48 protein-coding genes and 1 pseudogene (1 of these 49 only partly in view) are annotated in these 57,671 nt (G+C 61.1%); 23 read left to right on the top strand and 26 right to left on the bottom strand.

From position 1 onward, the window contains the following. A protein-coding gene (locus tag EDF70_RS04635; protein ID WP_132272133.1) for an aminoglycoside phosphotransferase family protein crosses the window boundary here: on the top strand, positions 1 to 447 show its 3' portion. The gene continues 441 nt to the left of window position 1, outside the view; only the last 447 of its 888 coding nucleotides appear in the window; its start codon lies off the left edge, out of view; the stop codon is at positions 445 to 447. A gap of 135 nt (positions 448 to 582) precedes the next feature. Here EDF70_RS04635 and metH read toward each other — a convergent pair whose 3' ends face one another. Continuing rightward, positions 583 to 4,350: a methionine synthase gene (metH, locus tag EDF70_RS04630; protein ID WP_132272132.1), complete on the bottom strand. Its 3,768-nt coding sequence runs from the start codon at positions 4,348 to 4,350 to the stop codon at positions 583 to 585. A gap of 185 nt (positions 4,351 to 4,535) precedes the next feature. Between metH and EDF70_RS04625 the strand changes: the two genes are divergently transcribed. After that, positions 4,536 to 5,786, top strand: a complete 1,251-nt coding sequence (locus EDF70_RS04625; protein ID WP_132272131.1) for an AGE family epimerase/isomerase — start codon at positions 4,536 to 4,538, stop codon at positions 5,784 to 5,786. 82 nt (positions 5,787 to 5,868) lie between these two features. On the opposite strand, the gene EDF70_RS04620 is transcribed toward EDF70_RS04625, so the two are convergent. The 7 genes from EDF70_RS04620 to EDF70_RS04590 all read right to left on the bottom strand — a co-directional run bounded on the left by EDF70_RS04620 (position 5,869) and on the right by EDF70_RS04590 (position 11,863). Further along, the gene (locus EDF70_RS04620) at positions 5,869 to 6,066 is read right to left on the bottom strand and encodes a hypothetical protein (RefSeq protein WP_132272130.1); all 198 of its coding nucleotides are present in this window, start codon (positions 6,064 to 6,066) and stop codon (positions 5,869 to 5,871) included. Between the two features lie 130 nt (positions 6,067 to 6,196). Beyond that, a complete protein-coding gene (locus tag EDF70_RS04615) occupies positions 6,197 to 6,493 on the bottom strand; it encodes a hypothetical protein (protein ID WP_132272129.1) in 297 nt (98 codons plus the stop codon). A gap of 164 nt (positions 6,494 to 6,657) precedes the next feature. Beyond that, on the bottom strand, positions 6,658 to 7,704 hold the full coding sequence (locus tag EDF70_RS04610) for a LacI family DNA-binding transcriptional regulator (protein ID WP_245519039.1): 1,047 nt from the start codon (positions 7,702 to 7,704) through the stop codon (positions 6,658 to 6,660). Between the two features lie 7 nt (positions 7,705 to 7,711). Continuing rightward, positions 7,712 to 8,536 carry an ABC transporter permease subunit gene (locus EDF70_RS04605; RefSeq protein WP_132272128.1) on the bottom strand — a complete coding sequence of 275 codons (825 nt, stop codon included), beginning with the start codon at positions 8,534 to 8,536 and terminating at the stop codon, positions 7,712 to 7,714. Then, the gene (locus EDF70_RS04600; protein ID WP_132272127.1) at positions 8,533 to 9,354 is read right to left on the bottom strand and encodes an ABC transporter permease subunit; all 822 of its coding nucleotides are present in this window, start codon (positions 9,352 to 9,354) and stop codon (positions 8,533 to 8,535) included. Before EDF70_RS04600 ends, EDF70_RS04605 begins: the two co-directional genes overlap by 4 nt. A 192-nt stretch (positions 9,355 to 9,546) precedes the next feature. Next, complete coding sequence (locus EDF70_RS04595) at positions 9,547 to 10,692, bottom strand: extracellular solute-binding protein (protein WP_132272126.1); 1,146 nt, start codon at positions 10,690 to 10,692, stop codon at positions 9,547 to 9,549. A gap of 37 nt (positions 10,693 to 10,729) precedes the next feature. Then, positions 10,730 to 11,863, bottom strand: coding sequence for an ABC transporter ATP-binding protein (locus EDF70_RS04590; protein ID WP_132272125.1), 1,134 nt, complete (start codon positions 11,861 to 11,863; stop codon positions 10,730 to 10,732). Between the two features lie 293 nt (positions 11,864 to 12,156). Between EDF70_RS04590 and EDF70_RS30600 the strand changes: the two genes are divergently transcribed. Beyond that, positions 12,157 to 12,282: a hypothetical protein gene (locus tag EDF70_RS30600; protein ID WP_281033526.1), complete on the top strand. Its 126-nt coding sequence runs from the start codon at positions 12,157 to 12,159 to the stop codon at positions 12,280 to 12,282. A gap of 79 nt (positions 12,283 to 12,361) precedes the next feature. Here the strand turns inward: EDF70_RS30600 and putA are convergent, their stop codons facing one another. Then, entirely contained in the window at positions 12,362 to 16,036 is a 3,675-nt protein-coding gene (putA, locus tag EDF70_RS04585) for a trifunctional transcriptional regulator/proline dehydrogenase/L-glutamate gamma-semialdehyde dehydrogenase (RefSeq protein WP_132272568.1), read from the bottom strand. 197 nt (positions 16,037 to 16,233) lie between these two features. Between putA and EDF70_RS04580 the strand changes: the two genes are divergently transcribed. After that, positions 16,234 to 16,704, top strand: coding sequence for an Lrp/AsnC ligand binding domain-containing protein (locus EDF70_RS04580; RefSeq protein WP_132272124.1), 471 nt, complete (start codon positions 16,234 to 16,236; stop codon positions 16,702 to 16,704). 75 nt (positions 16,705 to 16,779) lie between these two features. On the opposite strand, the gene EDF70_RS04575 is transcribed toward EDF70_RS04580, so the two are convergent. Then, positions 16,780 to 16,953 (bottom strand): DUF1328 domain-containing protein, encoded by a 174-nt coding sequence (locus EDF70_RS04575; RefSeq protein ID WP_132272123.1) that lies wholly within the window; start codon positions 16,951 to 16,953, stop codon positions 16,780 to 16,782. Positions 16,954 to 17,188: 235 nt separating this feature from the next. Here EDF70_RS04575 and EDF70_RS04570 point away from each other — a divergent pair, with 235 nt between their 5' ends. The 4 genes from EDF70_RS04570 (at position 17,189) to EDF70_RS04555 (ending at position 22,792) form a co-directional block, all read left to right on the top strand. Next, positions 17,189 to 17,428, top strand: coding sequence for a hypothetical protein (locus tag EDF70_RS04570; protein ID WP_132272122.1), 240 nt, complete (start codon positions 17,189 to 17,191; stop codon positions 17,426 to 17,428). Between the two features lie 438 nt (positions 17,429 to 17,866). Beyond that, positions 17,867 to 19,192 (top strand): TolC family outer membrane protein, encoded by a 1,326-nt coding sequence (locus EDF70_RS04565; RefSeq protein WP_245519038.1) that lies wholly within the window; start codon positions 17,867 to 17,869, stop codon positions 19,190 to 19,192. After that, the gene (locus EDF70_RS04560) at positions 19,189 to 21,579 is read left to right on the top strand and encodes a type I secretion system permease/ATPase (RefSeq protein ID WP_245519037.1); all 2,391 of its coding nucleotides are present in this window, start codon (positions 19,189 to 19,191) and stop codon (positions 21,577 to 21,579) included. The genes EDF70_RS04565 and EDF70_RS04560 overlap by 4 nt, the downstream gene beginning before the upstream one ends. Next, a complete protein-coding gene (locus EDF70_RS04555) occupies positions 21,569 to 22,792 on the top strand; it encodes an HlyD family efflux transporter periplasmic adaptor subunit (RefSeq protein ID WP_132272120.1) in 1,224 nt (407 codons plus the stop codon). The genes EDF70_RS04560 and EDF70_RS04555 overlap by 11 nt, the downstream gene beginning before the upstream one ends. A 16-nt stretch (positions 22,793 to 22,808) precedes the next feature. On the opposite strand, the gene EDF70_RS04550 is transcribed toward EDF70_RS04555, so the two are convergent. From EDF70_RS04550 to EDF70_RS04540, 3 genes are all read right to left on the bottom strand, one after another. After that, on the bottom strand, positions 22,809 to 24,560 hold the full coding sequence (locus tag EDF70_RS04550) for a poly(glycerol-phosphate) alpha-glucosyltransferase (protein WP_207908216.1): 1,752 nt from the start codon (positions 24,558 to 24,560) through the stop codon (positions 22,809 to 22,811). Next, entirely contained in the window at positions 24,557 to 25,258 is a 702-nt protein-coding gene (locus tag EDF70_RS04545; RefSeq protein ID WP_132272119.1) for an EAL domain-containing protein, read from the bottom strand. The genes EDF70_RS04550 and EDF70_RS04545 overlap by 4 nt, the downstream gene beginning before the upstream one ends. 355 nt (positions 25,259 to 25,613) lie before the next feature. Continuing rightward, the gene (locus EDF70_RS04540; RefSeq protein ID WP_132272118.1) at positions 25,614 to 25,856 is read right to left on the bottom strand and encodes a hypothetical protein; all 243 of its coding nucleotides are present in this window, start codon (positions 25,854 to 25,856) and stop codon (positions 25,614 to 25,616) included. Between the two features lie 158 nt (positions 25,857 to 26,014). On the opposite strand from EDF70_RS04540, the gene EDF70_RS04535 reads away from it, so the two are divergent. The 8 genes from EDF70_RS04535 (at position 26,015) to EDF70_RS04500 (ending at position 35,003) form a co-directional block, all read left to right on the top strand. After that, positions 26,015 to 27,796, top strand: coding sequence for a GGDEF domain-containing phosphodiesterase (locus EDF70_RS04535; protein ID WP_245519036.1), 1,782 nt, complete (start codon positions 26,015 to 26,017; stop codon positions 27,794 to 27,796). Positions 27,797 to 27,939: 143 nt separating this feature from the next. Further along, a complete protein-coding gene (locus EDF70_RS04530) occupies positions 27,940 to 28,821 on the top strand; it encodes a dihydrodipicolinate synthase family protein (RefSeq protein WP_132272117.1) in 882 nt (293 codons plus the stop codon). A gap of 27 nt (positions 28,822 to 28,848) precedes the next feature. Next, positions 28,849 to 29,523 carry a GntR family transcriptional regulator gene (locus EDF70_RS04525; RefSeq protein WP_132272116.1) on the top strand — a complete coding sequence of 225 codons (675 nt, stop codon included), beginning with the start codon at positions 28,849 to 28,851 and terminating at the stop codon, positions 29,521 to 29,523. A gap of 68 nt (positions 29,524 to 29,591) precedes the next feature. Further along, complete coding sequence (locus EDF70_RS04520) at positions 29,592 to 30,920, top strand: sugar ABC transporter substrate-binding protein (RefSeq protein WP_132272115.1); 1,329 nt, start codon at positions 29,592 to 29,594, stop codon at positions 30,918 to 30,920. Beyond that, the gene (locus tag EDF70_RS04515) at positions 30,920 to 31,858 is read left to right on the top strand and encodes a sugar ABC transporter permease (protein ID WP_132272114.1); all 939 of its coding nucleotides are present in this window, start codon (positions 30,920 to 30,922) and stop codon (positions 31,856 to 31,858) included. Before EDF70_RS04520 ends, EDF70_RS04515 begins: the two co-directional genes overlap by 1 nt. Further along, on the top strand, positions 31,858 to 32,679 hold the full coding sequence (locus EDF70_RS04510; RefSeq protein ID WP_132272113.1) for a carbohydrate ABC transporter permease: 822 nt from the start codon (positions 31,858 to 31,860) through the stop codon (positions 32,677 to 32,679). The genes EDF70_RS04515 and EDF70_RS04510 overlap by 1 nt, the downstream gene beginning before the upstream one ends. A 33-nt stretch (positions 32,680 to 32,712) precedes the next feature. Continuing rightward, a complete protein-coding gene (gene ugpC, locus EDF70_RS04505; protein ID WP_132272112.1) occupies positions 32,713 to 33,771 on the top strand; it encodes a sn-glycerol-3-phosphate ABC transporter ATP-binding protein UgpC in 1,059 nt (352 codons plus the stop codon). A 275-nt stretch (positions 33,772 to 34,046) separates the two neighbouring features. After that, positions 34,047 to 35,003 carry a zinc-binding alcohol dehydrogenase family protein gene (locus EDF70_RS04500; RefSeq protein ID WP_132272111.1) on the top strand — a complete coding sequence of 319 codons (957 nt, stop codon included), beginning with the start codon at positions 34,047 to 34,049 and terminating at the stop codon, positions 35,001 to 35,003. 119 nt (positions 35,004 to 35,122) lie between these two features. Here EDF70_RS04500 and EDF70_RS04495 read toward each other — a convergent pair whose 3' ends face one another. The 6 genes from EDF70_RS04495 to EDF70_RS04470 all read right to left on the bottom strand — a co-directional run bounded on the left by EDF70_RS04495 (position 35,123) and on the right by EDF70_RS04470 (position 45,869). Further along, positions 35,123 to 36,166 (bottom strand): ABC transporter ATP-binding protein, encoded by a 1,044-nt coding sequence (locus tag EDF70_RS04495; protein ID WP_132272110.1) that lies wholly within the window; start codon positions 36,164 to 36,166, stop codon positions 35,123 to 35,125. Continuing rightward, complete coding sequence (locus EDF70_RS04490) at positions 36,163 to 37,734, bottom strand: iron ABC transporter permease (protein ID WP_132272109.1); 1,572 nt, start codon at positions 37,732 to 37,734, stop codon at positions 36,163 to 36,165. Before EDF70_RS04490 ends, EDF70_RS04495 begins: the two co-directional genes overlap by 4 nt. 43 nt (positions 37,735 to 37,777) lie before the next feature. Beyond that, positions 37,778 to 38,788, bottom strand: coding sequence for an iron ABC transporter substrate-binding protein (locus tag EDF70_RS04485; protein WP_132272108.1), 1,011 nt, complete (start codon positions 38,786 to 38,788; stop codon positions 37,778 to 37,780). Between the two features lie 163 nt (positions 38,789 to 38,951). After that, positions 38,952 to 42,338, bottom strand: coding sequence for a DNA translocase FtsK (locus EDF70_RS04480; protein ID WP_348639707.1), 3,387 nt, complete (start codon positions 42,336 to 42,338; stop codon positions 38,952 to 38,954). 283 nt (positions 42,339 to 42,621) lie between these two features. Continuing rightward, the gene (locus EDF70_RS04475) at positions 42,622 to 43,977 is read right to left on the bottom strand and encodes a sigma-54 dependent transcriptional regulator (protein WP_132272107.1); all 1,356 of its coding nucleotides are present in this window, start codon (positions 43,975 to 43,977) and stop codon (positions 42,622 to 42,624) included. Further along, complete coding sequence (locus EDF70_RS04470; RefSeq protein WP_207908215.1) at positions 43,974 to 45,869, bottom strand: ATP-binding protein; 1,896 nt, start codon at positions 45,867 to 45,869, stop codon at positions 43,974 to 43,976. The genes EDF70_RS04475 and EDF70_RS04470 overlap by 4 nt, the downstream gene beginning before the upstream one ends. A 215-nt stretch (positions 45,870 to 46,084) precedes the next feature. On the opposite strand from EDF70_RS04470, the gene EDF70_RS04465 reads away from it, so the two are divergent. Then, on the top strand, positions 46,085 to 47,413 hold the full coding sequence (locus EDF70_RS04465) for a dicarboxylate/amino acid:cation symporter (protein ID WP_165931934.1): 1,329 nt from the start codon (positions 46,085 to 46,087) through the stop codon (positions 47,411 to 47,413). A gap of 111 nt (positions 47,414 to 47,524) precedes the next feature. On the opposite strand, the gene EDF70_RS04460 is transcribed toward EDF70_RS04465, so the two are convergent. After that, positions 47,525 to 47,851, bottom strand: a complete 327-nt coding sequence (locus EDF70_RS04460; RefSeq protein ID WP_132272104.1) for a hypothetical protein — start codon at positions 47,849 to 47,851, stop codon at positions 47,525 to 47,527. A gap of 216 nt (positions 47,852 to 48,067) precedes the next feature. Here EDF70_RS04460 and EDF70_RS04455 point away from each other — a divergent pair, with 216 nt between their 5' ends. Then, positions 48,068 to 48,751 (top strand): flavin reductase family protein, encoded by a 684-nt coding sequence (locus tag EDF70_RS04455; RefSeq protein WP_132272103.1) that lies wholly within the window; start codon positions 48,068 to 48,070, stop codon positions 48,749 to 48,751. A gap of 4 nt (positions 48,752 to 48,755) precedes the next feature. Here EDF70_RS04455 and EDF70_RS04450 read toward each other — a convergent pair. From EDF70_RS04450 to EDF70_RS04435, 4 genes and pseudogenes are all read right to left on the bottom strand, one after another. Then, positions 48,756 to 49,118: pseudogene (locus EDF70_RS04450) on the bottom strand (response regulator); the annotation flags it as partial. 277 nt (positions 49,119 to 49,395) lie between these two features. Next, on the bottom strand, positions 49,396 to 49,581 hold the full coding sequence (locus tag EDF70_RS04445; RefSeq protein WP_132272101.1) for a hypothetical protein: 186 nt from the start codon (positions 49,579 to 49,581) through the stop codon (positions 49,396 to 49,398). Between the two features lie 69 nt (positions 49,582 to 49,650). Further along, positions 49,651 to 50,472 carry a bifunctional allantoicase/(S)-ureidoglycine aminohydrolase gene (locus tag EDF70_RS04440; RefSeq protein WP_132272100.1) on the bottom strand — a complete coding sequence of 274 codons (822 nt, stop codon included), beginning with the start codon at positions 50,470 to 50,472 and terminating at the stop codon, positions 49,651 to 49,653. 83 nt (positions 50,473 to 50,555) lie between these two features. After that, positions 50,556 to 50,831, bottom strand: coding sequence for a hypothetical protein (locus EDF70_RS04435; protein WP_132272099.1), 276 nt, complete (start codon positions 50,829 to 50,831; stop codon positions 50,556 to 50,558). A 250-nt stretch (positions 50,832 to 51,081) separates the two neighbouring features. On the opposite strand from EDF70_RS04435, the gene EDF70_RS04430 reads away from it, so the two are divergent. The 5 genes from EDF70_RS04430 to EDF70_RS04410 are packed head-to-tail and all read left to right on the top strand — an operon-like array spanning position 51,082 to position 56,196. After that, positions 51,082 to 51,954: a metallophosphoesterase gene (locus tag EDF70_RS04430; RefSeq protein WP_132272098.1), complete on the top strand. Its 873-nt coding sequence runs from the start codon at positions 51,082 to 51,084 to the stop codon at positions 51,952 to 51,954. Next, positions 51,951 to 53,114 carry an ABC transporter ATP-binding protein gene (locus EDF70_RS04425; protein WP_132272097.1) on the top strand — a complete coding sequence of 388 codons (1,164 nt, stop codon included), beginning with the start codon at positions 51,951 to 51,953 and terminating at the stop codon, positions 53,112 to 53,114. Before EDF70_RS04430 ends, EDF70_RS04425 begins: the two co-directional genes overlap by 4 nt. Next, the gene (locus EDF70_RS04420; RefSeq protein ID WP_132272096.1) at positions 53,107 to 54,039 is read left to right on the top strand and encodes a sugar ABC transporter permease; all 933 of its coding nucleotides are present in this window, start codon (positions 53,107 to 53,109) and stop codon (positions 54,037 to 54,039) included. Before EDF70_RS04425 ends, EDF70_RS04420 begins: the two co-directional genes overlap by 8 nt. Next, positions 54,036 to 54,872: a carbohydrate ABC transporter permease gene (locus tag EDF70_RS04415; protein WP_207908228.1), complete on the top strand. Its 837-nt coding sequence runs from the start codon at positions 54,036 to 54,038 to the stop codon at positions 54,870 to 54,872. The genes EDF70_RS04420 and EDF70_RS04415 overlap by 4 nt, the downstream gene beginning before the upstream one ends. Positions 54,873 to 54,927: 55 nt before the next feature. Next, positions 54,928 to 56,196, top strand: coding sequence for an ABC transporter substrate-binding protein (locus EDF70_RS04410; protein ID WP_132272094.1), 1,269 nt, complete (start codon positions 54,928 to 54,930; stop codon positions 56,194 to 56,196). A gap of 62 nt (positions 56,197 to 56,258) precedes the next feature. Here the strand turns inward: EDF70_RS04410 and EDF70_RS04405 are convergent, their stop codons facing one another. Both EDF70_RS04405 and EDF70_RS04400 read right to left on the bottom strand, forming a co-directional pair. Continuing rightward, complete coding sequence (locus tag EDF70_RS04405; protein WP_132272093.1) at positions 56,259 to 57,236, bottom strand: substrate-binding domain-containing protein; 978 nt, start codon at positions 57,234 to 57,236, stop codon at positions 56,259 to 56,261. Between the two features lie 81 nt (positions 57,237 to 57,317). Further along, positions 57,318 to 57,527: a hypothetical protein gene (locus EDF70_RS04400; protein WP_132272092.1), complete on the bottom strand. Its 210-nt coding sequence runs from the start codon at positions 57,525 to 57,527 to the stop codon at positions 57,318 to 57,320. Between the last annotated feature and the right edge of the window lie 144 nt (positions 57,528 to 57,671).

Below are 57,671 nucleotides of genomic sequence, written 5' to 3'. Positions count from 1 at the left end.
GGCGTTGCGCTCGATGACCTGTCGCCGGTCACGCGCCCCGCCATTGACATGCTTGCCGACGAGATCGACAGCGAAGCGGCGCACCGGCTGTGGAAACGGGCTTGCGCTCGCCCCCTGCCGAAACAATCCGTCTGGCTGCACGGCGATCTGAAGGCCGACAATCTGCTTGCCCGAGATGGGCGGCTGCATGCCGTTCTGGATTGGGGACTTGCTGCCGTTGGCGATCCGGCGGCCGATTACGCAACGGCCTGGGTCTGGATCGATCCCGCCGCCCGCGACCGCTTTCGCGAGGTTCTCGGCTTATCGGATGACGACTGGCTACGGGCGGAAGGCTGGGCGCTTTATGGCGCGGTCATTGCACTCAGCTATTATCGCGACGGCCGCAACGAGGCGCTGTGTCGGCAGTGCCGGTTGACGCTGAGCAGGCTGCAACTACTCCTCGCCTGACCGTACTGACCCAACCAGTATCCCTCGCGATGTCACCCTCGGGCCAGTCCCGAGGGTCTAAACACGGTGCCAAGATCTGGAGTTGGCAGATGCTCGGGACAGGCCCGAGCATGACGGTGTTGGAACGACGCGGCCTTACGCCGCCTCATCCTTGGCCGCACCGCCAACCACATAGTTCAGCACCGGCCCGAGCCAGCGCTCGATCTCCTCGACCGCCATGCCCTTGCGTGCCGCGTAATCTTCCACCTGATCGCGCTCCACCTTGGCGACGCCAAAATAATAACTGTCCGGATGGCCGATATAGAGGCCGGAGACGGACGAGCCGGGCCACATGGCGTAGCTTTCGGTCAGAATAACACCAGTTGCTTCCGTCGCGTCGAGCAGGCGGAACAGCGTATCCTTTTCCGTATGATCGGGCTGGGCCGGATAACCGGGTGCCGGACGAATGCCGGCATATTCCTCGTGGATCAGCTCGTCATTGCCAAAAGTCTCATCCGGCGCGTAACCCCAGAATTCCTTGCGGACGCGCTGGTGCATGTGTTCGGCGAAGGCTTCGGCAAAACGGTCGGCCAGCGCCTTGACGAGGATCGACGAATAATCGTCGTTCGCCCGCTCAAACCGCTCTGCAATCGCCACTTCCTCGATCCCGGCAGTGACGACGAAACCGCCAACATAATCTTGTCTGCCGCTATCGACCGGCGCAACGAAATCCGACAGCGCCACGTTCGGGCGGCCATCGCGTTTCGACAGCTGCTGACGCAGCGTGAAGAAGGTCGCGGCCTCTTCCGTGCGGCTCTCGTCGGTATAGACGCGGATATCGTCACCCACCGTGTTGGCCGGCCAGAAGCCGATGACGGCACGCGGACGGAACCAGTTTTCCGCGATGATCTTTTTCAGCATGGCCTGTGCATCGGTCCACAGCTGGCGGGCTGCCTCACCCTGCTTCTCGTCTTCGAGAATGGCCGGATAACGCCCCTTCAGCTCCCAGGTCTGGAAGAACGGCGTCCAGTCGATATATTTCGCCAGTTCCTCAAGATCGTAGCCTTCGAACACCTTGGTGCCGAAGAACTGCGGCTTGACCGGGCTGTAGGCATCCCAATCCACCTTATGGGCATTGGCACGGGCACGCGCCAGCGGTAGGCGGATCTTGTCCGCTTCCGAGCGGGCGTGAGCTGCCGCCACCTTGGCATATTCGGCGCGGATGTCGGCGACGTAGTTTTCACGACCGTCTTCCGCAAGAAGGTTCGAGACGACGCCCACGGCACGCGATGCGTCGGTGACGTAGACCGTCTGGCCCTTGTCATAACCCGGATGGATTTTGACGGCCGTATGGACACGGCTGGTCGTCGCGCCGCCGATCAGCAGCGGGATGTCAAATCCCTGCCGCTGCATTTCGGCAGCCACATGAACCATCTCGTCCAGTGACGGGGTGATCAGGCCGGACAGGCCGATGACATCGACCTTCTCGGCAATCGCCGTCTCCAGAATCTTGGTCGCGGGCACCATCACGCCGAGATCGATGATCTCGTAATTGTTGCAGGCCAGAACCACGCCGACGATGTTCTTGCCGATATCGTGGACATCGCCCTTCACCGTCGCCATCAGGATTTTCCCCGCAGCCTTGCGCTGGTCGCCGCCGTTGAGACGCTTTTCCTCTTCCATGTAAGGCAGAAGCACGGCCACGGCCTGCTTCATCACACGCGCGGATTTCACCACCTGCGGCAGGAACATTTTTCCCGAACCGAACAGGTCGCCGACCACGTTCATGCCGGCCATCAGCGGGCCTTCGATGACATGCAGCGGGCGCTCGGCCTTCAGGCGGGCTTCCTCGGTGTCTGCCTCGATATATTCGGTAATGCCGTTGACCAGCGCATGCGAGATACGCTCTTCGACGGAGCGTTCGCGCCAGGACAGATCCTGCACGCGTGCCTCACGGCCCGGACCACCACGGAAACGTTCCGCCACTTCCAGCAGCCGTTCGGTGCCATCGCTGCGGCGGTTCAGCACCACGTCTTCGCAGGCCTCACGCAGTTCCGCGTCGATCTGGTCGTAGACGGCCAACTGGCCGGCATTGACGATGCCCATGTCCATGCCCGCCTGAATGGCGTGGTAGAGGAACACGGCATGCATCGCCTCGCGCACCGGCTCATTGCCGCGGAACGAGAAGGACAGGTTAGAAACGCCGCCAGAAATATGCACGAGCGGCATTTTTTCGCGGATCGTGCGGGTCGCCTCGATGAAGTCGACGCCGTAATTATTGTGTTCCTCGATGCCGGTGGCAACCGCAAACACGTTGGGATCGAAGATGATGTCTTCCGGCGGGAAACCGGCCTGTTCGGTCAGGATCTTGTAGGCTCGAGAGCAGATATCGACCTTGCGCTGATAGGTGTCCGCCTGTCCGGTTTCATCGAAGGCCATGACGACGACGGCCGCGCCATAGGAGCGCACCAGCTTCGCCTGACGGACAAAATTCTCTTCGCCTTCCTTCAGCGAGATCGAGTTGACGATCGACTTGCCCTGAACGCATTTCAGGCCCGCTTCGATGATCTCGAATTTCGACGAGTCGATCATGATCGGCACGCGGGCGATATCCGGCTCGGCGGCGATCAGGTTCAGGAATTCGACCATCGCCTTTTCACTGTCGATCAGGCCTTCATCCATGTTGATGTCGATGACCTGCGCGCCGTTTTCCACCTGATCGCGGGCGACTGCGAGAGCGGCGGTATAGTCACCGGCGGTGATCAGCTTGCGGAATTTGGCCGAGCCGGTGACATTGGTGCGCTCGCCAACGTTGACGAACGGAATGTCCTTGGTGAGCGTGAAGGGTTCCAGACCCGACAGCGACATGAACGGCTTGTGTTCCGGGATTGGGCGCGGCTTGTGCTTGGCAACGGCTTCGGCAATGGCGCGAATATGGTCCGGCGTCGAACCGCAGCAGCCGCCGACGATGTTGACGAGACCGTCGCGGGCAAAACCCTCGACCTGTGCGGCCATGATTTCCGGCGTTTCGTCATACTGACCGAACTCGTTCGGCAGGCCGGCATTAGGATAGGCACAGATGAACGTGTCGGCAACGCCCGACAGTTCCTGCAGGTGCGGACGCATGGCGTCGGCACCGAGCGCGCAGTTGAGGCCGATCGTGAACGGATTGGAATGGCTGACCGAATCCCAGAAAGCGGTCGGCGTCTGGCCGGAAAGCGTGCGGCCGGAAAGGTCTGTGATCGTGCCGGAAATCATCACCGGCAGGGTGATGCCCTTGGCGGCAAAACGCTCATTGCAGGCGAAAATGGCAGCCTTGGCGTTCAGCGTATCAAAGATGGTTTCGATCAGGATGATGTCGGCGCCGCCGTCGATCAGGCCGTCGATCTGCTCGCCATAGGCAATCCGCAGATCGTCGAACGAAACGGCGCGGTAACCGGGATTGTTGACGTCGGGAGAAATCGACGCGGTGCGGTTGGTCGGGCCGATGGCGCCGGCCACGAAACGGCGCTTGCCATCCTCGCGTTCGGCACGCTGGCAGGCGCGGCGCACGATCTCGGCGCCCTCCTTGTTGAGGTCGTAAACTGCACCTTCCATCTCGTAATCGGCCTGCGCGATGCGGGTCGAGGAGAAGGTGTTGGTTTCGAGAATATCGGCCCCCGCCATGGCGTAGCGATAATGGATATCCTCGATCGCCTGCGGCTGGGTGAGGATCAGAAGGTCGTTATTGCCCTGCTGATGGCAGGCGCAGCCGATAAAACGGTGGCCACGGAACTGGTCTTCATCGAAGCCCAGCCCCTGGATCTGCGTGCCCATGGCGCCATCAAGCACGAGGATGCGTTCGCTGGCAGCCTTGCGCAGCGCCTCGAACACTTCATTGCCGTCGCGGACAGCCCCTTCAGGACCGAAAACAGTATCGAACACGGCAAACTCCCTTGACGTCATGGATTTCAAACACCCAGATCACATAAAGATATCTTTATGTCAATATATGACGGATGTTATATGGGCCTGTCCTCGCCCGATTGCACACCATGGCCGATGACAGACTCACACCCGCCCTATATAGGCATTCGGCAAACTGTTGTGCACGAAATTGGAGGATTATCATGGCATTGGCAGATCGGGATCTCGGCAACTGGACAACCCGCCCTTACCATCGCGACTGGCTGACCGCGCAGGCAAACGGCCTTTTCAGCTTCTTCCAGCACAATTCGATCAATCCCAAGGGCGGCTTTTACGATCTCGATGATCACGGCAAGCCTTTGGATGCGAATGGTCAGGTGCGCAACATCCACATCGCCGCCCGCGCTGTTCACTGCTTTGCCATCGGCACGCTGCTCGGCCGCCCCGGCGCATACGATGTCGTCGATCACGGCATGGATTATCTCTGGAACCACCACCGCGACACACAAAACGGCGGATATTTCTGGTCGCTTGATGACAATGGCCCGGTCGATGCCAACAAGCAGGGTTACGGCCACGCTTTCGTGCTGCTGGCAGCTTCCTCGGCCAAACTCGTCGGCCATCCGCTGGCGGACAAGATGCTGGCCGACATTACCGAGGTCATCAACACCAAATTCTGGGACGAGCAGCACGGCGCGATCGCGGAAGAATTCACACCCGACTGGCAGCCGCTCGACGGCGGCAATTACCGCGGCCAGAATTCCAACATGCACCTCACCGAAGCGCTGATGGCGGCCTTCGAGGCGACCGGTGATGCCGCATATCTCACCAAGGCCGAACGCATCGCCGATCTCGTCATCCGCCGGGCTGCCGGTTCAGTGAACTGGCGCGTTGCAGAACATTTCGACACGTCCTGGAATATCGACAAGGCCTATTACCACGAGAACGAAATGTTCCGCCCCGCCGGCACTACGCCGGGCCACTGGCTGGAATGGGCGCGCCTCATCCTGCAGCTCTGGGTACTCGGCGACAAGATGCACGAATGGATGCTGGACGCGGCAAAGAACCTGTTCGAGCAGTCGATGGTGCTCGGCTGGGATGATGACAAGGGCGGCTTTTTCTACACGCTCGACTGGGACGACAAGCCGGCAAAGCGCAACAAGCTGTGGTGGCCTGCCTGCGAAGGTGCGGGTGCTGCCCATTTCCTCAATGAGCACCTGCCCTCGGATTTCCATGAGGAAAACTACCGCAAAATCTGGAACATCATCGAGCGCCGTTTCATCGATCATAAGAACGGCGGCTGGCATGAGGAACTGACGGAAGACCTCGTGCCTTCCCATGACCTGTTTCCGGGCAAGGGCGATATCTACCACGCCCTGCAGGCCTGCCTGATCCCGCTCTATCCGGCGACCGGCAGTGTCACGCGCGGCATTCTGGAAGCCGGCAAACGCTGATCCACATCACGTCTTTGCAAAACAAAACAGGCGGCTGCATTTTCGTGCAGCCGCCTGTTTCATGAAGAAATTCTTTTAAGGATCAGATCTGGCCGATCCGGCATTCCGAAACACGACGGGCAGAACCGTAATCACGCTTGAAGGACGCTCCCGAAAAATCCTTGCGAGCAAACTCCACCAGTTCCTTTTCGGTCAACTGCAGCACACCATCGGCAAATGTGCCGGTCGCTGCGATATCGTCGGTTGCAAGTGGCGTGGCGACTGGTCTGCTAAACAACATCTGTGCTTCTCCCGTGTGCTGTCTGAAACGCGCAAAACACGTTTCGGTTCCTCACTCTCCCCAGTGAAGATTAACAAATTAACCATTAAATTTAACGGAAGCATGTCAGAAGCGCCATCTGACGAAAATGTCAGATCGTTTGTTTGACGAGATCGGCCAGACGGCGGATTTCATCGGCCACCTGCCGCAAAATCTGCGCCGCCAAGGCGTCCGGCAAGCTCGCCGATTCGCGCCGCAGCATGTCCAGATCGGAAACGATTCCCGTCGGAAGCGAGGCGGCGCCCTTGCCGATATCGAGCAATTCCCGCTGGGTTTCGATCGCCGCCGCCGCCCGCGCCACGAGGATCTTGCGCTGATGCGGTTTGACGTCGCCGATCGACCCGGCGGCCGTCGTCAACTCCGCAACCAGTGCGCTGGCGGCGGTCACACGATAATTCTGATTGGCGTTTTCCATCATTGTCCGGCGGTCAAGGTTGTCAGAGAGACGCTGTTATCGCATCGGCCATTACCGAAGCTTGCGACCCCTGTCCCCGTCAGTGCCGCACAAGGGCCAGCAACCGCACCGTCGTCCCCAGAAACTGCGGGGCCCCGTCATTCCTGCGCGCCGTAAACCGGCCAGAAGCTGTCGCGCACCACCAGTTCGGGGATGACGCGCTGGTGAAACGGCGGTTCATCGGGATTGTCGATTCGCCGTTGCAGCAGTTCCACAGCCCGGTCTGCCATCACGATCGGATCCTGCCGGAACGTAGTCAGACGGAAACCGAGCCATGCCGCTTCCGGCACGTCGTCGAAACCGATCACGGCAACATCCTCCGGCACCCGCAGCCCGCGCTCACAGCGCAGGTGGTCAAGCAGACCGAAGGCGATCAGGTCATTGGTGCAAAACACCGCATCAGGGTGGTCATCACCGGCAAACAGTTTTCGCGCGACAGCCAGACCCGTCGTATAATCGGACTCCGCACCACCGCGCGCCACGGAGGTGCGACAGCCAGCCGCCTGCGCGGCCTCGATAAATGCCGTCTCACGTTCCAGAATGCTCGGCGTGCCGGAAGACGAAGTGGCCACCGCCAGATGTCTGCGCCCTGCCCCGGCGAAAACATCGGCCGCCTTGCGCGACGCCTCCGAATTGCCGGCATGCACATGGTCGGCATTTGCTTCCGAGCGGCCGATCATCACAAGCGGCTGGCCATTGCGCTGTGCCTCTTCGAAAAACGCCGCCGGCGGCGAACCGGACAGCACGATGGTGGCTTCGGCGCGATGACCGATCAGCATTTTTTGCGCCGCCAGCAGTTCGGCTTCGGTCTGCCCGGTATTGATGAGGATGGGGATGCTGCCACGGCGGATCAGCGCCTTGGCAAGCGCTGCCGTCAGATGCGCGCGAAACCCCAGTTCCGGCTTCATGGCGACGATGCCCACCAGCCGGCTCTGGTTGTTGAGCACGCCACGCGCCAGATCGTTGACGTGGTAACCAAGCGCCTTGGCCGCCGCCTGCACCTTTTCGCGGGTGGCAGGTGCCACGCTTGCACCCTTGGTGAAGGTGCGCGACACCGCCGAGCGGGAAACGCCGGCCAGTTCCGCCACCTGCTGGGCGCTGACGAAACGCATTCTGTTGGCTTGCGATTTGTCTTCGTCTGTCATCTCAGCCTCAATGTCCGACACGCGACAGCACGTCGGCTTTCAGGAAACGTTCCACCAGGAGCATGAACACCAGCGATGGCACGAGCAGCAGCAAGGCCGTGATCGAGGCGATCTGGTAATTGCCGCCGGATGCGCTGGTGTAGAGGAGCAGCGGCAGCATGTTGACGTCAGGCGCGCCGACAAAAAAGCTGCCGGTAAATTCGTCGAGGCTTTCCAAGAACACGAAGATCGCGCTCGCCATCAGGCCGGGCGCCGCCAATGGCAAGGTCACATCGCGGAAGGTCCGCATCGGCCCCGCACCGATATTGCGTGCCGCCTGCTCCAGTTCCGGATCAATGGCGGAAAAGGCGGCAGTGGCGATCCACACGGCGTAAACTACGCCATGCGAGACATGCACGAGCACAACGCCGGGGATCGTGCCATTGAGGCCGATTTCATAGAATATGCGGGCGATATTGACGTAGACCGTCAGGTTCGGAAACGCCTGCGGGATGAGGAAAGCCAGCAGGATGAGGCCCCGCAGCGGCAGTTTCAGCCGCGCCAGCGCATAACCTGCCGGGATCGCCAAAGCCAGCGCCACGGCCACCGTCAGAAGCGCCACGACCAGCGAATTGCCGAGCGATTCCAGCGCGCCGCCGCGCGGTGCAAACACCTTTGCCCATGAACTGAACCCGTATTCGAGCGGAAACGTGTGCGGGAAATACCATTTCTCCGTCACGGTCCAGAGCAGCATGTTGAACAGTGGCCCAAAGATGAAAAAGGCCATCAGTCCGAAAATGATGCCGCGCGGCACCCACCAGAGGGCGGCAAGATTGTTGCGCAAGGCGGTCATGTCCGCTCCTTCAGGCTGATGCGGAGATAGATCCAGGCGACCGACGAGGCGAGCACCAGCGAGATCAGGCCGAGCGCATTGGCGACGCCGTAATCACCATAGGCATTGACGCGGAAAGCGATGTCGGCGGTCAGCATGGTCGGCGTTTGGGCGTTGATCATCAACGGCACCGACAGCACCGACATCATGGTGACGAAGGAAAGGATCAGGCCGACGGTGAGCGTCACCGCCACCTGCGGCACGATGATTTCGAAAAGGACGCGCAGTTTCGAGGCACCGAGATTACGGGCCGCCTCGATCGTATCGCGGTTGAGTGAGGCCATGGCGCCGGCCACCAGCAGCGCCACGAACGGCGTCTGTTTCCACACGAAAGCGAAGACGATGCCGCGCCAGTCGAGAAAACTCACCGTATCGAGCGGCGTCATCAGCCCGAGACTGACGGCGGTATTGTTCATCATGCCGTTCTTGGAGAGGAACGTGCGCATCAACTGCCCGACGACGATGAAGGGAATGAACATCGGCCAGCGATAGAGAAAGCGCAGCGCCGCCACGGCGAGCGGATGGCCGCCGAGTGTCAGGTAACCGCCAATGGCGATCGAGGCAAAGCCGATCAGCACGGTCGACAGCGACACGATGACGACAGTGAAAATGATGTCCTTCGTGTAGAGATCGAAGGTTTTTGTGAAATTGCCCCAGCCGAAGGAGCCATCGACCTGAAATGCGCCGACAGCCGACATGATCAGCGGCAGGATGAACAACAGCGCGATCACCGCCAATGCGGGCAGGACGAGGAGAAGACCGAGGAGACGTCTGGACATGGGTTTGCTCGCTGAGTGCGACTGCACGTGATTTCTTCTCCCCAGCGGGGAGAAGATGTCCGAAGGACAGATGAGGGGGAAGCACCAACGCAAGCAGGCGCGAACAGAAGCGTCGAATGTGCCGCCCTGCCCCCCCTCATCCGGCCCTTCCGGGCCACCTTCTCCCCGAGGGGAGAAGAAAAAGCTTGAGGCTTACTTCACCGACTTCTCGTAAGCCTCGAGGATCGCCGAGTTGTACGGAGCGATCGGGAAAGGCTTGCCGTTTTCAGCCAGATCGGCCGGCGAGATGTCGACAAAAAGCTTGTTCCAGGTGGCGTCGTCGAGTTCGGCCTTGACCTTGTCGGCGTCGATGCCCGGATACCAGTTGAAGCGCTTGACGATGCCTTCGGCCTGTACCTTCGGGCTGGTGGCAAGCGCCACGAACTTTTCGGCGAGGTCCTTCTGGGCGGTCTTTTCAGGGATGACGTAATGCATCGGCTGTCCCGGCATGCCCGGAGCCGGCAGAACCAGCTTCATGGTCGGCGGCAGCTGGCCGCTGGCCTGCCACGAATAGAACATGTCGACCCAGACCGGGCCCATGGCGATTTCGCCGCGCGACAGCAGGTCAAGCGTGCCGGCATTGCCCGGCGTCAGCGTCGCATTGGTGGTGAACTCGGCAAGGCTCTTGAAGGCGCCGTCCCACTTCTTGGTGTCATCGGCGTTGAACGGGCCGTTCATGAGCACCTTGGCATCGCTGTCGCCGAAGGCGTAGATCCAGCCCATCACGAAGGACACGCCGGAAGCGCCGCCCTTGATGCCGTTATAACCGAACTGTTTTGGGTGGGCCTTGGCCCACTCGGCCAGATCCTTGTAGGTCTTGGGCGGGTTCGGAACGAGATCGGGGTTATAGGCAATCGCCGTCTGGCTGTTGAACATCGGCATGACGTAACCGTCGACATTGGTGCCGAGCGCCATCTTGGCATTGCCACGTGTTACCAGCTTGCCGGTGTCGATATCGTCGCGATACTTTGCGAGATACGCCTTGGTGACCATCGGGCCAACGAACTTTTCGTGGACGACGGCAACGTCGACATCCCACTTTTCGGACTTGGCAGCAGCCTGCGCGTCAAAACGCTCCAAGAGTTTCTGCGAACCGGCATCGCCCGGGCCGGTGCCCACGGCGCGAACCGTGTTGCCCGGATAGGTCTTTTCGAACAACGGTCCGAGATACTGGTTGATGTAATCGACCATGTTCTGGTCGCCGGCAGTGGCAACCGTCAGTTCCGCGGCCTTGGCCGGGAAGGCAGCCGAAATACCGGTAAGCGTGACGGCGATGGCAGCGTAGGAAAATCTCTTCATGGGTCTCTCCAGAGATTGAAGTCGGATCAGAGAAAAGTCAGGCTGGAATTTTCACCGCCTCCGGCGATACGCCGGGGCGGGAAACTGGATCGCCCGAAGGCGAATTGAACAGGAACAGCGTCTGCGCCGGTACGAACACCGCAACCGGCTGACCCGGCGTAAAAGCCCGATCGGCATCGGCCATGATTTCGCGCTCACCGATGCGCACCGCATGGCGCCAATGGCCACCGGGATAACTGACGGCCACGACCTCGCCGAAGAAGCGCGCACCGGGCATGGTCGCCGGCGTATCGATGTCGGACAGTTTTGCCGCTTCGGGGCGGAAACGCGCCTCGACCGGGCCGCTGCCAAGCGGACGATCACCGACCGGCACCGAGCCACCCTCGCCCGCAGCACCCGGCTGCAGCAGAAAATTGTCGCCGTCGCGAACACCATCGAGATGCAGCAGGTTTTCAGCGCCCATGAAGGCGGCAACGAAGGAGGATGCCGGACGGTTATAGACCTCTTCCGGCGAGCCCTGCTGTGCAATGCGACCGCCATCGAGAATGACGATCCTGTCAGCCATCACCATCGCCTCTTCGCGATCATGGGTGACGTGAACGGCGGTGATGCCGAGCCGCTTCTGCAAGGCCCGCAGCTCATGCCGCACGCTGAGACGAATACGGGCATCGAGATTGGAAAGCGGCTCGTCGAGCAGCAGGATTTCCGGATCGACGGCAAGTGCCCGGCCCAGCGCCACGCGCTGGCGCTGGCCGCCGGAGAGATTTGCGGGCTTGCGCCCCTCCAGGCCGCCAAGGCCGAGCATGGTCGCCATCTCCGCAACACGCCGCGCGATTTCCTCACGAGCGATACCACGCAGCTTCAGGCCGTAGCCGATATTCTGCGCCACCGTCATGTGCGGCCACAATGCGTAGGACTGGAACACCAGCGCCATGCCGCGCTTGTCCGGCTGATGGCGGGTGATGTCGCGACCATTGACGGTGACCTGCCCGTCGGACGGTTCGATGAAGCCGGCGATGACGCGCAGAAGCGTGGTCTTGCCGCAACCGGAAGAGCCCAGCAGCGCCACGAACTCACCCTTGCCGATCGACAGATCGATGTCCTTCAGGACCCGCGTCTGGCCATAACGGCTGGCCACGCCACGCAGTTGAAGAAACCCGTCATCACTCATATTCGCCCCCGTTGCACAGGCGTGCAATCACTATGGAAGCTTCTTTAGAGTGTGATTTTTACAGCCGGATGACAGTGGAGCGGGATAGAGCGTGAAGGCACAGAGCGGAGTGGCGGTACACCCTGTTCAAACCGAGACTGAACCCGACACTTCGGCGTGATCGCCCCGTCTTTCAGCCGAACGGACTGATGCGGATTGGCCACAGCATTCCTACATAACCCTTGAGAAGCCGGGCAATCGGGAACCGCGATCAGGCAATCGTCGTTTTCCGCTTACCCACAAGGAGTTTTCGCATGCGCATTGTATTCGTGATCATGGTCGTATCGGTACTGGGCATTCTCGGTCTGAAATATGCCGACAACACGCTGGGTAACGACATCATGGCAACACCGGAACAGATGGCCGGCGTTGACGACTGATACGTGAGAAAATTTGCCCCATGAAAAAGGCCGCAGCGGTTTCCCGCGCGGCCTTTTTGTTGGATAGCCCCGCTGAGCGCTATCCGATCGACATCAGGCTGGCATTACCGCCGGCCGCTGCCGTGTTGGTGGAGATTGATACCTCTTCCAGAAGCCAGTTCAGGCAATAGGCCTGCGGATCGGCGATCAGCGTTTCCGTGGTTGCCGACTGCACCAGAACCAGCGGCCCCGGCATGGCGGCAATCGCCTTGTTCACCGTCTTCAGCCGTTCGCCGTCACCTTCCACCAGCGCACCGGCATAAGGCCCCTGCTCCGACCAGTCCTTTGACCAGCTGATCCGTGCCGAAACGGACACAGGAAGACCAGCAAGCACATCGCGCAGACCGCTCGTCTCGTCGACCACGACCGTATTGCCGGTCGCAAGCGCTGCCCCGAGCTGCCAGAACAACCCACCCTTGGTCTGCGGCAGAAGCAGGATGCGGCCGCGCGGATGCAGGCCGTAGAGATTGCGCTCGCCCACCGGACCCGGCAGTTCCTGCTCCAGCCCCAGCGCCGACGTGCTTGCCAGCGTACGCACCACTTCAGCCGCATCGGCCTCGCCGCTCTCATCGAGGAAGCGGGCGAAATCGGCGGTCGCCTCGTCGCGATGCACCGAACTCAGCTGCGGCGGTTCCGGCTGCACGCCAACCAGACGGCCGAGATAAAGCGGCCCGCCCGCCTTCGGGCCCGTACCGGACAAGCCGCGCCCGCCAAAAGGCTGCACACCGACGACGGCACCGATGACGTTGCGGTTGACATAGAGATTACCGGCCTTCACGCGGCTCGTCACATGCGCGATGGTTTCATCGAGACGTGTGTGCAGGCCAAAGGTCAGGCCGTAACCGGTGCCGTTGATCTGGTCGATCAGCTTGTCGAGATCGGCGCGGCGATAGCGGATCACATGCAGGACGGGTCCAAAAACTTCGCGTGTGAGATCGGCGAGTGACGGCAGTTCGATGATCGTCGGCGCGACAAAGGTACCGACGGAAGCGTTGTCGCCAAGATCGATCTGCTCCACCTTGCGGCCGAGCTTGCGCATCGCCTCGATATGGCCTTCGATATTGCCCTTGGCTTCCGCCGTGATGACCGGGCCGATATCGGCCGACAGCACATCGGTACGGCCGATCGTCAATTCATGCAGTGCGCCCTTGAGCATATGCAGAATACGGTCGGCGACATCCTCCTGCAGGCACAGAACCCGGAGAGCCGAGCAACGCTGGCCGGCACTGTCGAAGGCGGATGCGATGACATCGGCGACCACCTGCTCGGCCAGCGCCGAAGAGTCGACGATCATGGCATTCTGGCCACCGGTCTCGGCGATCAGCGGGATCGGACGGCCGGAAGCAGACACACGGTCGGCCAGCTGTTTCTGGATCAGCCGCGCCACTTCCGTCGAACCGGTGAACATCACACCGGCGACGTCCGGCGCACCAACAAGGGCTGCGCCGATCCGTCCGTCACCCGGCAGGAATTGCAGCGCCTCCAGCGGAATGCCGGCTTCGCGCAGAATGCGCACGCCTTCAGCGGCGATCAGCGGCGTTTCTTCGGCAGGTTTTGCCAGAACCGGATTGCCGGCAACGAGGGCCGCCGCCACCTGACCGGTAAAGATCGCCAGCGGAAAATTCCAAGGGCTGATGCAGACGATCGGCCCGAGTGCGGTGTGCGCCGGCCCCAGCGTGCGGCGGGTCTGCTGCGCGTAATAGCGCAGGAAATCAATCGCCTCGCGCACTTCGGCAATCGCGTTCGGCATGGATTTGCCGGCCTCGCGCATGACGAGACCGAGCAGACCCGGCATTTCCGCCTGCATCAGGTCGGCGGCGCGCTCAAGGCACTCGGCACGCTCGACCGGAGAAACGGCAGCCCAGCTTGCGGCTGATGCGGCAGCGCGAGCAACAGCATTGCGCGCCTCCTCTTCCGTCGCCTCGGTGACAGTGCCAACGGTGTCGCGATGATCGCCCGGATTAAGAACCGGCTGCGACGAGCCGGCGGCCTCTGCGCCAATCAGTTGCGGCACGGCGCGCCATTCCATCCCTGCGCCCTGTTTGACGGCAACGGATACGGCAGCCAGCACATCCTCGTTGGAAAGGTCGATACCCGCCGAATTTTTCCGGGCAGAGCCGAAAAGATCTTCCGGCAGCGCGATGCGGTCATGCCCCGCCCCCGGTTCCACCATCGCCTTCACCACATCCACCGGATCGGCAATCAGGTCGTCGACCGACACAAGCGGATCGCCGATACGGTTGACGAAGGAGGAATTGGCACCGTTTTCGAGAAGGCGGCGCACCAGATAGGCGAGCAGCGTTTCATGCGTGCCGACCGGTGCATAGATGCGGGCCGGACGGCCAAGATTTTTCGCGCCAACGACTTCCTCGTACAGCGGTTCGCCCATGCCATGCAGGCACTGGAATTCGTATTTGCCGACATAAAAGTCAGGGCCGGCGAGATGATAGATCGTCGCCAGCGACTGGGCATTGTGGGTTGCAAACTGCGGAAACACATGCTCCGTCGCCGCCAGCAGCTTTTTGGCGCAGGCGATATAGGACACGTCGGTGTGCACCTTGCGGGTAAACACCGGAAAACCGTCGAGACCATCGAGCTGCGCCCGCTTGATCTCGGCATCCCAATAGGCGCCTTTTACCAGACGCACCATGATCCGGTGCTTGGAGCGACGGGCGAGATCGATGATGAAATCGAGCACGTATGGGCAGCGCTTGCCATAGGCCTGCACCACGAAGCCGATACCATCCCAACCGGAAAGATCCGCATCGAGGCAAAGCCCTTCCAAGAGGTCGAGCGAAAGCTCCAGCCGGTCCATTTCCTCGGCATCGATATTGAGGCCGATATTGTAGGACTTTGCGATCGCCGCCAGCGCCTTCACTTTCGGCAGCAGCTCATCCATGACGCGCGCGGCCTGGGCGCGAACGTAACGCGGATGCAACGCCGAAAGCTTGATCGAGATGCCCGGACCTTCATAGATTCCGCGTCCGGCAGACGCCTTGCCAATCGCATGGATGGCATTTTCGTAGTCGCGGTAATAACGCTGGGCATCCGCAGCAGTGGTCGCGGCCTCTCCCAGCATGTCGTAGGAATAACCAAAACCCTTGTCTTCCATATCCTTTGCGCGCTTCAGCGCCTCGGTTATGGTTTCGCCGGTCACGAACTGCTCTCCCATCATGCGCATCGCCATGTCGACGCCGCGGCGGATCACCGGTTCGCCGCAACGGGCGATCAGACGGGTGAGCGCGGCGGTCAGGCTGCGGTCATTGACGGTGGCGGTCAGCTTGCCGGTGACGACGAGGCCCCAGGTGGCGGCATTGACGAACAGCGAACGCCCGCCGCCCACATGCGATTTCCAGTCGCCATCGGAAATCTTGTCGCGGATCAGCGCATCGCGGGTGGCGGTATCGGGGATGCGAAGCAGCGCTTCGGCAAGGCACATCAGCGCCACGCCTTCCTGGCTGGACAACGAATATTCCTGCACCAGCCCCTCGACGCCGGAACCGCGATGTTTTGCCCGCAGCGAGGTGATCAGCTTGCGCGCGGTATTTTTTGCCTTGGCGCTCAGCTCTTCCGAAACGGTCGCGGCCTCCAGAAGCGGCGCAACACAATCCGGCTCCGGCCGGCGATAAGCGGCCGTGATGGCAGCGCGCAACGGCGTCTTTTCGCTCAAGGGCGGTGCGAAATTTTCGAAAACCGGGCGAAAGGGCAGATCCATCTGCGTCGTCGAAACCGGGCCTGGTGCTGCTGGCTGTTCCACTCTGTCTGCCATTTGCGATGTCCTCATCTGGGCTGCGGCGTTGATGTCGCCGCTTTGCTTGCTGAATATCATCTTCTCACTTGAGAGCACGGACTTGAATACGGGCAGTTTCTGGTGTTTTTCTCTTTTATAACGCCGCTTGAAAGTCAAAACACATGGCAAAAGCCACGATCACTGGTGAACTTGACGCCTTCGACCGAAAAATCGTCGATGCTCTGGCCGATGACGGCCGCATGTCTATTACCGATCTGTCCCAGAAGGTCGGCCTTTCCAAGACCCCCTGCCAGATTCGCCTGAAGCGGCTGGTCGATGAAGGTTATATCACCGGTTTTCGCGCCACGCTCAATCCGCAGAAATTCGGGCTGGATCATATCGCCTTTACGGAAGTGAAATTGTCGGACACCCGCGAGGCGGCGCTGGGCGAGTTCAACGCTGCGGTAAAGAAGCTGCGGGAAGTGGAAGAATGCCACATGATCGCCGGCTCTTTCGACTATCTTTTGAAAGTGCGCACCGCCGATATCCGCCGATACCGTATCGTGCTCGGCGAAAAGATTTCAGCCCTGCCGCATGTGGCGAGCACGTCCACGTTTGTGGTCATGCAGTCTGTAAAGGACAAGGGGTTCTGAGCCTCTCACGGCAAAAGCCGCCATCGCGAGCGATGACGGCTTCTTTATTCACGTCGCCACCGAGATCATCCGAGATCAGAAGATCGCGCTGCCGGCCATCAGCGCCAGCACGAGGAAGATCAGGAAGATCACCAGCGCGATGTAGAAGAGCAGCTTGGCGATACCGGCCGTCGCCGCGGAAATCCCCGAAAAACCGAGAAAACCGGAGACGAGGGAGATGACGAGGAAGATGAGAGCCCATTTCAGCATGGATTTCGTCCTTGGTGATCAATGCGCTGACAACGAATAACCCGCCTCCACAGTTCCATCGTGGCGTCTGCCGATCGAAAGAAAAAACAAAGGCAAAACACTGAGCCGCGACCATGGTCGCGCGCTGCCATATGTTTACCGGCCATAAACCACGCCATCGCGCCGGACTTGATCATTCCCCCTCTCAACGAACATAATGCTATACTAATATAAAAAGACTGCAGCGACCTGAGGGATGAAAACGATCGAAAACCACCCCCAAACCATTGCGAAACCGCCGTTATCCCCACCGGACATCTCGCTCGTAGAACGGGCGTTTCTACGCGCCCTGACGATATTGGGATTATCGACGCGCGAACCCGAAGCCGTTCGTCTGGCAGCACTGGCCATCCATCTGTTCCAGACCGGCCTGCATGACGAGGATCTCTTGCGCCGGGCGATCCTCAGCGCCGGCGAACCTCATGATGCGCACTGACGGGCAAACGTCCGGAATCCGACCGTGCATCTCCCCCATGACGTGTCCAGCGTCGCGAATATGACGCTATAAGTGAATTTACAACGAAAGGTAGCCGAAACACTCTCGCACAAGCTTCGAATATTAGTGATAGTTAAGACGCGAATCTGTTCGTTTTGATGGACGGACTGGCAGTGGCGACAATCGGAATGCCTCGATCACGTTCGAAGGCGGGGAAAAACATGAAGCGGCCGGCTTTCCCATCGCCGGTCGAAACGATCCGCGCATGACGCGCGCGACGGAGGGTGAATGTACAGACGGCTCTGGGGAAAGCCGACTGCTCTTGTATTGCTTGGATGTTGGACTTTGACTTCGTGTACGACCCCGACCACGTCCGAGGACGCGGCAAAGGGGGCAAATCTTAACCCGGGCTCCGTTCAACGCGGATCCCTTTCGCCTTTGCAGCAAAAGGAGGAAGCACTGCGCACCTCTCAGGAGCAGAGCCAGTCTCTGCCATCGCCGCAAACAACAGCCGATTATTCGTCACCGCTTTCCGTCAAGAAGGGATCGCTGGAAGAAGCCGTGCTGCGCGCCGTGTCCTGGCATCCGGCGATCACCGCATCGGCCGGACGCGTCAATCAGAGTTCGCAGGAAATCGACGTCGCGCGCGCCGGTTATTATCCAAAGGTCCAAGGCGGCCTCAATTCCGGTTATGGCAACGGTTCCGACGGCGGCTTTCGCCCGCGCGCCACCCTGCAGGTGTCGCAGATGGTCTATGATTTCGGCAAGGTTTCCAATTCCGTCGAGGCGGAAAAGGCCGGCGAAGCCGTCAGCCGCGCCCGGATGCTGGAAAGCATCGATACCATTGTGCGCGATACCACATATGCCGTCATCGAAGTGCAGCGTTACCGCGCCATGATGAAGGTCGCGAAAGACCAGCTTGCCGGCGTCGGCGAGATCGCAAAACTCGTCACCCAGCGCACCGATAGCGGCGCCAGCACCAGATCGGACAAGGTGCAGGCAGAGGCCCGCGTGCAGGCGGCCCAGTCGCAGGTCATGGAAGTTTCGTCCAGCCTCAGCCGCTGGGAAAGCACGCTTTCGGCGCTTGCCGGTGTCAGCGGCCGTGTTGCCCTGTCCTCCGGGCGCTCGCCGACCCTATCCAAAGCCTGCGAGGTGCTGGAACCGGACTGGCAACAGGTGCCGACGCTGTTGCAGGCCGAAGCCGGCAAACGCGAGGCGGCAGCAAAACTGGCTCTCAGCCGCTCGGAAATCTTTCCGACGATCCAGCTTCAGGCGGATGGCAGTTACGATATGGCCGGCTCCTCCAGCTATTCGCGCGTCGACAATCCCGATTTCACCGTTGGCCTCAATCTCGTCGGCAATCTTTATGAAGGCGGCGCCAGCGCTGCCCGTCGCGATGCCGCTGATTATGCGTTGAAGGCAGCCGAAGCCGAAATGCAGGCAGCCCGGTTCGAGACCGGCCGCAGCCTCAACGAGGCGCGCGGCCAAGTGACGGGCCTCAAACAGCTGCTCGCTTCGCTTGCCTCACGCAACGGCATGATGATCGAGACCCGCGACCTCTACCGCGAGCAATATGTGCAGCTCGGCACCCGCACCCTGCTCGATCTTCTCAACGCCGAACAGGAACTGCACGCCGCCCGCTTCGATGCCGTCAATACCGAACATGACCTGAGAAAGCTGGATGCCGATTGCCTCTTCAACTCCGGCATGGCGCGCAAGGCCTTTCGTCTGAACGGAACCGTGGTTCGTGGAGTGAGTTTGTGAGAAATACGCAGGCATCGCCACAGCATTCCGATGCTCCGGCGGAAAAAGTCGCAGACGGACGGGAGGCTGACGCGCTGAAATCGCTGGGCAGCCTGCATTTCGAACCTTGGCTCGAAGCCCTGCAGCACGTCGCCCAGCATTACCGTATGCCCACATCCGTCGAACGCGTTCGCCACGCCGCCGAATGGGACGAACTCAGCGACGAGCCGGAAATGATCCGCAGCATCGCCCGCCAGATGGGCCTGCAGGTCAAGTTCGGCAATGCCGGCTCGACCGGGCTTTCAAGCTGGAACCTGCCGGTCGTGCTGCAGCTTTCCGATGGCAGGATCGGCGTCCTGACGGCACTCGGCAAGGAGTTCGCAAGCTTTGCCTTCAGTGGTGATCGCGGGCTGGAAACCCCGGTTCCGCTGGAAACACTGAAGGACAATGTCGACAGGCTGCTCATTCCGCGTCCGGCCCGCGCCGTGCCCGACCAGCGTGTCGATGCCTATATCAAACCCTACCAGAAGAATTGGCTGCGCCGCATCGTTCTGCGTGACCTGCGGCCTTATGGCCATGTGATGCTGGCATCCTTCGTCGCCAACGTTCTGGGCATGACCGGCATCCTGTTTTCCATGCAGGTCTATGACCGCGTCGTGCCGGCGCAATCCTATCCGACACTGTACGTGCTGTTCAGCGGCGTCATGCTTGCCATTGGCTTCGATTTCCTCATGCGTCGCCTGCGAACGGGCGTTGTCGATCTGCTCGGCAAACGCGCCGACCTGCGCATGTCGGACACTGTTTTCGGCCATGCCCTGCGGGTCAAGAACAGCGCCCGCCCCGCCTCCACCGGCACGTTCATCGCGCAGTTGCGTGATCTCGAACAGGTGCGAGAGCTTTTGACCTCCACCACGGTCACTGCCGTTGCCGATCTGCCCTTCGTGCTGCTTTTCCTTGTTCTGTTCTGGTTTATCGGCGGCATCATCGTGCTGGTGCCGATCGCTGCAATCTTCGCCATGCTCATTCCCGGCATTCTTGCGCAGCGAAAGATCCGCATCCATGCCAGCGAAGCCATGCGCGAAGCCTCTCTTCGCAACGCCATGCTGGTCGAGGCCGTACAGGGTATCGAGGATATAAAGACACTGCAGGCGGAAGAGCGTTTCCAGCAGCAATGGAACCACTTCAACCTCGTCACCGGCGAGGCACAGATCCGCTCGCGCGATATCGCCAACACGCTCAACACCTGGACCGGCAGCGTCCAGACCGGCGTTTATGCGGTGATCATCTTTGTCGGCGCACCGATGGTGATCGCCGGCGACATGACGACCGGCGCGCTTGTCGGCGCATCCATGCTCGGCTCGCGGATGATCGCGCCGATGGCGCAGATCGCCCAGGTGTTGACCCGCCTGCAGCATGCCAAGGTGGCAATGCACAGCCTCAACGAGCTGATGCGCCTGCCGGTCGATCACCCGGATGAAGAATCGCGTGTGCATCTCACCCGCATTCGTGGCGATTATCGCCTCAAGTCGGCCGTTTTCCGTTACAGCCCGGAAGCCGGCGTCCCTGCCCTTTCGGTGCGGGATCTGTCCATCCGGCCGGGCGAGCATATCGCCGTGCTCGGCAAGAACGGCGCCGGCAAATCCACGCTTCTGCAAGCGCTTTCCGGCCTGCTCGAAGCCTCTGCCGGCCAAGTGCTGCTCGAATCCGTATCGCTGCCGCAGATCGACCCTGCCGACGTGCGCCGCGATGTCGGCCTGCTCACCCAGAACTCGCGGCTGTTCTACGGCACGATCCGCGAAAATATCACGCTCGGCGCACCACACGCCTCGGCCGACGAGATACTCGGCGCACTGAACATGGTTGGCGCCGACGAGTTCATCCGCAAGCTGCCGAAAGGTCTGGAACATGTGCTGCTCGAAGGCGGAATCGGCCTCTCGGGCGGCCAGCGGCAGGCGCTTCTGCTCGCCCGCCTGATCATCCGCCAGCCTTCCGTCATCCTGCTCGATGAACCCACGGCCTCGATCGACGAGGCGACGGAGCGCAATTTCATCCGCCAGTTCGGCGAATGGAGTCATGGCCGCACGGTGGTGATTGCCACCCACCGGATGCGCGTACTGGAAATGGCCGGCCGCATCATCGTCGTCGAAAACGGCGCGATTGCCCTCGACGACAGCAAGGATAACGCCATGCGCCGGCTGGCCGGTACGCCGCCGGTGGCGCAGCCGGCCGTGATCAAACCGGCACAGCCGTCAGCTACGCCTGCTCCGCCGGTCGCCACCATCACGAAAGAGACAGCAGAACTCCAGCAAACGACGGCAGCAAAAGTCGAGCAGGAAGCGACACCGACCGCCGCCAAACCTCAGACGACCAAAACCAGGCGCATGCGAAAGCCACGGCATGAAACATGAAAAACGAGATGGCGTGACCATTCACCGGCATGGCGGTGAAGAGGAACGCTCATGGATCTACGGGGAAGCGGATGATGCCCGCCTCGTCCGCTCCACGCGTATCATCGTGCTGGCCTTCGTGCTCGTCATCGCGGCCGGCGTCTGGGCTTATTTTGCCATGCTCGACGAGGTCTCCAGCGGCACCGGCCGCGTGGTGCCGACCAGCCGCGAACAGGTCATCCAGTCTCTCGAAGGCGGCATTCTCGCGGAACTCAACGTACGTCAGGACATGGTCGTCTGGCCGGGTCAGGTCATTGCCCGCCTCGATCCGACGGTTACGGAATCAGAAGTCGGCGAAAGTGCTGCCAAATACCGCGCGGCCCTTGCAAGCAGCGCCCGCCTGCGTGCGGAGGTCAACCAGACCGCCCTGACCTTCCCGGCGGAACTGGACAGTTTTCCCGACCTCATCCGGGCTGAAACCGATCTCTACAATGCCCGTCGCGAAAGCGTCGAGCAGACGGAGAAATGGATCGCGGAATCGCTCGTCCTGCTGAATGACGAACTGTCGATCAATACCGGCCTGATCGCCATGGGCGCCGCCAGCAATGTCGAGGTTCTGCGGCTGAAACGGCAGGTCGTCGAACTGGAGATGAAAAAGGTCGACACGAAAGCCCAATATGTGGTGCAGGCGCGCGAGGAACTGGCAAAGGCCAGCGCCGAGGTGGAATCGCTCTCCTCGGTCATTCGTGGCCAACGGGATGCGCTCACCCGCCTAACCCTGCGCTCGCCGGTGCGCGGTATCGTCAAGGACATCGAGGTCTCCACCATCGGCGGCGTCATTCCACCCAATGGCAAGCTGATGGCGATCGTGCCGCTCGACGACAAGCTGCTGATCGAAGCCCGTATCGCCCCGCGCGATATTGCCTTCATCCACCCGGATCAGGATGCCAGCGTCAAGATCACCGCTTATGACTATGCCGTCTACGGCGACCTGAAAGGCAAGGTCACCACCATTTCGCCCGATACGATGCGCGATGAGGCCGACCCGGAAGTCTATTATTACCGCGTCTTCATCCAGACCGATGCCGATGCCCTGATCAACGCCACGGGAAAACGTTTTCCCATCGTGCCGGGCATGGTGGCAACGGTCGACATCCATACCGGCGCCAAGACAGTGTTCGATTATCTGGTAAAGCCGTTCAACAAGGCGAGCGAAGCGCTGCGCGAACGGTAAGCCACGGCTGAGCCAATCAGACGCCTTGTCCCGCCGATATGCGCGCTCTGCCATGCGCGACGACGAGATCGTGAAATTCCTCACTGCTGGCGAGATGCCGCAGATAGGCGACATATCCCGACAGGTAATGCTCGACATCGTCAATCCGCACCCGAAAGGCCTGATGGCGGATGAAAAAGGAACCGGCAATGCGCGCCGGGTTGCCGAAGAACATCGCCATTTCCGGCCAGAAAAAGCCGTTGAGCAGATGGCGTGCGCGCGCCTCCAGCGCCCGCTCGAATTTTTCGAGGTCGATACTGCCGAAAAGATGATGCAGATCGGGCATCGCCCGCATGCGCACCAGCATGTCGCGCGCCGCCATCATAATTTCCAGAAGCGTCGGAAAGGTGGTGATACGCTCGGTGACGAAATCGAGATAACCGGCGACATTCTGCAGGCCGAAACGGAAATAGCGCTCTTCCGGCCGGTAGCGCGTCAACTCGTTGACGCAATAACCCAGCCAATGGTCGTGGTGACGCCAGTGTTCCTCGCGGATGAAATAATCGAATGCCCGCTCGACAATGGCAAGCCAGCGCGGATCTCGCGTCAGGCCGTAAAGCCGCATCAGGCCGAAAGCCGCCTCGCCGTCGTAATAGATCGTGCGGAAAGCCTGCTTGACCTTTAGCCCCGGAAAATCCAGCACATGCACGAAACCGCCCGAGGCCGTGTCCTGCATGGCAGAAATGCCGATCGCCAGCTTCTCCATCAGCTGCCAGTGCCGGCGATCGCCGGTCACCTCGCAATGTTTAACCAGCGCCAGAATGGCCACAGCATTGCCGCCGAGCTTGATTTCGCCGCCGGTATCGACAAGGAAAGCCCCCTCCCGCCCGTCGTCAAGAGTTACGCTGCGGATCATCTGCCCCGTCAGATGCGAGAGCGATCTTTCAATCGCCACCTTAAGTCCGGGATCCCGCGTCACCTCGAACGCCTCGACCATGGAATAGGTCGTGCTGGCATGGCGAAGCGTGTTGTAGGCGGCGATCTGCCGGTCGAAACACGGATGATAGCCATAAACGAAGCGGCCATCGCCACCCACCTGGCGTGCCAGAAAATCCGACCCCGATCGGATCATCCCTTTGACTATTGGAGCATCAAGCGCCCCAACGACGCGTCGCCCGGTTTCCAGACCACGGCTATGCAGGGCATGGAGTTCCTCGCCGTCGCAGAATATTGCGGAGGTGGAAAACACCAGCACCTCGGCATCGTCCGCCGGAAGCGCCGGTTCCGCGCCAAACCGCAGGCGCCCGTAAATGGCCAGATTGTCGGGATTGAACCGGGCGTTCGTAACCGTACTGCCGGCATAAAGCACGGCATTGGCGTTCAACTCCTGCTCCGTGAGCGCATGCCGAAAGTCCGGATCGAAAGCGATGCCATAACGGAAATAGTTGCGCTTGGTATCACCGAGCGCCGATTGAAGCCGCGCCCAGTGGGTCGCCTCCACCGAATCGACCCAATCGACACGCAGCCAGCCGGCGGCTTGGCCCCCGGCCTCACCGGTCAGCCCACGAATCAGATCCGCCCCTTGTCGCCAAACGGCGTCGAATTCGCCGCCGGTGACGTGCACGACACCGGCGCGTTGGTTGCCGTCGGTAAAGGCGAAGAAAAGGCAGAAACGCGGATATGGCTGCGCAAGCGCACGGCATTGCTGCAACACGGCGGGTCGGGCCAGATCGAGCATTCCGGAAAGCGTCAGCCTTGCCTGCCCGTCCTGAACCGCGTCTACCGTCACATCAGCCGCGCCATGATGTCGGCAGCCGGTGTGGGTAACAGGCCGACCGCCGGCCGGGCGAAAAGATAGCCCTGCATCAGCGCAATCCCGATGGATTGCAGCATGCGCGCCTGCGACAGCGTTTCAACACCCTCGGCCACGACGATGATGTCGAGCCGGCTGCAGGCTTCCGCAAGACTTGAGATCAGCGTCTGCTGCATCTCGCAGGTATCGATGCGGTTGATCAGCCCCATGTCGAACTTTACCACATCGGGCTTCAGCTCCATCAAGGTCTGGATGCCATTGTAACCGGCACCGAAATCATCGAGCGCCACCATCATGCCGCGCTTGCGGAACGGCACGATCAGGTCGCGGATCGCGCGAATATCGCCGACCTTTTCCTTCTCGGTGAATTCCAGAAGCAATTGGCGTTCATGCAGACCAAGGCTGCGCGCCACACGGATGGTCTCGCAAATTCCGAATTCGGTATCGAGAACCGCTTCGGGAGAAACATTGAGACTGATCCGCGTATCGTCGAGGCCGATTTCCTTGACCGCTTCCAGCGCCCGCTGGCGGCAAAGGGCTTCAAACAAGTGAAGCGCAGATTGCGGCACCTTGTCGAAGACCGAGGCAGCACCTTCGCCGTCGCGTCCGCGGGCAAGCGCTTCCTGTGCAAAAACGCCACCCGTCATCGTATCCACGATCGGTTGGAACGCCATCGCAAATCGGGGGAGCACTTTTATGATTTCGCTGGACAAGCCAGCTCGCCGCGGAACGGTATCGGAGCGTAGCGGTCTCTGCCCGAAAACGGACGACAAATCCGTATTCAGGTGCGTGGGAACACGAAGGGATAAATGTCGAAATCCGGCTTTATCAGGCACTACCGTTTCTCGTTCTGGGCTTCGTGTGGATGCATCCGCTGCGGGAAAATCAACGCAATGCAAATTCAGTGAGATGATGTAAACACAGCCATAACGTGCAGTCCAGCACAAAAATTGATGACATAGCGCAAAAGACGATATTGCCTCATTTAGCACCAACTAATGCGTCAGCATGGTCAATAAAGCGTAAAAATCAGCCGAAATCACCCACGGCGCCGCGCTTGGCAATGATACGAGGCTCGCCTATTTCGCCGATCGCCGGGAGTGATTCCCGCCGCCATGCCACGGCTCCGGCGTGGCGAGCCCCCAGTATTTCTACGGCATTTACTGCCTCAGCCTCGTCCGTTGCCTGCCTTGGCGTAAAAGCCGGAATGGTCTCGCCGCGCGCATTGCGATCAAAAGCGACGAACATGACGATGTCGTTGGTTCCCGGCATGACAGCCTCCTCAAAATTGCCTGGCATCCCTTTTCCAACCGCGAACGCCCGCAGGATGTTCCGCAGAGACGGAAAACCGAGTGATAGAAAGATTTTGCCGATACAAACACTACGTTAATAAGCAAGCCCTACTATATTCTCGAAATTCGAGGACAGCAGTGGCAAAATCTCCATCGACAACGCGCGAGTATCGCGATCTCTTCCGCAGGCTTGAACTTGCGCTCGACGCATCTCAGATGGGCGTCTGGGAGCACAATCTCGCACGCGACGAACTGCTATGGGATGCCCAGATGCACCGGATATATCGCACCGGGCGCACCGAAAGACGGGTCTCTGCAGACGCATGGCAGAATGCCATTCATCCCGATGACATGCTGCGCGCCAACGCCGATTTCGACAAAGCCATAGCCAGCCACGGACATTATGACTCGCAGTTCCGCATCGTGCTGCCCGGCGGCGAGGTCCGGCACCTGCGATCACGCGGCCATTATTACCTCACCGACGAAGGCGAACCCTCGGTGATCGGCGCTGAATGGGATGTGACCGACGATGTCGTGCTACACCACGCGCTGCAAAGCCAGAAGGTGCAGTTGGAAGAGCGCGCCCGCGAACTCGCCGACAGCTATGCCGAGATCGAACACGCAGCCCAGCATGATTATCTGACCGGCCTGCCAAATCGGAATTTCTTTGACGCCCGACTGCGCGCCTTGCAGGCAGACGGCCGCTATCGGTCGCTTGCCGTGCTGCATCTGGACCTCGACCGTTTCAAGCAGATCAACGACAGCCACGGCCATGGTGCCGGCGACCACGTGTTGCGCGTGGCATCGTCACGCATCATCGGTGCCGCGCCTGCCAATGCCGTGGCGGCCCGCACCGGCGGTGATGAATTCGTCATCGTGCTGACCGATTTCGCCACGACGCAGGAGCTTGAGCAGATCGCAAGACGCATGCAGAAGGCACTTGGAGAGCCAATTACCTTTGGCAACGACATCTTGCGTTCGGGCGTCTCGATCGGCATCGGCTATACGCTGGACGCCCGCCCCGGCGCCAACCTTCTCACCGAATCCGATGTTGCACTTTATCAGGCGAAACGGCTCGGCCGAAACCGCATCGCGTTTTTTGATCCCGCTCTCAAGGACGAACTTCTGGCCCGGCGCACCTTGGCCGCAGAGCTTCAGGGCGGGCTGGAGCGGCGGGAAGTCGTGCCGCATTATCAAGTCCAGATCGATGCCCGAACCGGTGCCATCACCGGACTGGAAGCGCTGGTGCGTTGGAACCATCCGACACGCGGTCTATTGTCACCTTTCGAATTCCTGCCCATTGCGCAGGAGGCGGGTCTTGCCAACAGCATCGACGCCACTGTTCTCGACCGGGTTCTGGAAGACCGTGAACGCTGGCAGACCGAAGGATTTTCCGTACCACGTATTGCCGTCAACGTATCTGCAACCCGGCTTCACGACGCCGAACTGCTGGCCGAACTGGAGCGGCGACGTGCGGATTTCCACGGCATCGCGTTCGAACTGGTCGAAACCATCTTCCTCGACGAATCCTCCGACGAGATCCTCGACCGTATCCGGGCGTTGCGTACGCTCGGCATCGATATCGAAATCGACGATTTCGGCTCCGGCCACGCCTCCCTGCTCGGCCTTGTGAAAATCCGCCCGGATCGGCTGAAGATCGACCGCAATCTCGTCAAGGACGTCGTCGTTTCCGTCGAACAGCGCCGTATCCTGAAATCGATCATCCAGATCGCGCAGGCGCTGAAAGTCGGCGTCATCGCCGAGGGTATCGAAACCAAACAACACGCCGAGGCCCTGCGCCGCCTCGGCTGTGACCTTTTCCAGGGCTATCATTTCGGCCGACCCGAACCCGCCGAGATGGTGGCAAGACGCCTGTCGCCGCAACAGACGGACACGGAAAAGTCGGCCGGGCGCCGATAACTCGGCACAGACGCACCCCAGAAGATCGAGCCTTCCAGCGCCGCAAGGCCTTCGCCGAGGGTCTCCGACGCCTCTCGCAACTCATCAGTTGACAACTGACATGTTAGTCACCTACCACTAAGAAATCAGTGGAGGAGACACTCATGAGCCGCTTCGGTCTTTCCGTCGCTTTGACAACCCCTTTTGACGAAAACGGTGACATCGTGCTCGACATGATGATCGCCCAGGCCAAGCGCAGTCTTGCCGCCGGCTGCACCAGCTGCACCCTGTTCGGCACCACAGGCGAAGGTTCTTCAATCGGCACGAAGGAACGCGAGCGCGCGCTTTCGGCGATCCTTAGCGCCGGCGTGGCGCCTGAGCAGATCGTCGTCGGCGTGCTGGTGGATTCGGCAGAAGACGCAGCCGAGCAGGCCGGACAGGCGCTCGACCGCGGCGTGCGCAACATCCTTCTCGCCCCGCCCTCCTATTTCAAGAATGTCAGCGACGAAGGCCTGTTCCGCTGGTTCTCGCGGGTGTTCTCGTTGCTTGGCAGCAAGGCCCGCGACATCCTCGTCTACAACATCCCATCCGTCACCATGGTAACGTTGAGCGTGCCGCTGGTGGCGCGGCTGCGCGAGGCGTTTCCGGGCATCGTCACGGGCGTCAAGGATTCGGGCGGCGACTGGCCGCACACACAGGCGCTCTTGAAGGATCATTCAGACCTGATCATCCTGATCGGCGACGAACGCCATCTGGCTCAGGGTGTGCGCTTGGGCGGACAAGGCGCCATTTCCGGCGTTGCCAATTTCGCCGCACCGGAAGTTGCCGCCATGGCCAATGAAGGCCGTGAGGACGCCCGTGTCGTGGAACTCGTGGTGGAACTCCTGAAACATCCGGTCACGCCCGCCGTAAAGGCCATGGTGGCGCGCGAACTTGGCGATGAAAAGTGGCTTGCGGTGCGTGCGCCCCTGCTTTCTATATCGACCGACGTTCAAAAACAGCTCGGCAATGTCTTCGACGGACTTTTTCGCACCAAGGCGGCCTGAGCAGAAACAAGGAAAACCGGAACAGCAATGGCCACGCGGCATGACGACCAGCAGGTTGAAGAACCCACGCTTCGGGAAAAGGCTTACGAGAGCTTTACCCGGCACCTGCTGGCGCGTGACGTTCGGCCTGGCCAGTTCGTGTCGCAGCGCCGGCTTGTCGAACTGACCGGCCTGCCGCTCGGTGCCATCCGTGAACTGATCCCGCGGTTGGAGGCCGAGGGACTGATCAAGACGGTGCCGCAGCGAGGATTGCAGATCGCCCATATCGATCTGCATCTGATCCGGGAAGCCTTTCAGCTGCGCCTGTTTCTGGAGAAGGAGGCGGTCGCGCTGTTCGTGGCTTCGGCATCCGACGAACTGGTCGGCAGGATGATCGCCAAGCACCGCGAGCTTGCCGCAGCCGTTGCTGCCGGAAACGAGACGCCGGAACTGGAGGCGGAAGCGCAGGCGGTCGATTGGGGCATGCATGACGCTTTCATCGATGCGCTCGGCAACCGCATCATCTCGAATGTCTACCGCGTCAACTCGATCAAGATGCGGCTGATCAACCAGGAACGCTTTCGCATCAACGGCCGCGTCGCCTCGGTCATGGGCGAGCATATGACCGTTCTGGAAGCCATCGAGCGTCGTTCCGCCGAGGATGCGGTCGCAGCACTCGTCAAGCATATCGGACATGCGAGGGACCGCGCCCTCAGGATCTAGGACAAGCAGAATTTCAACGTTCATGAGCCGGGATGAGGAGATCCCGGTAAACCTTGGAGGAGGACATCATGACATCATCACTCTGGACCCCGACCCGCCGCAATTTTCTGGCAGGTTCCGCAGCGCTTAGTGCCGCAGGCCTTGTCGGCGCCCGCCCGGCATCTGCCGCAGTCGACTGGAAACGCTTTGCCGGCACAACGCTGGAAGTGAACCTCGTCAAAAGCCCGCGCGGCGAAATTCTCTTGAAATACCTGAAGGATTTCGAGGCGCTGACCGGCATCAAGGTCAACGCCGAAGCCACGCCCGAACAGCAGCAGCGCCAGAAGACCACGATCGAACTGTCATCCGGCCGCCCCAGCTTCGACGTCGTGCACCTGAGCTACCATGTGCAGAAACGCCAGTATGAAAAGGGCAAATGGCTGGCCGACCTTTCCGGTTTCTTCAAGGATCCGAGCCTCACCGACCCATCCATGGTCGAGGGCGACTTTGCCGAAGCCGGGCTGAAATTCGCCAAGGATGCCGATGGCACTTTGCGCTCCCTGCCCTTCTCCGTCGATTACTGGATCGTCTACTGGAACAAGGAACTGTTCGACGCCAAGGGCCTGAAATATCCGCAGAGTTTCGAGGAACTTGTTTCCACGGCGGAAGCACTGACGGACAAATCCACCAATACGTTCGGTTTCGTCGCGCGTGGGCTAAAAAATGCCAACACGCCGGTCTGGACCTCGCTGATGCTGGGTTACGGTGCGACCCCGATCGTCGATGGCAAGATCGCCAGCGATAGCAAGGAAGCCGTCGAAGCCGCAAAAATGTACCAGACGCTGATGACCAAGGCCGCCCCGGTCGGTGTCTCCGGCTTCAACTGGGCCGAGGCACAATCCGCCTTCCTGCAGGGCAAGGTCGGCATGTGGTTCGATGGCGTCGGTTTTGCCCCGCCGATCGAAAACCCGGAAAAATCCCGCGTCGTCGGCAAGACCGGCTACAGCGTCATCCCGAAGGGTCCGGCAGCGCAGGCCGCCGGCACGTTCGGCGATGGCCTCGGCGTCACCGCCGCCAGCACCAAGAAGGAAGCCGCCTACCTCTTCTGCCAATGGGCGATCTCCCATGAAATGGGGGCGCATCTGCTGCAGGCCGGCGCCGGCGTGCCGTATCGTCAGTCGATCCTCGACGACGCCAAGGTGCGCGAAGGCGTCACCATGCCGGGAGAATGGGTGGATGCCGTGGTTGCCTCCGGCAAGGTTTCGCAGCTGGCGCTGCCGGTCATCATCCCCGTCACCGAGTTCCGCGACATCTATGGCGTGGCGCTCACCAACATGATCGGCGGCGCAGATCCGGCAGCCGAGCTGAAAAAGGCCGGCGAACAGTTCGCACCGGTTCTGGCACGCAGCGAGGGATAATGGCTTCCGTGACCGTTGATACGACCGCGGCAGACGCCGTGACAGAAAAAGGGGTGAAGCCGCCAAGGCTTGCCCCCAATTACTGGCCCTTCGTCGTCCCGGCCCTGGTGGTCATCGGCGCAGTCATCGTTTTTCCCTGGGTGTTCACCCTCTGGATGAGCGTCAATTCCTGGACCTTGGGACAGGAGCAGACCTTCATCGGGCTGGACAACTATGTCCGGCTCGCGGGCGACATGCGGTTCTGGGAAAGCATGTGGCATACGGCGATCTACACCGTTCTATCGGTCGTGGCGCCGCTGTTTCTCGGAACGCTTGCCGCCCTCGTTTTCGACGGCCAGTTCCCGCTGCGCGGTTTTTTGCGCGGCGTGTTCGTCATGCCGATGATGGCGACCCCGGTCGCCATCGCGCTGGTCTGGACGATGATGTTCCACCCGCAGCTCGGCGTTCTCAACTATCTTCTGTCGCTGGTCGGCATCGGCGCGCAGGAATGGATCTATAACCAGTCGACGGTCATCCCGTCTCTGGTTCTGGTCGAGACCTGGCAATGGACACCGCTGATCATGCTGATCGTGCTCGGCGGTCTCGCCGCGGTTCCACGCGAACCTTACGAAAGTGCCGAAATCGACGGCGCCAATGCCTGGCAGAAGTTTCGGTACCTGACACTGCCGATGATCGCGCCCTTCCTGATGATCGCCGTCATCATTCGCTCCATCGATGCGGTCAAAAGCTTCGACATCATCTACGCGATGACGCAAGGGGGGCCCGGCACGGCGTCGGAAACCATCAACATCTACCTCTACAACACCGCCTTTGCCTATTACGACATCGGTTACGGATCGGCCATGGCCGTCGTGTTCTTCGTCGTCATCGTGGCGCTGTCCTTCGTGCTGATGATGGTTCGCGCCCGCACCAACTGGTCCGACATGGAGGACCGCTGATGACCTATCGTGTATGGAACCGTATCGGCCTGTTCTTCGCCGCTTTCATCATGATCTCGCCTGTCATCCTGTTCTTCATCTGGATGATCTCGCTATCGCTGAAATTCGAGATCGACAACGGCGCCTATCCGCCAATCCTGATCCCCGAACGCGTCGCCTGGTCGAATTACGCAAAGGTCTTCGAGGAGAACAACTTTCTTCTCTATTTCTGGAATTCGGTCCTCGTCACCGGAGCCGCCACGCTGCTCGCGTTGATCATCGGTGTGCCGGCCGGCTACGGCATCGCGCGGCTGAAGGCGGAGCGCGCCGCGATGGTCATCATGATCGCCCGCATGACGCCCGGCCTATCCTTCCTCATTCCGCTATTCCTGCTGTTCCAATGGATGAACCTGCTCGGGACGCTGCTGCCGCAGATCATCATCCATCTCGTCGTCACCGTGCCGATCGTCGTGTGGATCATGATAGGTTATTTCGAGACGACACCAAAGGAACTGGAAGAAGCCGCCAGCATAGACGGCGCCACCTCTTGGCAGGTTTTTCGCCTCGTGGCGCTGCCGATCGCCAAACCCGGCATCGTCGTCGCCTTCATCCTGGCGGTGATCTTCTCGTGGAACAATTTTGTCTTCGGCATCGTGCTCGCCAGCCGCGAGACCCGCACGCTACCGGTCGCCGTCTACAACATGCTGTCCTTCGAACAGGTCAGCTGGGGGCCGCTCGCCGCCGCCGCATTGATCGTCACCCTGCCGGTTCTGGTGCTGACCATGTTCGCACAGAAACAGATCGTCGCGGGCCTCACCGCCGGCGCGGTCAAGGGCGGCTGAAAACTCAATTGGAAATCGGGAGGATTTTCACCCATGGCTACAGTCAACATCCAGAACATCGAAAAGCGTTTTGGCGCCGTCGAAGTCATCAACGGTCTTAGCGTCGATATTGCCGATGGCGAATTCGTCGTCCTCGTTGGCCCATCCGGCTGCGGAAAATCCACGCTGCTGCGTATGGTCGCCGGTCTTGAGGAAATCTCGGGTGGTGCCATCCGCATCGGCCCGCGCGAGGTCTCGCACCTGCCGGCCCGCGACCGCGACATCGCCATGGTGTTTCAGAACTATGCGCTCTATCCGCACATGACGGTGGCCGACAACATGGCCTTCGCCTTGAAACTCAAGAAGGCCGATGCCACCGAGACCCGCCGCAAGGTGGAAAGCGCCGCCGCCATTCTCGGCCTCGAAAAACTGCTCGACCGTTACCCCCGTCAGCTTTCCGGCGGCCAGCGCCAGCGCGTCGCCATGGGCCGCGCGCTGGTGCGCGATCCGCAGGTGTTTCTGTTCGACGAACCGCTCTCCAACCTCGACGCCAAACTGCGCGTGCAGATGCGCGCCGAAATCAAGGCACTGCATCAGCGTATCGGCACGACGATCATCTACGTAACCCACGACCAGATCGAGGCGATGACCATGGCCGACAAGATCGTCGTGCTGCAGGATGGCCGTATCGAACAGGTCGGCGCGCCACTCGACCTCTACGACCGCCCCGCCAACCTCTTTGTCGCCGGCTTCATCGGCTCGCCGGCCATGAACTTCATCGATGGCAAGATCGAGGAAGGCGTGTTCCGCAGCGACAAGGGCCTCGTCCTGCCACTGCCGCCCGGCGCTGACACCGCCAAACTCGGCGGCCGCAAGCTGGTCTACGGCATCCGCCCGGAACATATCCGCGCCGATGCAAACGGCATTGCCGGCCGCGTCGATATCGTCGAAGGCACCGGCTCGGAAATCTTTGCCCGCGTGCTGAGCCACGACGAGCAGATCTCCTGCCTGTTCCGCGAACGCCTCGACATCCGCTTCGGCGACGATATCGGTGTTACGGTCGATGCCGGCAAGGCGCATCTGTTTGACAAGGCGAGTGGGGCGAGGGTGTGATGCTGGAACGGACAAGGGGCAATTTCCCGTGACCAGCCGCGCGCATTTCGCGCGCGGCCGTCATTGCGAAAGCGCAAAACCCGCTTCCCCCTGAACGCACAGGGGTCTTCCGGGCAGGTCACGAAACAGCATTCCGCTTCGTTTATTGCGCCTTCGCTCCCGTCACGTCTAAAAGTGACTCCACCGCGTGGCTATATGGATGCAGGACGGCCAGCGCCGGGTCTGCAGCATCCGGCTCTCCGTCGAGCATCCCATACGACAGGAGACATGACTTCATGAAAGCGGTAATTTATCACGAACCCGGCCCCCCCGATGTGTTGCACTACGAAGACATTGCCGATCCGGTCCCGGCCGATGACGAGGTTCTCATCAGGGTCGAGGCGATCAGCATCGAAGGTGGTGATCTGGCCGGCCGGCGCGATCTGACGCCGGGGAAAAACGAAGTGCCGGGTTATGCCGCCGCCGGTGAAATCGTCGGGCTCGGAAAGAACGTCACCAACTTTGCCATCGGCCAGAAGGTCACGACCTTCCATTGGAAAGGGTCGCATGCCGCACTGCGGGCAGCCCCGGCCCGTAACACATTTGCCATTCCGGATGGTCTCGACATTGGCGTCGCTTCGACCATTCCGGTCGGTCCCGGTACCGCTGCCTGGGCGCTGCATCTGGCGAAGGCCAAACCCGGTCAGACGGTTCTTGTCCTTGGTGCTGCCGGTGGCGTCGGTCTTGCGACCGTTCAGCTAGCCGCCGGGCTCGGCGCCCGTGTCATCGGCACCGGCACCCGGCCGGAATCGCTGGCACGCATTCGCGAATACGGCCTGAACGACGCAATAGTCGTCGGCGAAAAGACAGCCAGCGAGCAGATCCGAACCCTGCTCGGCGGCAATGAGGTCCATGTCATCATCGATACGATCGGCGGCGACGCCCTGGTCGATGCGCTCGGCGTTTTGAAGGATGGCGGCAATGCCGTGTTGATCGGCGTATTCGGCGGCCGCAACACGATGATCGATGCCGGCGACCTTCTGAAGCATCGAAAGACGGTCATCGGTTGCCTTCTCGGCCCGGAAATGGGCGATGAGGAACCACGCAGGCTGATCACCGAATTGTTCGAAATGGCAAAATCCGGCGATCTGAAAATTCCGATCGACGCCACTTTCCCGCTTACGGAAGCCGCAAAGGCACATCGTCGCGCGGAAGAACGCGGCCGTATCGGCCGTGTATTGATGACGCCCTGATTTTCAGCGGCAAAGGCATCGCGGATTTCGACGCTCGGAAACGATCAGCAGGAACCGCGATGCGCTCAATGTGTATTTGCATCGGGACCAGCGGCAGTTGACGACCAGCCGCCGCGGCCTCACCCCCCGAACACATGCACCTTCCCCGCCACACGCAGCCGCAGCCGATCCCCCTCGCCTAAAATATTCCGGCTCGGCAGGCTCAACCGCATCACAAACGGCTGCGGTCCTTCGGTGGTGATCGTCACATCATAACTCGGCCCACAGAAATCGATCTGCGAAGCAATCCCTGCAACGCCCTCGGCCCCCTCATGGAACGGCAGAACCTCGATCTGCTCCGGCCGCACCATGATTTCCGCTGTGCCCGACCTCGCACCGCCATCGACCGCCACACGGCCCAGCGCACACTCCGCGAAACCATCGGAAATCTCCGCCGGAAGCACGATCGCCTCCCCTAAAAACCGCGCCGTGGCCGCATCCACCGGCCGTGCATAGATGTCGCGTGGGCTGCCCACCTGCGCAAACTTTCCGCCGCGCATCACCGCCACCTGATCGGCGAAGGCCAAGGCTTCTGCCTGATCATGGGTGACGAGAATGGTGGTGATGCCGGCTGCCGCCAGCACCTCCGTCACCGCCCGCCGCGTTTGCGCGCGCAAACCCGTGTCGAGCGCGGAAAACGGCTCGTCCAGCAGCATCAACCGCGGTTTGCGGGCAAGCGCCCGCGCCAGCGCGACGCGCTGCTGCTGGCCGCCGGAAAGCTGTTCCGGCTTGCGCGACAGCATCGAGCGCTCCAGCCCCACCATGTCGATCAGTTCATCGATCAGGGCGTCGCGGCCGGCAAAATTCTTCTCCAGCCCGAAACCGATATTGTCGGACACCGTCAGATGCGGAAACAGGCTGCCATCCTGCGCCACCAGCCCGATGCCGCGTTTATGCGCCGGCACTTGCATCTGTTCATCCGCAAGAAGCACGCCATCCACTGTGATCGAACCACCATCGGGCACATCGAAACCGGCGATCATCCGCAGAAGCGTGGTCTTGCCGCAGCCGGACGGCCCGACGATCGCCGTGCGGCTGCCGGCGGCCACCGTCAGATCGACCCCATCGAGCGCCGCAACGCTGCCAAAATGCCTGCGCAGACCCCGTACCTGCAAAAATGTCATCGGCCTGCGATCTTTCTGGATTGATGATGGAGAAGCCATGTCATCGGCAGTGAAAACACCACCATCAGCAACGCATAAGGCGCGGCACCGGCATAATCGATCTCGCTCGACAGCGCCCAGAAGGCCATGGCGAGCGTGCGCGTGCCGTTCGGTGCCAGCATCTGTGTTGCCGTCAACTCGTTGAGGATACCGAGCGAGGTGAGCGCCATGCCGGCCGCAGCCCCCGGCGCCGCCAGTCGCACCGTGGTCGCCATCAGCGCCCGCGCCGGTGAGCGCCCGAGGCTGGCGGCTGCCTGTTCCAGCTCCACCGGCACCTGCGCGATGCTGGTTCTAAGGCTCACCAGCGCGCGCGGCAGGAACATGATGACATAGGCGAGCGTGATCGTCGCAACGGTCTGGTAAAGCGGCAGCGCCACCCGCACCGTCACGGTTACCAGCGCCAAGGCCACCACGACGCCCGGCATCGCACTCGCCAGATAATAACAGCTCTCCACCAGCCGGCTGGATCTGACCGGCCGGCGTACCGAAAGCCAGGCGATGGGCAACGCCGCCAGCACCGTGAAAAACCCGCCGATCACGCAGATCGTCAGCGTCTGCAAAAGCGCCAGCCCGATCTCGTCCATCCGCCAGATTGTTGCGCCGCCGGCAATCAGCCAGCGTGAGAGCGTATAGGCCGGAATGCCGAGCGCAAAGGCCGCGGTCAGCGCCGGCAGAGCCATCACCGCATAACGCCAGCGTCCCAGCCGCACCACGCCCGCCACCCGCGCCACGCCGGAGCCCAGCCGGGCATAACGGCTGCGTCCACGCAAAATAGCTTCGAACCCGATCAGCGCAAAACAGCACAGAACGAGCACCAGTGCCAGCATATGCGCGGCGACACCGTTATAGGTCGACTGGAACTGCTCAACGATCGCCGTCGTAAACGTGTCGAAGCGGATCATCGCAAACAACCCGTATTCGGCCAGTAGATGCAGACCCACCAGCAGCGCGCCGCCGCACAGCGAAAGCCGCAATTGCGGCAAAACCACCCGACGAAACACGCCAAGTGGCGAAAGCCCCAGTGATGACGCCTGATCCTCCAGCGCCGGATCGAGCAGGCGAAGCGCTGCGGCAACGGGCAGGTAGAGAAGAGGGAAATAGGCGGTGACGGAAATCGCCACGCCGGCGGGCAGGCCATGCAGGCCCGGCCACAGCCCGATCCAGGCATAGGAATGCACGAAGGCCGGCACGGCGAGCGGCGTGATGCACAGCCACGCCCACAGCCGCCTGCCCGGCATGTCGGTTCGCTCGGTCAGAAAAGCAAGCGCCACCGCCAGCACGGCACAGATCGGCACGGTTATCGACACGAGAAGCACGGTGTTGGTGAGTAGCGCGCCGACACGCGGCCGCGCGATCAGCTTATAGGCCATCTCCGGGCCGGTCGCGATGGTCGCCCAGATCACGAAACCGAGCGGCACAAGCGCCAGCAGCGCCACCACGACGGCGATCAAAAACGTCCATGACGACGCACCGAGGCGATGCCTGTGTCGAGCCAGAGGGACTGCGATATCTGAAACGGATGACGTCATGGCCAGCCTGAAAAGGGCGGGAGGGAAAAACGGCTGTCGCGCCTCAAAAAATCCCCGCCTCGGTCATCAGGTCGGTCACTTGCGCATTGTTGAGCGTCGATGGCTCCACTTTTGGCGCGTCGAGCTCGGCCAGCGGCACCAGCGCCTTGTTGGAGGCTTGGCCCTTGCCCACCGCATATTCGAAGAATGTGCCATCGCGCAAAACCCGCTGGCCACCTTCACCGGTCAGCCATTCCAGAAAGGCCTGCGCCTGCTCCTTGTGTTTGGAGGATTTCAAAATGCCGCCGCCGGAAATCGAAACGAAGGCGCCCGGATCCTGCCCCTTGAAATAATGCAGGCCGACATTGTTGCTGTTCTCGCCGGTCTTGGCCTGATCGCCAAAATAATAATAGTGGTAGATCAGCGCGCCCTCCACCTCCCCGGCATTGACTGCCTTCATGGCGATCGAATTACCCTTGTAGGCGGTGTAATTGGCCTGCATGCCCTCCAGCCAGTTTTCCGTCGTGTCCCTGCCCTTCAACTGCAACAAGGCACCGACAATCGCCTGAAAATCGGCCCCCGAAGGTGAGGCCGCCCAGCGCCCCTTCCATTCCGGCGTGGCGAGGTCGAGCATGGATTTCGGCAGCTTGTCTGCGGAAAGTTTCGTCTTGTCATAGGCAAACACGGTCGAGCGCGCCGCCACCCCGATCCAGTGACCGTTAGACGGCCTGAATTGTTCGGGCACCTGCGCCAGCGTATCGGCGGCAACAGGCTCGAAAAGGCCTTTGCCATCCACCAGCGCCATGGCCGGCGAGTTTTCGGTCAGAAAAACGTCTGCCGGAGAGTTTTCCCCCTCCTGCACGATCTGGTTGGCGAATTCCATGTCGGAGCCGTTGCGGATGGTCACGACAATGCCGGTATCCTCCTTGAACGCCTCCGCCCATTCCTTCGTCAGCCCCTCGTGCTGTGCATTGTAGATGGTGATCGCATCGGCCACCTGGGCATGGGCCGGCGGAGCAAAAACGGAAACCGCCAGCGCGCTGGCACCGGCGAGAAGGGCAACGGAATTTCTCAAGAAAACATCCTCCAGGACACCCCGCGAAACAGAGATCGCAGCCGCACTGTTCTATTGAAAGGCGAGGATGGCCGTCAAGTTTTGGATCGCGCCCGCCAAGCTGCACACGAAAAAGGGCCCGCAAGCGGACCCTCTCCCATCATTCACATCCGAGGTAAAAACCTCAGTCGTCCAGACCGGAACCCTGCGGCCCGCGACCATCACCGATGATCTCGCGTTTGCCGACATGGTTGGCCGGGCCAACCAGACCTTCCTGTTCCATGCGTTCCACCAGCGACGCGGCGCGGTTATACCCCACCGACAGACGGCGCTGGATATAGGAGGTCGAGCATTTGCGATCCTTCAGAACGACCTTGACGGCCTTTTCGTAAAGATCGTCGCCGCCGTCCTCGGCACCCATGGCACCTTTGTCGAACACGGCTTCGTCAGTCGCCTCGTCGGCGCCGCCCTCTTCCTCGTCCTCGGTCACGGTGCCGAGATATTCCGGACGGCCCTGAAGCTTCAGGTGCTTGACCACATGTTCGACCTCGGCATCCGAGACGAACGGACCATGCACACGCGAAATGCGTCCACCGCCGGCCATATGCAGCATGTCGCCCTGGCCGAGCAGGTTTTCCGCGCCCTGTTCGCCCAGAATGGTGCGGCTGTCGATCTTCGACGTCACCTGGAAGGAGATGCGCGTCGGGAAGTTTGCCTTGATCGTGCCGGTAATGACATCGACCGAGGGACGCTGCGTCGCCATGATCACATGGATACCGGCGGCACGCGCCATCTGCGCCAGACGCTGAACGGCACCTTCGATTTCCTTGCCAGCCACCATCATCAGGTCGGCCATCTCGTCGATGATGACAACGATATAAGGCATCGGCGCGAGGTCCATCTCCTGTTCCTCGTAGACGATCTCGCCATTGTGGCGGTCGAACCCGACCTGCACGTTGACCTTGATCACCTCGCCGGCCTCACGCGCCGCAGCGGCGCGCTGGTTGTAACCGTCGATATTGCGAACGGCGAGACGCGACATCTTGCGATAACGGTCTTCCATCTCGCGCACAGCCCATTTCAGCGCGAGAACTGCCTTCTTGGGGTCTGTGACGACCGGCGTCAGCAGGTGCGGGATGCCGTCATAAACCGACAGTTCCAGCATTTTGGGATCGATCATGATCAGGCGGCATTCTTCCGGGCGCAGCCGGTAGAGAAGCGACAGGATCATCGTGTTGATGGCAACGGACTTGCCCGAACCGGTCGTGCCGGCCACCAGCAGATGCGGCATCTTTGCGAGTTCGGCGATGACCGGCTCGCCACCGATCGTCTTGCCGAGGCAAAGCGCGAGGCGATGTTTGGTTTCCCAGTAATCCTCGCACTCGATCAGTTCGCGGAAGAACACGGTTTCGCGCACGGCATTCGGCAGTTCGATACCGATGACATTGCGGCCGGGCACGACGGCGACGCGAGCAGACAGTGCCGACATCGAACGGGCGATATCGTCTGCGAGGCCGATGACGCGGGAAGACTTCACACCCGGTGCCGGTTCGAATTCATAAAGCGTGACGACCGGACCGGGACGCACGTCGATGATCTCGCCCTTGACGCCAAAATCTTCGAGAATGCTTTCGAGAAGGCCGGCGCTCTGCTGCAGCGCGTCGGGCTGCATGGCCTGACCACGCTCGCCGCGCGGTTCCTGCAACAGGCTGATCGGCGGAAACTCGTATTCGGCAAGGCTCGGACGCACGGTCTGCGCACGGGCCGGCGTGGCGGCCGGAACGGTGATGGTCACATTGCTCGGCGTCGGAACCGGTGCAGCAACAGCCGCCTGAGCCGTTTCAACCGCAGCCTGGACTGCGGCAACCTCGGTCACCGTCTCCACCACCGGGGCAGCAGGCGTCGGCTCGGCAGCCGGAATGATCGGCGCCGCATAAGCCGGCACACCGAAAGCAGAACCGCCAAAAGCAGAACCGCCAAAAGCATGCGCACCGAAGGAAGGGCCGCCAAACGAAGGTCCACCGAAAGCAGGTGCCGCGCTGAAGGCCGTCACGGCGGGAGCGGCAACCGGTTCGGCGGCAACCGGCGCCGGCTGCACGAAAGCCGTCGTCCGGGTGAGCGGCGAATGCGTTGCCACCGGCGTTGCGACGGCGGAAACCATCGGCTGCAGCATGGCTGCGGCCTGCATAGCACCGGCGCGCATCATCGGATGCGCATTGGCAACAATCGGCGCCACAGGCACGGCCTGCTGGTTGGCGGGCACGGGCATGGGCATCGCTGGCGCAGGTGTGGCCTGCACGGTCGGCTGCGTCGCATGGCTTACCGGGCCTTCGATCGCCGCCTGCAGAAGCGGCGGCAGCGACTGCAGTTCGGCAGCAACTTCGGCGTGCCTGGCAGTCGCCACTTCGTGGTAGAGCGCAACGACCGAACCCGCAGGTGCATAAAAACGCTTGGAGTTCAGCAGCATCAGCATTTCCGGCGCCATCACGGGCTTTGCCGGCTGTGGTGTCTGCACGATCACCGGCAGCGGTGCCGCAGCAACCGGCTTTTCCACCGGCGTGGCGATCTGGTGGCCATGCAACGCATCCGACATCGGCGGGATTTCGGCGACATCGAACGGCATCATTTCCCAGAAGGCGAAATCGGAAACGGCAACTGGCGCCGCCGTCTGTTCCGTTGCAGCTTCAGCCTGCGGTACCGTTACGGCAGCAACGGGCGCGACAGCCATCGGCGCCACATCGTTTGCCACCAGCGAACCGGCCGGGGTCGGCATGCTCTGCACGAGGCCGCGACGCATGGCGGCGGCCAGCTGCTGCAATCCGGCAATCGTATCGACCGAACCGCTGGACGAGAATTTCGGATGCATCGCAGGCGTCTGCGGCGCTACTGCGACATATCCATCAAAACCATCCGGCATCAGGATCGAGGGCGCGGCGACGGGCGCAGTGGTGGCGACCATCTGCTGCACATCGGCCTGCGCCGGACCCTGAGCCGGGACCTGCTGGGACGCAGGGATCTGGGAAACGGGACCACTGATCGGCGTCATCGGCACCGGCGTCGTGACAGCCGCAGCAACGGGACCGGAGACCGCGGGCACACGCCGCGGCACGATCAGCGGTGAACCCGTTCTGGGCAGAGAATTGCGAAACGCTTCCGCCGCGGCAGCCTTTGCGGCCACCTCGGCAGCCAGCCGTTCAGCTTCGCCGTCCACGACCGGAGCGGCAGCGACCTTGCGGGCAGCGTGTTCGCCTGCACCTTCGATCGAAAGCTGGGCATAGGCATCCGGCATCACGGCCGCCGCCGGCTCATGCGCATCGGCATGGCGCAGCGACAGAGCCGTTTCCGGGGTACGGGTAAACCGCACATTCGGCGCCAGACGAAACGCCTGCTGCCAGGCCTCATCCTCCTTGGCGCGTGCGGCATCGGCAGAAGCCGTCGCTGCAGCAGCAGCGGCCTGCCGCGCCTGTGCGGAGAGCTGAACCGGCGCCTGCATGCGGGCCAGAAGATCTTTGCGCGCCTGGGCTGCCGCATAGACCGCCTCCCGCTCCGCCAAGGACGTTGCGGTTTCCACGGGCTGCGATCCGCCGTCCTCGGCGATGTCTTTTTCGTTTTTCTGGGATGGATTTGTACGAGAAAACTGCATGGGCACCGAACGAAGGACAGGAGGGGCACGAACGGATAAGAGATAGAAAATAAAGGTTAACAGGTCCTTTCGGACACCCCTCGTCGTGCCATCCCGGCACCCCTCAAAGCATGAGGAAATCTACCCTATTCGTCACGCATGCATCTGATTTCGTTGACACAAAACAGGTCAAAAAATCATTCTACGAAACTCGGTCAGGTAAACGCCGCCCTCAGCGCTCGGCGTAGTCGGAGCGCACGATGCCATAGCGCTGCAGCTTGTCGTAAAACGTCTTTCGCGGGATCTTCAGGGCCGCAATCGTCTGCTGCACATTGCCGCCGAAAGAGGTCAGCGTGTCGCGGATGATCTCCGCCTCGTGCGCGTCGACCCGTTCGGGCAAGGACATAATTGTGCCCCCTCCCCTCTCCGAACTGGCACCGCCCGAGAGCGGTACCGGCTCCAGCCCCAGCGTGATGCGTTCGGCAAAATGCGAAAGCTCGCGCACATTGCCCGGCCAATGGTGATCGGCAAGATAGCGCGTGACGGCGTCGGACATGGCCGGCACATCGCGCGAAAAGCGCCGCGCCGCTTTCTCGGCAAAATAGTGAAACAGCAGGACGATATCCTCACGCCGCTCCCGCAGCGGCGGGATAGACAAGGACACCACGTTCAGCCGGTAATAAAGATCCTCGCGAAAGCTCGCCCGCTGCCCCGGATCACCGAGATCCACCTTGGCCGCCGCCACCACGCGCAGATCGACCGGCCTTATATCGTTGGTGCCGAGTGGCGCCACCTCGCGCATTTCCAGCACACGCAGCATGCGCACCTGCGTCGACATCGGCATGCTCTCGATCTCGTCGAGGAACAGCGTGCCGCCATCGGCATGCTCGATGCGTCCGACGCGCTTCTTCTGCGCCCCGGTAAAGGCACCCGGCTCGTGGCCAAAAAGCTCGCTCTCGATGATCTGTTCCGGCAAGGCGCCGCAGTTCAGCGCCACAAAATGCCCCTGCGCACGCCTGCCCCATTGATGCAGCAGGCTGGCGACCACTTCCTTGCCGCTGCCGGTTTCTCCCGTCACCAGCACGTCAACATCGGTATCGGCGATCTGCTTCAGCGTCTGGCGCAGCCGCACCATGACGGGCGTCTGGCCCAGCAGCTGCGGCCCCGCCCCACCTTCCGCCGCCACCTGTCGCAGATGGCGATTCTCCATCGTCAGCCGGCGTTTTTCAGCAGCCCGGCGAATACATTGTATCAACCGATCGGTGGCAAACGGTTTGGCGATAAAATCATAGACCCCGTCCTGAATGGCCTTCACCGCCATCGGGATATCACCGTGCCCGGTCATCAGGATCACCGGCAGTTCCGCATCCATATCCCGCACGCGCTCAAAGAGTTCCAGACCATCCAATCCCGGCATGCGGATATCCGAAACGATGACACCTTCGAACCCGGCATCAAGCCGCGACAGCGCGTCGGCAGCGGAGGTAAACAGCGCCGCCTCGAAACCCGCCAGCTCAAGCGTCTGTGCGGTGGCGCGCAACAGATCGGCGTCATCATCGATAAGGAAAACCTTCTCCGTCCTGCTCATGGTTTTTCCTCTTCAATCAAATCGTCCACCACCGCTCGCGCCAGAAACACGGTGAAACAGGTATGGCCCGGCGCGCTTTCCACCTCGATGCGGCCGCCATAATCGGAAACGATATCCTTGGAGATCACCAGCCCGAGCCCCAGACCGCGATCCTTGGAAGAATTGAACGGCTCGAACATCGCCGCCAGAATTTTTTCCGGCACACCCGGCCCATTGTCGGAGACGCGGATCGCCACACGCTCACCCGCGACTTCGGTGGTCACAGTGATATGGGCGTCACCCTGCCCTTCAACTGCTTCAAGCGCATTGAGGATGAGATTGATAAAAACCTGCTCCAGCCGCAGCCGGCTGCCCATCACTGCAAGACCTTGCGGCGGCGGAAAGATCGTCAACGTATCCAGTCGCCCGGTAAAACGACTGCGCACCAGCATCAGCGCACCATCAAAAACGTCCTGCAGCAGAACCGGAACCGCTTCCGAGCGCCCTTTTCGAGAAAGCGCCTTCAAGTCTTCGGTAATCGCACCGATCCGCTCCGTCAGCGCTGCAATCAGGCCAAGATTTTCCACCGCATTTTCAGTTTTCCCACGCGCTAGAAAAACCTTGGAATTGTCCGCATAGGCGCGGATGGTCGCCACTGGCTGGTTGATTTCATGCGCCACGCCAGCCGCCACCTGCCCCAGGATCGCCAGCCGGTTGGCTTGCACCAGATCCTGTTGCACCGCCTGCAATTTGCGATCGGTCGCCTCGTGGTCGGTGATCTCTGCCTGCAGCCGGTCGCGCGCCAGACTGAGATCGATGGTGCGCGCCGCCACCCGCTCTTCCAGCTCCTCGCGCGCCCGCTGTTCACGGGCAATCGTCATCACCGTCACCTGACGGCGCCGCAACAGCAGCCCCGCCAGCGCCACCAGCGCGACCCAGCCCAGAAGCGCCGTCAGCCGCGCCTCGCGCATGGCGTCGGCAAGCGGCAGCCGGATCGGCATCAGGTATTCAAACCGCCACGGCGTCGAGGCGATTGCCGCAGTGATGCGCAAAAAGTCCTGCGGGCCCGCCTCGCCCGGCATCACTGCCCACATGGTCGCGGCCGCGTCGCCCACCATCTTTTCGCGCGAGAATGGCAAAGGCAGAAGCGGCGCATCGCCGAATTGCAGGCTTTCCCTGATAGCGCCGAGATCTTCCGGATGCAGCGGCTGCGTCGTCATGAACCGCCAGGACGGCACGCTCGAAACCAGCACGACATGGTTGGTATCAACCACGTAGGAAGGCCGGCCGGAATTGCGCCACTCAGCCTCCAGCTGGTCGAACTCCATCTTGGCGACCACCACGCCGAGCGGCGCATCAACCGGCCCCACCCGCTGTGATATATAAAGCCCCGGCCGCTTGCTGACGCTGCCGAGTGCAAAATGTTCGGCGGAACCATCCTTCATCGCCCCGGAAAAATAGGCGCGAAACGCATAGTCGTTGCCGACAAAGCTGGTCGGTTCGCGCCAGTTGCTGGAAGCAATCGCAATACCGTCGAGCCCGACCACATAGATGACCGAGGCGTTGGTCTGCACCACCAGATCTTCCAGCTTGGCATCCAGCAACTCGCGCCGCTCCGTCGAACGTGATCCGTTCGGATCGGTCAGAGCATCGCGCACATCGCGGTCACCGGCCAGCAGCAGCGGCAGCGCCCGCGGCCGCTCCAGCGAGGCGCGCAGCAGCGCCACCTTCAGGTCCGCCTCGGTGCGCCCCTGACGCTCCAGCCCGGCCAGCGCCGAAACCTTGCTGTAATGCTCGACGACTAGCCCCAACGCGAGACCGAAACACAGAGCGGAAACGGCAAAAATGGCCCATGCCCGGCGGAACTGTCGGCGCAACATGGTCTCGGTCTCGAAGCGGACTTGTTTTGACATGCCGCAAATGAGCATGAATTCGCACAGTCATCAACAGAAAGTGCGGATATCCGCACAAATTCGAGATAAAAAACTGACAGACCGCCATTTGATCACTATCATTTCAATAACTTAATCGATTGAAACGAAAACTGGCACGCCCCTTGCTGCTGTCCTTGCATTCTATCAACTGCTGCCCCGGGTAGGAACCGTGAGCGGGGCAACTGGAGGACATCATGGATATCCAAGCACCCACCGCCGGAAAGGCGGAGGCATTGCCATTCTATCGGCACCTGTATTTTCAGGTCGTCGTCGCCATCATCGCCGGCATGTTGCTCGGCCATTTTTACCCGGAATTCGGTGCCAGCCTGAAGCCTCTCGGTGACGCCTTCATCCGTCTGGTGAAGATGATCATCGCCCCCGTCATCTTCCTCACCGTCGCCACCGGCATTGCCGGCATGTCCGACCTGAAGAAGGTCGGTCGCGTCGCCGGCAAGGCGATGCTCTACTTCCTCTGCTTCTCGACGTTCGCCCTCATCGTCGGCCTGATCGTCGGCAACGTGCTGCAGCCCGGCGCCGGCATGAACATCGATCCGGCCTCGCTCGACGGCAAGGCAGTCGCATCTTACGCCACCAAGGCGCATGAAACGACGATCACCGGCTTCCTGATGAACATCATCCCGGAAACCATTGTCGGCGCGTTTGCACAGGGCGATATCCTGCAGGTCCTGTTCTTCTCGGTCCTGTTCGGTATTTCGCTCGGCATGGTCGGCGAAAAGGGCAAGCCGGTTCTGGACTTCCTGACCGCGCTCACCACCCCGATCTTCCGCCTCGTTGCCATTCTGATGAAGGCCGCCCCGATCGGTGCTTTTGGCGCCATGGCGTTCACCATCGGCAAATACGGCATCGGTTCGGTCGCCAACCTCGCCTACCTCATCCTAACCTTTTACATCACGGCCCTGCTCTTCGTGCTGGTCGTGCTGGGTGCGGTCGCCAAATATAACGGCTTCTCCATCCTGTCGCTGATCCGCTATATCAAGGAAGAGCTGCTGCTGGTTCTCGGCACCTCCTCTTCGGAAGCGGCCCTGCCCAACCTGATGCAGAAGATGGAACGCGCCGGCTGCAAGCGCTCGGTCGTCGGCCTGGTCATCCCGACCGGTTATTCCTTCAACCTCGACGGCACCAACATCTACATGACGCTGGCAGCCCTGTTCATCGCCCAGGCAACCGGCATCGACCTGTCGCTGACCGACCAGATCCTGCTTCTCTTGGTAGCGATGTTGTCGTCAAAGGGTGCCGCCGGCATCACCGGCGCCGGCTTCATCACGCTGGCTGCCACGCTGTCGGTCGTCCCGTCGGTCCCGGTCGCCGGCATGGCACTGATCCTCGGCATCGACCGTTTCATGTCGGAATGCCGCGCACTCACCAACCTCGTCGGCAACGCGGTCGCCACCATCGTGGTTGCCCGCTGGGAAGGCGAACTGGACAAGGACATGCTCGACAAGGCGATGTCCGGCCAGCTCTCCGGCGAACCGGCGCCTGCAGCATTGCAGCCCGCCGAATAATACGGTCCTCCCAAGACCCGCATGAGAAAAGCCCGGAGCAGCGATGCTTCGGGCTTTTCTTATGATTAGACATAGCGCTGCCATTGCCGATGCAGTGCTGTGCTGTTCCGTTCAATCGTTGAGATGCACGCTGTAATGCAGCGTCGTTCCGGCCACGGTGTAAGTCGCCGTGCCTGTGGACCCGGCAACATACGTCACCGATTCATCGCCATCATTGTCCTTGCCCGCGACGGCATGGACCTTGACGTTGACTGGGGCATTGTTGGGAACACCAAGCGTCCCAAGGTCGGGCGTCTCCCTGGTTTGATTGATCGGATAATTTCCGCTGTTCCAGTCAACCGTGAACCAGTGCCCCTTTCCATCACTCCAACGGATCTCGAAGTTCAGGACGAAGCCGGCATTATTGACGACATAGATTTTGGTTATTGGTTGGGCCATGAGGTGCTCTCCGCTTCAGTTATTGATTGTGTATGCGCACAACAAATAATCATAGGTTGCATAAAATATCAACAGCAACCTTAAGAAGAAAAACAGGATCAAACGACGACGGAACCACCTTGCACATCCCGCCTGCCGCCATGTAGCCTCATGCTGCACCGCCGAAGAGAGCGGGAAACAAGGACAGGCCGACCATACGGCCGACGGGAACCAGCCATGACCGAAACCATCACGCTCGACTTCGCGGAACTGTCGCCGCGCGACCGCTACAAGATCATGATCGGCACCATCGTGCCGCGCCCGATTGCCTGGGTCACCACGATCGGCACGGACGGCCGCGTCAACGCGGCACCGTTCAGCTTCTTCAATTGCCTGAGCTCCGATCCGCCGATCGTTGCGCTCGGCGTGGAATATCGTCAGACCGGCGCTTCCAAGGACACCGGCCGTAACATCCGCGACACCGGCATATTTTCCGTCAACATCGTTTCGCACACACTGATGGATGCGATGAACATCACCGCCGTGCCTTTTGATGAAACAGTGGATGAAGTGGCCGAAGCCGGCCTGACATTGCGGCCGGGCTCAAAAATAGCCTGCCCCAGCATTGCCGAGGCCCCGGCAGCCCTCGAATGCCGGCTGCATTCCTATCTCGATGTCGGCAATTCGCGGGAAATCATCGTCGGCGAAATCGTCGCGGCCCATCTGCGCGCCGACATGGTCAACGAGCGCCTGCATATCGATCCGGCCATTCTCGATGCGGTCGGCCGCATGGGCGGACACGGCTACGCCACGACGCGCGACGGTTTTGATCTGGAGACGATGGATGAGGCTCGTTATCGCGGCGCGGCGCATCTGCGGCCGCAGATGCCGCTGGCACCGGTCAGGGAAGCGGGCGAATAGCCCGTTACCCCACCAGCACCTTGGCGATCTCGCTCGCCAAATCTTCCTGCGAATACGGCTTTCCAAGCCGGCCGACATTGATGTCCATGCCATCCGGCAGATCGGTATAACCGCTCGCCAACAGGATCGGCAGGCCGGGAACGATCTGGCGAGCCTGTACGGCAAGTTCTGCGCCATTCATGCCGGGCATGGAAAAATCGGTGATCAACAGGTCGATGCGGTCGCCGCTATCGATGGCCTTGCCGAGCAGTTCAAGCGCCTCGCGGCCGGAATGCGCCTCGATCACCTTGTGACCGAGTTCCTCCAGCATATCGACGGATGTCATGGCGATCAGCACGTCGTCATCGACCATCAGAATCCGTCGTTGCGGCTGCAGGTCGCTCATATCCGATTACCCCCGGGGCTTATCTGTATTCTTTTGGTTATACCGCCCCGCAGTGCACACCGGGCATGAATTCGTAGCACAAGCACGCCACCCGCAGCCTGTCCAGCAGAACAGATAGCGTGGGGTATTATTACGACAAGATTGAGGACATTACAGAATTTTCTTCGTCCGATACCGCACACGGACCACAAAAAACAGACCCGGCAGCATCGCAACCGGGTCGTCATCTGATGGATAAGCCTGAACTCGATGCCGACCGCTATTTCTCGTCGGCGCCACTGCCGGGACGTGTGGCGGAAACCGGATCACTGGCCGGAAACGTGTCTTCCAGACCCTCGTCCAGTTCACTTTCGGGCTTGGTCCGGGCTTGCGCCTTCTTTTCGTCCTTCAGCGATTTCACCGCCGCGGACGGTGCCTCGTTGGAATTGCTGTGTTCCCTCGGCATGATGGCCTCCATTATTGTCTGTGACACGACAACGTTGGGAAAGGATCGTTGTTCCTCAGGCGAAACCGGCTACCAGAGGTCGGCGTGGCGGTTCACATCCTTGTAGAGCAGGTAACGGAAACGTCCCGGTCCGCCGGCATAACAGGCCTGCGGGCAATAGGCGCGCAGCCACATGAAATCGCCGGCTTCCACCTCGACCCAGTCGGAATTCAAACGGTAGACCGCCTTGCCCTCCAGCACGTAAAGTCCGTGCTCCATGATATGGGTTTCCATAAAGGGAATGGTGGCGCCCGGTTCGAAGGTGACGATGTTCAGATGCATGTCGTAACGTACATCGGACGGATCGATGAAGCGCGTCGTCGCCCAACGGCCTTCGGTATCCGGCATGGCGTGCATTTCGCAGTCGTCTTCGTGGGAGAAGATTGCCGGCGGCGCTTCCAGCCCCTCCACCACCTTGAACACCTTTCGCACCCAGTGGAACCGCACGGCCTCGGCACCGTCATTCCTGATCGTCCAGGCGGAACCGGCCGGCAGATAGGCGAACGAACCGGTCTTCAACACATGTCCCGCACCATCGAGCGTGATGGTCACACCGCCGTCCACGACAAAGATCGCAGCCTGCGCACGCGCGTCCGGCTCGGGACGAACACTGCCGCCGCCGGGCTCCACCTCGACGATATATTGCGAAAACGTCTCGGAAAATCCGGTCATCGGCCGCGCCAGAATCCACGCCCGTGTCTTTTCCCAATGCGGCAGAACGCTGGTGACGATGTCGCTCATCACCGTCTTCGGAATGACCGCATAGGCCGTGGTGAACACCGCCTTGCTGGACAGTGTCTGCGTCTGTGGCGGCAGGCCACCCACGGCGGAAAAATAGCTGGAAGATGTCATGCGCTGCACCCGTTATTATCGATGCTCAAGGTGTAAGCACCACATCCGGGTTCGGCAATGGGGAATTGAGCGCAGATCGCGGTTCAGCAGAGGTCCCAGATCGGGCCTTTGACCACGTGCTTGGGCACGTCGCGAGCCGTCTCGCGCGGCTTCGGCATATGGATATCGCCGGCACCGATCATCCTGTAGAACTGGTCGACGCGACGGCGCTGCAGGCTCTCGAGCTCGCTGACACGATAATGGTCGGCCGCAGAGATCAGAAACGTCGCAAATTCCGGCGTGCCGATCCCGTCCGCCTTGCGCATCAGCGCGATCAGCGGGTCATGGACGGCCTGGCATAGCGTAAGATCTCTGGACATCAGGGCAACTCCTATGGCCCGGCCTATACACATGTCATGCGACAGCTTTGTTGCAGTTTCCACATTTTTTCCGAGATGCCCGGATTGCCGGCGAAAACCGCACAAACGCGGTCGTATGACGGTTCCATGACGAAAATGGAAGGAAACTGGAAACCCCTGTAATTTGACTGACAAGCAAGCTCGTTAAGACGCCCCTCAACAGATGCGTGGCGCCATGAAGGCCGCCCGCCGGAATGTTGGAGTTTGCCCTATGAAAGTCATCCAGATCACCGATACGCACTTGAGCCCCATGAAGCCGCATTTCAACGGCAATTGGGCGCCTCTGCTGCAGTGGATCGAGGCGGAAGAGCCGGACCTGATCATCCATACGGGCGACCTTTCCGTCGATGGCGCGGACCACGCCAACGACCTCTCCTTCTCCATGGACCTGATGCGCGAAACCTCGGTTCCGATGCTGATCCTGCCCGGCAATCATGATGTCGGCCACCTGCCCGGCTCGCCGCAGCCCGTCAATGCCGAGCGTCTGAACCGCTGGCGCGACATGGTCGGCCGCGACTACTGGTTCCACGATGCCGACACCGACAATGGCAACTGGCGTTTCATCGGCCTCAATGCCCTCCTGTTCGGCCAGGGCGATGACGCCGACGGTGCGGAAGAAGAAGCCCAGTTCGTCTGGCTGAAGGAAGTGCTGGAAAGCCGTGGCGACCGCCGCGTTGCGATGTTCTCCCACAAGCCGCTATTCGTCGATGAACCGCAGGAAGGTGATACCGGCTACTGGGGCCTGCGCCCTGCCCAGCGCGGCCGCATGTATGACCTGATCGCAGCCCACGACGTTGCCCTCTTCGCCAGCGGCCACCTGCACTGGGCATGGGAAGGCAAGTTCGAAGACACCGCCATCGTCTGGGGTCCGGCCGCCGCCTTCATCATTGATACACTGGAGCGCGAAATGCCGGGCGAACGCCTGATCGGTGCCGTCGTCCACGAATTCGGCGCAACAGTCACCAGCACCATCGTCGCTGTTCCGGGCATGGTCGCGCATGTCATCGATGACGTGATCGAGGAGGTCTATCCGCAGAGCGCAAAGAAGGCCGCGACCCAGGAAACGAACGAGGCCGCCGAATGAGCGCGCTTTCCATCAAGAACGTCACCAAGTCCTTTGGTGAGAACCACATTCTGAAGGGCATCAGCCTGGAGGCGGAAGCCGGCGAGTTCATCGCGCTGGTCGGTCCCTCGGGCTGCGGCAAGAGCACGCTGCTGCGCATCGTCGCCGGTCTTGAAGGCGCCGACAGCGGTGAGATCGTTGCCGGCGGCCGCGACCTGACGCGCCTGGTCGCGGCCGAACGCAACGTCGCCATGGTGTTTCAGTCCTACGCTCTTTATCCGCATCTGACCGCCGGTCAGAACATCGCCGTGCCGCTCGCCATGCGCAACCTGACCTCAATGCAGCGCCTGCCGGTCATCGGCTCGATGCTGCCGGGCCAGCGGGAAATCCGCAAGGATATCATGCGCCAGGTCACCGACATGGCCCGTTCGCTGAAGATAGATCACCTGGTCGACCGCAAACCCGGCCAGATGTCCGGCGGCCAGCGTCAGCGCGTCGCCTTGGCGCGGGCAATGGTGCGCCAGCCCGGCCTGTTCTTGATGGACGAGCCGCTTTCCAACCTGGACGCCAACCTGCGCGTCCATGCCCGCGGCGAAATCGTCGATCTGCACCGCCGCGCCGGCGTACCGACGCTTTACGTTACCCACGATCAGGCGGAAGCCCTGTCGATGGCTGACCGCGTCGCTGTGATGATGTCCGGCAGCCTGCTGCAGCTCGCAGCGCCGGAAGTCATCTATGACGATCCGGCCCATATCGAAGTGGCAAAGTTTGTCGGCCAGCCGCGCATCAACACCATTGCCAGCCGCGTCGATGCCGATGGCGCCGTCACGCTCGGCACATGGCGTCTGCAGCCGCATGAAACGCTGGCGCCCGGTTCCGATATCACCGTCGCAATCCGCTCGGAATTCCTGTCGATCGCCGACATGGGAACGCCCGGCCTGCCGGCCCATATCGAGCGCCTCGAGTTCCTCGGTTCGGAAGTGATCGTCTACACCAAGCTCGACGCCATCGGCGAAAGCATGGTCGTGAAACTCGCGCCTTCGGAAGCCAAGGGCCTTGTCGCCGGCAAGCCGGTGACGATCGTGCCGCAGGGCGAACGCCTGATGGTATTCGGTGCCGATGGCGCCCGTCTGCGCGCCGATCTCACCTTCACCACCCTGCTGGAGCGGGCGCATGGCTGACATGACCGCCATCTCCCTGCCCGTGGAAAAATCACGGCCCATCGTCAACGTCAGCGAACGTCACGAAGCCCGCGTTGCCTGGATGCTGGCGGCGCCTGCGATGATCCTCATCATCCTGTTCATCGTCGCGCCGGTTATCGCCGTCATCACGCTCGGCTTTACCGATTTCGAACTCGGTTACAGCACCTTCAAGTTTGTCGGCTTTGAAAACTACGCCGAACTTTTTGGTGACCGCACGTTCCGCCAGTCGCTTTGGAACACGGCCATCTACACGGCCATCGTCGCCCCGGCCTCGATCCTGCTTGGCCTCGGCGTGGCCTTGCTGATCGAAAGCGAAACGGTCGGCCGTTCCTTCTTCCGCACGGCATACTTCCTGCCGGTCGCCTCGCTGCTGGTCGCCATGGCCACCGTCTGGCAATACCTGCTGCATCCCACCATCGGCCCGGTCAACAACCTGCTCAACCTGATCGGCCTGCCCGGCCCCAACTGGCTCGGCTCCGCCGGCACGGTTCTCTACAGCCTGTCGATGATCGGCGTGTGGCAGACGGTCGGTTTCAACATGATCCTGTTCCTCGCTGGCCTGACCGCCATCCCGCGCGACTTGTATTCCGCCGCCGAAATCGATGGCGCAAAGTCCTCCATCGACCGGTTTTTCCTCGTCACCCTGCCCATGCTCGGCCCCACCACCGTCTTCGTCACCACGATCAGCGTCATCAACGCGGTCAAGGTTTTCGAGACGGTCAAGACACTCACCGAAGGCGGCCCCAACAAGGCCTCCGAAGTCCTGCTCTTCACCATCTATCAGGAGGGCTTTGTCTACCTGCGCGTCGGTTACGCCTCGGCCATGACCGTGGTTTTCCTCGCCGTGCTGGTGGTGATGATGTTCGCGCAATATCGCCTCGTCGACCGGAAGGTACATTACTGATGACCCAGACCTTTACTCTCGGCCGGGCCATCCGCCTCACCCTCCTGTCGCTCGGCGCGCTCATTTTCCTCGCGCCCTACATCTTCATGATCTCCACCGCCGGCAAGGGCCAGAGCGAGATCTTCACCTCGTCGCTGTCGCTCATCCCGACGCAGTTCTTTTACCTGGAAAATTTTGCCAAGGCATTTGGCCGCGTGTCGATGGGCACGCTGCTGTGGAACGGTGTCGTCGTCTGCGGCCTGATCTTCGTCTTTCAGGTCGTGATCGCCATCCCTTGCGCCTATGCCATGGCCAAGCTGAAATTCGGCGCTGCCCGCTTGCTGATGGCGCTGGTCATGCTCGGCCTGCTGGTGCCGATCCACGCCACCTCGCTGCCGCTCTACGTCGCCTTCGACAGCGCCGCCCTGCTCAACAGCTACACGGCTCTCGTCGCACCATTCTCGATCTCTGTCTTCGCGATCTTCCTGTTCCTGCAGTTCTTTCGCGCCATGCCGGACGATCTCATCCATGCCGCCCGTCTGGACGGCATGTCGGAACTCGGCATCGTGATGCGCGTCATCGTGCCCAATGCTTGGCCGGCCATCACCGCCTTTGCGATCTTTTCCGTGGTTGCCCACTGGAACGACCTCTACTGGCCTCTGATCGTCGTCTCCAATCAGGCTTACGCCACACCGCCACTCGGCCTTCTGTTCTTCCGGGCAGCCGAAGCCGGCGACGACTACGGCGCGCTGATGGCCGCCACCTTGATCATCACCCTTCCCCTCGTTGCGGCCTTCCTTCTGGCTCAGAAACGCTTCGTCGAGGGCATCACCATGACCGGTCTGAAGGGATAGCCCGAACAACCGGTCGCCTCACCTCCCCCGCTTTATCCTCCCACGGAGAAATGCAATGAAGCATTTTGCAAAACTTCTCTCGGCCGCCGCCATCACCATGGCAGCCGCTTTCCCGGCACACGCCGAAACCACGCTGACGGTTCACTACCCGATGCCCGGATTCTTCAAGGACGTCATGGACAAGGTGTCCAAGAAGTTCATGGAAGAAAACCCGGACATCAAGATCGAGTTCGCAAACCCGTCGCCGACCTATGAGGAAGGCATCCAGACGATCATGCGCCAGGCAGGCACGTCCGAAATGCCGGACCTGACCTTCATCGGCCTCAACCGTCTGCGCATGGCCGACGAGCGTTCGATCCCGGTCGATCTCGCGCCGTTCATCGCCAAGGACAAGGCCTCGATGGCCGAACAGGGCTTTTCGGACACGATCCTGAAGCTCGCCCAGGTCAACGGCAAGCAGGTCGGTCTCGCTTTCGCAACGTCCAACCCGATCATGTACTACAATGCCGATCTGGTAAAAGCTGCCGGTGGCAATCCTGACCAGCCGCCGAAGACATGGGACGAAGTGATCGCCCTCGGCGCCAAGATCAAGGCGCTCGGCAACGGCGTCGACTCGGTCGATTTCCGTTGGCAGGGTGACGACTGGATGTTCTCGGCGCTGCTGTTCGGCGCTGGCGGCACCATGCTGTCGGAAGACGAAAGCAAGGTCGCTTTCAACGGTCCTGAAGGCCAGAAGGCTTTTGGCGTCCTGTCGCGCCTCGTCAAGGAAGCCGGCATGCCGGTCTTCACCAAGGCTGCCGGTGAGCAGGCCTTCGTTGCCGGCAAGGTCGGCTTTGCCTTCCAGACCACCGGTGCTCTTGCCAACACCATCAAGAACGTTGGCGGCAAGTTCGACCTGCGCACCGCCGAAATCCCGCTTCTCGACCCGGTCAACGGCAAGCTGCCGACCGGCGGCAACGCCGTCGTCATCCTGACCAAGGACGCCGCCAAGCAGGACGCCGCCTGGAAGTTCGCCAAGTTCGCAGCCGGCCCTTACGGCGCATCGGTTGTCGTTCCCGGCACCGGCTACGTTCCGAACAACGAACTGGCCGCCAAGTCGCCGGAATATCTGGGTGATTTCTACGCCAAGAACCCGCTGTTCCAGGCTGGCCTGAAGCAGATGCCGCGCATGGTTCCGTGGTACGCCTTCCCGGGTTCCAACGGCGTGCGCGTCACCCAGACGATCGTCGACAACTCTTCGCGCGTCGTCGACCAGTCGGCCAAGCCGGAAGAAGCTCTGGAAGATGCCGCCAAGGAAGTGAAGCGCCTGCTGCCACGCAGCTAAAACCGGTATCGTGACAAAAAGCCGCCGTGCAGGAGACTGTGCGGCGGTTTTTCTATGAAAGGTCAGATCGCCCGAACCGTTCCGCCCGGTCGCATCGTGAATGGGATATCGAGATGCCGCGCCGGCGCATGATTTTCGGCAATATCCAGCAGCAGCGACGCCGCCGCAGCCCCCATGCTGACATCCGGCATCTCGATCGTCGTCAGCACCGGATCGATCAATCGGCCGATGGCAATGCCATCAAAACCCGCAACCGACACATCACCCGGAACAGAAAGCCCCTCGCGCTTCAATGCGCCAATGACGCCGAGCGCCAAAAGATCGTTTGAAGCGATGATCGCCGTCGGACACTCCGCCCGCAACGCCTCGCTGAGATCCAGCCGGTCGTATTCGATAAATCCGATCTGCAGCGCGGCCTGCACCTCCAGCCCCGCCGCGTGCATGGCCGCCGCGTGACCCTCGTATCGATGCCGCGCTCGGTCGGATGCTGCAAAACTTCCGGACACGAACAGGATCCGGTGATGGCCATGCGCGATCAGATGGCTGGTGATCATCCGGCTTGCGGCAAAATTGTCGGCGGTGACGGCGGCGGCAAAATGCGGCGTCGGCCGATTGTGCATCAGCACTGTCGGCGGCATGTCTGTGACCGGTGGCCGGTAATTCGCCGCATCGCACAGCGTCAGGATCAAGCCCGTCGGCCGCTCGTTGAGAAGCGCCGTGATGGCATTGGCCTCCTGCGCCGGATCGTAATTCGACTGCGCGATCAGCACGCCATGACCTGCCACCAGCATGCGGTTCTGGATGATCGAAACGGACGTGGCAAAGACAGGATTGGTGATGCTGGGAATAAGCAGTCCCACGACAGGCCGTCGCGCTGCCCGGCCCGCCACAACGGTGGAGGTGCGATAACCCAACTCGGCCGCGGCCCGTAAAACCCGTCTTCGGGCAATCTCGCTGACCGCGCCCTTGTCGCTCAATGCACGGCTGGCCGTTGCCACCGAACAGCCGGCGCGTTTCGCGACGTCTTCCAATGTTGCCATGCTCGTCCGCTCCGTCCATCGCCTCAAGGCGCGTGAGGATTATGAAGATTATGCAACAGTTTTACGACAGCACCAAAAGGCTCACTCTTTCGGCATGATCGCATAAAGCCGGAAAAAACGCGCCGCCCGCCGCTTCTCATCGGGATCGCGCATCACGGAATCCCAGGCCATCAGTAGCGCCTCATGCAAGGCCAGGCCGACGAGATGCGCCACGGTACTGCGTTCATCGATGCTGCAAATTTCATCCCGGATCTTTTTCAGTCCGGCCACCACACCTTCGATATCCTGCATGTCAAAGCCCCCGATGTGTTCCCCACAAGCGCGAGATTACATACAATCCAAGGCTGCATTCGGTATAATTAGCTTTAAAGTAAAGCGTTAACGTGAGCATAAGAGAGATGCACCCACCCGCGCAAAGTGGGGATTGGAAATCCA

The organism is Neorhizobium sp. JUb45, assembly GCF_004343585.1.
Taxonomy (GTDB): Bacteria; Pseudomonadota; Alphaproteobacteria; order Rhizobiales; family Rhizobiaceae; genus Neorhizobium.
Note: the sequence above shows the minus strand (reverse complement) of the source record. Positions and strands in the feature narration are given on the sequence as shown.

What these genes read in the sequence shown, in the direction of transcription:
- EDF70_RS04425 (WP_132272097.1), top strand. Translation starts at nt 51,951, where the DNA reads ATGAGCGCGCTTTCCATCAAGAACGTCACCAAGTCCTTTGGTGAGAAC.
- EDF70_RS04500 (WP_132272111.1), top strand. Translation starts at nt 34,047, where the DNA reads ATGAAAGCGGTAATTTATCACGAACCCGGCCCCCCCGATGTGTTGCAC.
- EDF70_RS30600 (WP_281033526.1), top strand. Translation starts at nt 12,157, where the DNA reads ATGCGCATTGTATTCGTGATCATGGTCGTATCGGTACTGGGCATTCTC.
- EDF70_RS04400 (WP_132272092.1), bottom strand. Translation starts at nt 57,527, where the DNA reads ATGCAGGATATCGAAGGTGTGGTGGCCGGACTGAAAAAGATCCGGGAT.
- EDF70_RS04440 (WP_132272100.1), bottom strand. Translation starts at nt 50,472, where the DNA reads ATGACATCTTCCAGCTATTTTTCCGCCGTGGGTGGCCTGCCGCCACAG.
- EDF70_RS04610 (WP_245519039.1), bottom strand. Translation starts at nt 7,704, where the DNA reads ATGACAGACGAAGACAAATCGCAAGCCAACAGAATGCGTTTCGTCAGC.
- EDF70_RS04570 (WP_132272122.1), top strand. Translation starts at nt 17,189, where the DNA reads ATGAAAACGATCGAAAACCACCCCCAAACCATTGCGAAACCGCCGTTA.
- EDF70_RS04435 (WP_132272099.1), bottom strand. Translation starts at nt 50,831, where the DNA reads ATGTCCAGAGATCTTACGCTATGCCAGGCCGTCCATGACCCGCTGATC.
- EDF70_RS04605 (WP_132272128.1), bottom strand. Translation starts at nt 8,536, where the DNA reads ATGACCGCCTTGCGCAACAATCTTGCCGCCCTCTGGTGGGTGCCGCGC.
- EDF70_RS04495 (WP_132272110.1), bottom strand. Translation starts at nt 36,166, where the DNA reads ATGACATTTTTGCAGGTACGGGGTCTGCGCAGGCATTTTGGCAGCGTT.
- EDF70_RS04510 (WP_132272113.1), top strand. Translation starts at nt 31,858, where the DNA reads ATGACCTATCGTGTATGGAACCGTATCGGCCTGTTCTTCGCCGCTTTC.
- EDF70_RS04490 (WP_132272109.1), bottom strand. Translation starts at nt 37,734, where the DNA reads ATGACGTCATCCGTTTCAGATATCGCAGTCCCTCTGGCTCGACACAGG.
- EDF70_RS04470 (WP_207908215.1), bottom strand. Translation starts at nt 45,869, where the DNA reads ATGTCAAAACAAGTCCGCTTCGAGACCGAGACCATGTTGCGCCGACAG.
- EDF70_RS04590 (WP_132272125.1), bottom strand. Translation starts at nt 11,863, where the DNA reads ATGAGTGATGACGGGTTTCTTCAACTGCGTGGCGTGGCCAGCCGTTAT.
- EDF70_RS04600 (WP_132272127.1), bottom strand. Translation starts at nt 9,354, where the DNA reads ATGTCCAGACGTCTCCTCGGTCTTCTCCTCGTCCTGCCCGCATTGGCG.
- EDF70_RS04520 (WP_132272115.1), top strand. Translation starts at nt 29,592, where the DNA reads ATGACATCATCACTCTGGACCCCGACCCGCCGCAATTTTCTGGCAGGT.
- EDF70_RS04545 (WP_132272119.1), bottom strand. Translation starts at nt 25,258, where the DNA reads ATGGCGTTCCAACCGATCGTGGATACGATGACGGGTGGCGTTTTTGCA.
- EDF70_RS04530 (WP_132272117.1), top strand. Translation starts at nt 27,940, where the DNA reads ATGAGCCGCTTCGGTCTTTCCGTCGCTTTGACAACCCCTTTTGACGAA.
- EDF70_RS04410 (WP_132272094.1), top strand. Translation starts at nt 54,928, where the DNA reads ATGAAGCATTTTGCAAAACTTCTCTCGGCCGCCGCCATCACCATGGCA.
- EDF70_RS04420 (WP_132272096.1), top strand. Translation starts at nt 53,107, where the DNA reads ATGGCTGACATGACCGCCATCTCCCTGCCCGTGGAAAAATCACGGCCC.
- EDF70_RS04515 (WP_132272114.1), top strand. Translation starts at nt 30,920, where the DNA reads ATGGCTTCCGTGACCGTTGATACGACCGCGGCAGACGCCGTGACAGAA.
- EDF70_RS04625 (WP_132272131.1), top strand. Translation starts at nt 4,536, where the DNA reads ATGGCATTGGCAGATCGGGATCTCGGCAACTGGACAACCCGCCCTTAC.
- EDF70_RS04620 (WP_132272130.1), bottom strand. Translation starts at nt 6,066, where the DNA reads ATGTTGTTTAGCAGACCAGTCGCCACGCCACTTGCAACCGACGATATC.
- EDF70_RS04455 (WP_132272103.1), top strand. Translation starts at nt 48,068, where the DNA reads ATGACCGAAACCATCACGCTCGACTTCGCGGAACTGTCGCCGCGCGAC.
- ugpC (WP_132272112.1), top strand. Translation starts at nt 32,713, where the DNA reads ATGGCTACAGTCAACATCCAGAACATCGAAAAGCGTTTTGGCGCCGTC.
- EDF70_RS04430 (WP_132272098.1), top strand. Translation starts at nt 51,082, where the DNA reads ATGAAAGTCATCCAGATCACCGATACGCACTTGAGCCCCATGAAGCCG.
- putA (WP_132272568.1), bottom strand. Translation starts at nt 16,036, where the DNA reads ATGGATCTGCCCTTTCGCCCGGTTTTCGAAAATTTCGCACCGCCCTTG.
- EDF70_RS04445 (WP_132272101.1), bottom strand. Translation starts at nt 49,581, where the DNA reads ATGCCGAGGGAACACAGCAATTCCAACGAGGCACCGTCCGCGGCGGTG.
- EDF70_RS04465 (WP_165931934.1), top strand. Translation starts at nt 46,085, where the DNA reads ATGGATATCCAAGCACCCACCGCCGGAAAGGCGGAGGCATTGCCATTC.
- EDF70_RS04525 (WP_132272116.1), top strand. Translation starts at nt 28,849, where the DNA reads ATGGCCACGCGGCATGACGACCAGCAGGTTGAAGAACCCACGCTTCGG.
- EDF70_RS04475 (WP_132272107.1), bottom strand. Translation starts at nt 43,977, where the DNA reads ATGAGCAGGACGGAGAAGGTTTTCCTTATCGATGATGACGCCGATCTG.
- EDF70_RS04555 (WP_132272120.1), top strand. Translation starts at nt 21,569, where the DNA reads ATGAAACATGAAAAACGAGATGGCGTGACCATTCACCGGCATGGCGGT.
- EDF70_RS04460 (WP_132272104.1), bottom strand. Translation starts at nt 47,851, where the DNA reads ATGGCCCAACCAATAACCAAAATCTATGTCGTCAATAATGCCGGCTTC.
- EDF70_RS04575 (WP_132272123.1), bottom strand. Translation starts at nt 16,953, where the DNA reads ATGCTGAAATGGGCTCTCATCTTCCTCGTCATCTCCCTCGTCTCCGGT.
- EDF70_RS04580 (WP_132272124.1), top strand. Translation starts at nt 16,234, where the DNA reads ATGGCAAAAGCCACGATCACTGGTGAACTTGACGCCTTCGACCGAAAA.
- EDF70_RS04540 (WP_132272118.1), bottom strand. Translation starts at nt 25,856, where the DNA reads ATGCCGGGAACCAACGACATCGTCATGTTCGTCGCTTTTGATCGCAAT.
- EDF70_RS04405 (WP_132272093.1), bottom strand. Translation starts at nt 57,236, where the DNA reads ATGGCAACATTGGAAGACGTCGCGAAACGCGCCGGCTGTTCGGTGGCA.
- EDF70_RS04595 (WP_132272126.1), bottom strand. Translation starts at nt 10,692, where the DNA reads ATGAAGAGATTTTCCTACGCTGCCATCGCCGTCACGCTTACCGGTATT.